Origin of the sequence: Stenotrophomonas maltophilia group sp. Smal32 (assembly GCF_030237085.1) — a bacterium.
Taxonomy (GTDB): Bacteria; Pseudomonadota; Gammaproteobacteria; order Xanthomonadales; family Xanthomonadaceae; genus Stenotrophomonas; species Stenotrophomonas maltophilia_Q.
The window spans coordinates 1-56,083 of the sequence record NZ_JASJSI010000022.1 but is presented as its reverse complement, the minus strand read 5'-3'; the positions used below and the strand labels follow the sequence as shown (position 1 = coordinate 56,083).

51 protein-coding genes are annotated in these 56,083 nt (G+C 66.6%); 21 read left to right on the top strand and 30 right to left on the bottom strand.

Translation table 11 applies throughout. The features are described from left to right. Positions 1-212: 212 nt before the first annotated feature. Positions 213-569 carry a variant SH3 domain-containing protein gene (locus QRO91_RS07885; RefSeq protein WP_049427676.1) on the top strand — a complete coding sequence of 119 codons (357 nt, stop codon included), beginning with the start codon at positions 213-215 and terminating at the stop codon, positions 567-569. 250 nt (positions 570-819) lie between these two features. Here QRO91_RS07885 and serS read toward each other — a convergent pair whose 3' ends face one another. Beyond that, positions 820-2,100 carry a serine--tRNA ligase gene (gene serS, locus QRO91_RS07880; RefSeq protein WP_049430061.1) on the bottom strand — a complete coding sequence of 427 codons (1,281 nt, stop codon included), beginning with the start codon at positions 2,098-2,100 and terminating at the stop codon, positions 820-822. Positions 2,101-2,213: 113 nt separating this feature from the next. Between serS and QRO91_RS07875 the strand changes: the two genes are divergently transcribed. Together QRO91_RS07875 and QRO91_RS07870 are read left to right on the top strand one after the other, a co-directional pair. Next, a complete protein-coding gene (locus QRO91_RS07875; RefSeq protein WP_049430060.1) occupies positions 2,214-2,852 on the top strand; it encodes an energy transducer TonB in 639 nt (212 codons plus the stop codon). Positions 2,853-2,971: 119 nt separating this feature from the next. After that, positions 2,972-3,544 (top strand): energy transducer TonB, encoded by a 573-nt coding sequence (locus tag QRO91_RS07870; RefSeq protein ID WP_049430059.1) that lies wholly within the window; start codon positions 2,972-2,974, stop codon positions 3,542-3,544. Positions 3,545-3,722: 178 nt separating this feature from the next. Here QRO91_RS07870 and aroA read toward each other — a convergent pair whose 3' ends face one another. The 4 genes from aroA to QRO91_RS07850 all read right to left on the bottom strand — a co-directional run bounded on the left by aroA (position 3,723) and on the right by QRO91_RS07850 (position 8,467). Further along, positions 3,723-5,030 carry a 3-phosphoshikimate 1-carboxyvinyltransferase gene (gene aroA, locus QRO91_RS07865; RefSeq protein WP_197650500.1) on the bottom strand — a complete coding sequence of 436 codons (1,308 nt, stop codon included), beginning with the start codon at positions 5,028-5,030 and terminating at the stop codon, positions 3,723-3,725. 76 nt (positions 5,031-5,106) lie between these two features. Next, positions 5,107-6,306, bottom strand: coding sequence for a prephenate dehydratase (gene pheA / locus QRO91_RS07860; protein ID WP_006452477.1), 1,200 nt, complete (start codon positions 6,304-6,306; stop codon positions 5,107-5,109). Between the two features lie 51 nt (positions 6,307-6,357). Further along, positions 6,358-7,443, bottom strand: coding sequence for a 3-phosphoserine/phosphohydroxythreonine transaminase (gene serC / locus QRO91_RS07855; RefSeq protein ID WP_049427601.1), 1,086 nt, complete (start codon positions 7,441-7,443; stop codon positions 6,358-6,360). A 217-nt stretch (positions 7,444-7,660) separates the two neighbouring features. Continuing rightward, positions 7,661-8,467 (bottom strand): FHA domain-containing protein, encoded by an 807-nt coding sequence (locus QRO91_RS07850; RefSeq protein WP_197650499.1) that lies wholly within the window; start codon positions 8,465-8,467, stop codon positions 7,661-7,663. 125 nt (positions 8,468-8,592) lie between these two features. On the opposite strand from QRO91_RS07850, the gene QRO91_RS07845 reads away from it, so the two are divergent. From QRO91_RS07845 to QRO91_RS07835, 3 genes are all read left to right on the top strand, one after another. Further along, positions 8,593-8,868 carry a polyhydroxyalkanoic acid system family protein gene (locus tag QRO91_RS07845; RefSeq protein WP_005417302.1) on the top strand — a complete coding sequence of 92 codons (276 nt, stop codon included), beginning with the start codon at positions 8,593-8,595 and terminating at the stop codon, positions 8,866-8,868. 80 nt (positions 8,869-8,948) lie between these two features. After that, the gene (locus tag QRO91_RS07840; protein ID WP_197650498.1) at positions 8,949-9,440 is read left to right on the top strand and encodes a phasin family protein; all 492 of its coding nucleotides are present in this window, start codon (positions 8,949-8,951) and stop codon (positions 9,438-9,440) included. A 237-nt stretch (positions 9,441-9,677) separates the two neighbouring features. Beyond that, positions 9,678-10,712, top strand: coding sequence for a restriction endonuclease (locus QRO91_RS07835; RefSeq protein WP_049427597.1), 1,035 nt, complete (start codon positions 9,678-9,680; stop codon positions 10,710-10,712). Between the two features lie 119 nt (positions 10,713-10,831). Here QRO91_RS07835 and QRO91_RS07830 read toward each other — a convergent pair whose 3' ends face one another. The 4 genes from QRO91_RS07830 to QRO91_RS07815 form a co-directional block, all read right to left on the bottom strand. Continuing rightward, positions 10,832-11,224, bottom strand: a complete 393-nt coding sequence (locus QRO91_RS07830; RefSeq protein ID WP_049427595.1) for a type II toxin-antitoxin system HicB family antitoxin — start codon at positions 11,222-11,224, stop codon at positions 10,832-10,834. 8 nt (positions 11,225-11,232) lie between these two features. Next, on the bottom strand, positions 11,233-11,415 hold the full coding sequence (locus QRO91_RS07825) for a type II toxin-antitoxin system HicA family toxin (protein ID WP_049427608.1): 183 nt from the start codon (positions 11,413-11,415) through the stop codon (positions 11,233-11,235). 94 nt (positions 11,416-11,509) lie between these two features. Further along, positions 11,510-12,238, bottom strand: coding sequence for a histidine utilization repressor (hutC, locus tag QRO91_RS07820; protein ID WP_049427593.1), 729 nt, complete (start codon positions 12,236-12,238; stop codon positions 11,510-11,512). A gap of 27 nt (positions 12,239-12,265) precedes the next feature. Further along, complete coding sequence (locus QRO91_RS07815; protein ID WP_049427591.1) at positions 12,266-13,636, bottom strand: formimidoylglutamate deiminase; 1,371 nt, start codon at positions 13,634-13,636, stop codon at positions 12,266-12,268. A 67-nt stretch (positions 13,637-13,703) separates the two neighbouring features. Between QRO91_RS07815 and hutI the strand changes: the two genes are divergently transcribed. The 6 genes from hutI to QRO91_RS07785 all read left to right on the top strand — a co-directional run bounded on the left by hutI (position 13,704) and on the right by QRO91_RS07785 (position 22,917). Next, positions 13,704-14,927 carry an imidazolonepropionase gene (hutI, locus tag QRO91_RS07810; protein WP_197650497.1) on the top strand — a complete coding sequence of 408 codons (1,224 nt, stop codon included), beginning with the start codon at positions 13,704-13,706 and terminating at the stop codon, positions 14,925-14,927. Next, a complete protein-coding gene (hutH, locus tag QRO91_RS07805) occupies positions 14,924-16,465 on the top strand; it encodes a histidine ammonia-lyase (protein ID WP_197650496.1) in 1,542 nt (513 codons plus the stop codon). Before hutI ends, hutH begins: the two co-directional genes overlap by 4 nt. After that, positions 16,462-17,316 (top strand): N-formylglutamate deformylase, encoded by an 855-nt coding sequence (gene hutG, locus QRO91_RS07800; RefSeq protein ID WP_049427585.1) that lies wholly within the window; start codon positions 16,462-16,464, stop codon positions 17,314-17,316. Before hutH ends, hutG begins: the two co-directional genes overlap by 4 nt. Further along, complete coding sequence (gene hutU / locus QRO91_RS07795; protein ID WP_049427583.1) at positions 17,313-18,980, top strand: urocanate hydratase; 1,668 nt, start codon at positions 17,313-17,315, stop codon at positions 18,978-18,980. The genes hutG and hutU overlap by 4 nt, the downstream gene beginning before the upstream one ends. 200 nt (positions 18,981-19,180) lie before the next feature. Further along, positions 19,181-20,617, top strand: coding sequence for a serine hydrolase domain-containing protein (locus QRO91_RS07790; protein ID WP_285310356.1), 1,437 nt, complete (start codon positions 19,181-19,183; stop codon positions 20,615-20,617). A gap of 188 nt (positions 20,618-20,805) precedes the next feature. Further along, on the top strand, positions 20,806-22,917 hold the full coding sequence (locus QRO91_RS07785; RefSeq protein ID WP_049427581.1) for a TonB-dependent receptor domain-containing protein: 2,112 nt from the start codon (positions 20,806-20,808) through the stop codon (positions 22,915-22,917). A gap of 46 nt (positions 22,918-22,963) precedes the next feature. Here the strand turns inward: QRO91_RS07785 and QRO91_RS07780 are convergent, their stop codons facing one another. From QRO91_RS07780 to QRO91_RS07765, 4 genes are all read right to left on the bottom strand, one after another. Then, positions 22,964-23,482 carry a hypothetical protein gene (locus QRO91_RS07780; RefSeq protein ID WP_049427580.1) on the bottom strand — a complete coding sequence of 173 codons (519 nt, stop codon included), beginning with the start codon at positions 23,480-23,482 and terminating at the stop codon, positions 22,964-22,966. A 210-nt stretch (positions 23,483-23,692) separates the two neighbouring features. Next, positions 23,693-24,364, bottom strand: coding sequence for a hypothetical protein (locus QRO91_RS07775; RefSeq protein WP_152906552.1), 672 nt, complete (start codon positions 24,362-24,364; stop codon positions 23,693-23,695). Beyond that, positions 24,364-25,209: an energy transducer TonB gene (locus tag QRO91_RS07770; protein WP_100443800.1), complete on the bottom strand. Its 846-nt coding sequence runs from the start codon at positions 25,207-25,209 to the stop codon at positions 24,364-24,366. Before QRO91_RS07770 ends, QRO91_RS07775 begins: the two co-directional genes overlap by 1 nt. Positions 25,210-25,261: 52 nt before the next feature. Then, positions 25,262-26,041 (bottom strand): hypothetical protein, encoded by a 780-nt coding sequence (locus QRO91_RS07765; protein ID WP_049427577.1) that lies wholly within the window; start codon positions 26,039-26,041, stop codon positions 25,262-25,264. Between the two features lie 205 nt (positions 26,042-26,246). On the opposite strand from QRO91_RS07765, the gene QRO91_RS07760 reads away from it, so the two are divergent. Further along, a complete protein-coding gene (locus tag QRO91_RS07760) occupies positions 26,247-26,570 on the top strand; it encodes a hypothetical protein (protein WP_049427576.1) in 324 nt (107 codons plus the stop codon). 34 nt (positions 26,571-26,604) lie between these two features. On the opposite strand, the gene QRO91_RS07755 is transcribed toward QRO91_RS07760, so the two are convergent. Continuing rightward, complete coding sequence (locus QRO91_RS07755) at positions 26,605-27,180, bottom strand: TetR/AcrR family transcriptional regulator (protein ID WP_049427574.1); 576 nt, start codon at positions 27,178-27,180, stop codon at positions 26,605-26,607. A gap of 69 nt (positions 27,181-27,249) precedes the next feature. Between QRO91_RS07755 and QRO91_RS07750 the strand changes: the two genes are divergently transcribed. After that, on the top strand, positions 27,250-27,795 hold the full coding sequence (locus tag QRO91_RS07750) for a thioesterase family protein (RefSeq protein ID WP_197633273.1): 546 nt from the start codon (positions 27,250-27,252) through the stop codon (positions 27,793-27,795). Between the two features lie 6 nt (positions 27,796-27,801). On the opposite strand, the gene QRO91_RS07745 is transcribed toward QRO91_RS07750, so the two are convergent. Next, positions 27,802-28,935 carry an agmatine/peptidylarginine deiminase gene (locus QRO91_RS07745; RefSeq protein ID WP_197650494.1) on the bottom strand — a complete coding sequence of 378 codons (1,134 nt, stop codon included), beginning with the start codon at positions 28,933-28,935 and terminating at the stop codon, positions 27,802-27,804. Positions 28,936-29,040: 105 nt separating this feature from the next. On the opposite strand from QRO91_RS07745, the gene QRO91_RS07740 reads away from it, so the two are divergent. Then, entirely contained in the window at positions 29,041-29,925 is an 885-nt protein-coding gene (locus tag QRO91_RS07740; RefSeq protein ID WP_049427569.1) for a LysR family transcriptional regulator, read from the top strand. Here the strand turns inward: QRO91_RS07740 and QRO91_RS07735 are convergent. Both QRO91_RS07735 and QRO91_RS07730 read right to left on the bottom strand, forming a co-directional pair. Continuing rightward, complete coding sequence (locus QRO91_RS07735) at positions 29,900-30,688, bottom strand: SGNH/GDSL hydrolase family protein (protein ID WP_197650493.1); 789 nt, start codon at positions 30,686-30,688, stop codon at positions 29,900-29,902. The two genes, QRO91_RS07740 and QRO91_RS07735, sit on opposite strands and share 26 nt — an antisense overlap. 49 nt (positions 30,689-30,737) lie before the next feature. Beyond that, a complete protein-coding gene (locus QRO91_RS07730; protein WP_197650492.1) occupies positions 30,738-31,703 on the bottom strand; it encodes a DUF2268 domain-containing putative Zn-dependent protease in 966 nt (321 codons plus the stop codon). A 138-nt stretch (positions 31,704-31,841) separates the two neighbouring features. Between QRO91_RS07730 and QRO91_RS07725 the strand changes: the two genes are divergently transcribed. Further along, positions 31,842-32,825 carry a hypothetical protein gene (locus QRO91_RS07725; protein ID WP_197650491.1) on the top strand — a complete coding sequence of 328 codons (984 nt, stop codon included), beginning with the start codon at positions 31,842-31,844 and terminating at the stop codon, positions 32,823-32,825. Positions 32,826-32,838: 13 nt separating this feature from the next. Here QRO91_RS07725 and QRO91_RS07720 read toward each other — a convergent pair whose 3' ends face one another. From QRO91_RS07720 to QRO91_RS07710, 3 genes are all read right to left on the bottom strand, one after another. Next, on the bottom strand, positions 32,839-33,159 hold the full coding sequence (locus QRO91_RS07720; RefSeq protein ID WP_197619774.1) for a hypothetical protein: 321 nt from the start codon (positions 33,157-33,159) through the stop codon (positions 32,839-32,841). A 199-nt stretch (positions 33,160-33,358) separates the two neighbouring features. Then, the gene (locus QRO91_RS07715; protein ID WP_100443799.1) at positions 33,359-35,821 is read right to left on the bottom strand and encodes a prolyl oligopeptidase family serine peptidase; all 2,463 of its coding nucleotides are present in this window, start codon (positions 35,819-35,821) and stop codon (positions 33,359-33,361) included. Between the two features lie 156 nt (positions 35,822-35,977). Beyond that, on the bottom strand, positions 35,978-36,307 hold the full coding sequence (locus QRO91_RS07710) for a hypothetical protein (protein WP_049430086.1): 330 nt from the start codon (positions 36,305-36,307) through the stop codon (positions 35,978-35,980). 458 nt (positions 36,308-36,765) lie between these two features. Between QRO91_RS07710 and QRO91_RS07705 the strand changes: the two genes are divergently transcribed. The 4 genes from QRO91_RS07705 (at position 36,766) to QRO91_RS07690 (ending at position 40,049) form a co-directional block, all read left to right on the top strand. Further along, positions 36,766-37,383 carry a hypothetical protein gene (locus tag QRO91_RS07705; protein WP_049430087.1) on the top strand — a complete coding sequence of 206 codons (618 nt, stop codon included), beginning with the start codon at positions 36,766-36,768 and terminating at the stop codon, positions 37,381-37,383. Positions 37,384-37,395: 12 nt separating this feature from the next. Next, positions 37,396-38,823 carry an XVIPCD domain-containing protein gene (locus tag QRO91_RS07700; protein ID WP_197650490.1) on the top strand — a complete coding sequence of 476 codons (1,428 nt, stop codon included), beginning with the start codon at positions 37,396-37,398 and terminating at the stop codon, positions 38,821-38,823. A gap of 70 nt (positions 38,824-38,893) precedes the next feature. Further along, positions 38,894-39,670 (top strand): HipA family kinase, encoded by a 777-nt coding sequence (locus QRO91_RS07695; RefSeq protein WP_197650489.1) that lies wholly within the window; start codon positions 38,894-38,896, stop codon positions 39,668-39,670. Further along, on the top strand, positions 39,648-40,049 hold the full coding sequence (locus tag QRO91_RS07690) for a DUF3037 domain-containing protein (protein WP_197650488.1): 402 nt from the start codon (positions 39,648-39,650) through the stop codon (positions 40,047-40,049). The genes QRO91_RS07695 and QRO91_RS07690 overlap by 23 nt, the downstream gene beginning before the upstream one ends. A 98-nt stretch (positions 40,050-40,147) precedes the next feature. Here the strand turns inward: QRO91_RS07690 and QRO91_RS07685 are convergent, their stop codons facing one another. Both QRO91_RS07685 and QRO91_RS07680 read right to left on the bottom strand, forming a co-directional pair. After that, complete coding sequence (locus tag QRO91_RS07685; RefSeq protein WP_049430091.1) at positions 40,148-40,648, bottom strand: DUF4952 domain-containing protein; 501 nt, start codon at positions 40,646-40,648, stop codon at positions 40,148-40,150. Between the two features lie 50 nt (positions 40,649-40,698). After that, positions 40,699-41,604: a LysR family transcriptional regulator gene (locus QRO91_RS07680; protein ID WP_197650487.1), complete on the bottom strand. Its 906-nt coding sequence runs from the start codon at positions 41,602-41,604 to the stop codon at positions 40,699-40,701. Between the two features lie 120 nt (positions 41,605-41,724). Here QRO91_RS07680 and QRO91_RS07675 point away from each other — a divergent pair, with 120 nt between their 5' ends. Then, positions 41,725-42,714 (top strand): zinc-dependent alcohol dehydrogenase family protein, encoded by a 990-nt coding sequence (locus QRO91_RS07675; protein ID WP_049430093.1) that lies wholly within the window; start codon positions 41,725-41,727, stop codon positions 42,712-42,714. Positions 42,715-43,039: 325 nt separating this feature from the next. Here QRO91_RS07675 and QRO91_RS07670 read toward each other — a convergent pair whose 3' ends face one another. From QRO91_RS07670 to ligA, 8 genes are all read right to left on the bottom strand, one after another. Next, positions 43,040-43,522: an REP-associated tyrosine transposase gene (locus QRO91_RS07670; RefSeq protein ID WP_049430100.1), complete on the bottom strand. Its 483-nt coding sequence runs from the start codon at positions 43,520-43,522 to the stop codon at positions 43,040-43,042. A gap of 244 nt (positions 43,523-43,766) precedes the next feature. Then, positions 43,767-46,295 (bottom strand): membrane-bound PQQ-dependent dehydrogenase, glucose/quinate/shikimate family, encoded by a 2,529-nt coding sequence (locus QRO91_RS07665; RefSeq protein WP_197633264.1) that lies wholly within the window; start codon positions 46,293-46,295, stop codon positions 43,767-43,769. Positions 46,296-46,945: 650 nt separating this feature from the next. Beyond that, positions 46,946-49,660, bottom strand: a complete 2,715-nt coding sequence (gene gyrA / locus QRO91_RS07660) for a DNA gyrase subunit A (protein ID WP_049430095.1) — start codon at positions 49,658-49,660, stop codon at positions 46,946-46,948. Between the two features lie 262 nt (positions 49,661-49,922). Next, positions 49,923-50,987, bottom strand: coding sequence for an S-methyl-5-thioribose-1-phosphate isomerase (gene mtnA / locus QRO91_RS07655; protein WP_049430096.1), 1,065 nt, complete (start codon positions 50,985-50,987; stop codon positions 49,923-49,925). Positions 50,988-51,033: 46 nt separating this feature from the next. Continuing rightward, on the bottom strand, positions 51,034-51,762 hold the full coding sequence (locus QRO91_RS07650; protein ID WP_049430097.1) for a DUF3011 domain-containing protein: 729 nt from the start codon (positions 51,760-51,762) through the stop codon (positions 51,034-51,036). 138 nt (positions 51,763-51,900) lie between these two features. Further along, positions 51,901-52,857: an EF-P lysine aminoacylase EpmA gene (gene epmA, locus QRO91_RS07645; RefSeq protein WP_049430098.1), complete on the bottom strand. Its 957-nt coding sequence runs from the start codon at positions 52,855-52,857 to the stop codon at positions 51,901-51,903. Beyond that, complete coding sequence (locus QRO91_RS07640) at positions 52,854-53,339, bottom strand: GNAT family N-acetyltransferase (protein WP_024957227.1); 486 nt, start codon at positions 53,337-53,339, stop codon at positions 52,854-52,856. The genes epmA and QRO91_RS07640 overlap by 4 nt, the downstream gene beginning before the upstream one ends. A 50-nt stretch (positions 53,340-53,389) precedes the next feature. Then, complete coding sequence (gene ligA / locus QRO91_RS07635; RefSeq protein WP_285310357.1) at positions 53,390-55,861, bottom strand: NAD-dependent DNA ligase LigA; 2,472 nt, start codon at positions 55,859-55,861, stop codon at positions 53,390-53,392. Positions 55,862-56,083 lie beyond the last annotated feature (222 nt).

Sequence of the window (56,083 nt, the reverse complement as noted above, 5' to 3'; positions counted from 1 at the left end):
GAATAAGCGTTCCAGCGTTCGGCGCCGCTCACTCCTCGTCGAGGCGCTGAACGCGGGCCGGGATCCCCTCCCCCATCCCGGCCCACCCTGACGGCCCCGCTCTGCGGGGCCGTTTTTTTGTGGACCGATTCCCGCCCGCCGGGCATGGCCCGGCGCTATCGGATCCGGAAGGTGGCGCCGGGCCATGCCCGGCGGAAACGGTACAGTGGGCCATGAACTACATCGTGACCACTGCGCACCGCAGCGAATTTCCACACCCGATCACCCTGCGCCGCGGCCAGGCGCTGACGGTGGGCAAACGCTATGAAGGCCCGGAGGGCTGGAAGGACTGGTTCCTGTGCGAGGCCGAGGGGCAGCAGCCCGGATTCGTGCCGGCACCGGTGATCGGTCGCGATGCGCAGGGTGACGCGTTTGCCACGGAGGATTACTGCGCGCGGGAACTGGATGTGGATCCCGGGCAGTTGCTGCGTGGGCTGCGCACGCTCAATGGTTGGGCGTGGTGCGTGCCGGAGACCGGCGAACCGGGATGGGTACCCCTGGAGAAGCTGCGGGCAACAGAGACCCAGTAGCGCCGAGCCCATGCTCGGCGGCGGCGCCGAGCGCCCACAATCAATGCGGCCGGCGATGGGCAGGAGCAGCCGAGCATAGGCTCGGCTCTACATGGATCTGTAGCGCCCGAGCCTATGCTCGGGCGGCGGCGCGGAGCCCCGACAATCAATGCGACTGGCGATGGGCAGGAGCAGCCGAGCATAGGCTCGGCTCTACATGGATCTGTAGCACCCGAGCCTATGCTCGGGCGGCGGCGCAACGCGCCGGTTGTCAGGCGATGGTTTCCAGCCCACCCATGTACGGGCGCAGCGCTTCCGGCACGGTGATGCTGCCATCGGCGTTCTGGTAGTTCTCCATCACCGCGATCATCGCGCGGCCAACCGCCACGCCCGAGCCGTTCAGGGTGTGTGCCAGTTCCGGCTTGCCGGTGGCCGGGTTGCGCCAGCGCGCCTGCATGCGACGGGCCTGGAAGTCACCACAGTTCGAGCACGAGGAGATCTCGCGGTAGGTCTGCTGCGACGGCAGCCAGACTTCCAGGTCGTAGGTCTTGATGGCCGAGAAGCCCATGTCGCCGGTGCACAGCAGCACCTTGCGGTACGGCAGGCCCAGTTTCTCCAGCACCACTTCGGCACAGCGGGTCATGCGCTGGTGCTCGGCATCGCTGTCTTCCGGGCGGCTGATCGAGACCAGTTCGACCTTCTCGAACTGGTGCTGGCGGATCATGCCGCGCACGTCGCGGCCGCCGCTGCCGGCCTCGGCGCGGAAGCACATCGAGTGGGCGGTCATGCGCAGCGGCAGGCGCTCGGCGTCGACGATCTCATCGCGCACGATGTTGGTCAGCGGCACTTCCGAGGTCGGGATCAGGTACCGCGTGGAGTCGCCCACGGCGGTCTTGAACAGGTCGTCCTCGAACTTCGGCAGCTGGCTGGTGCCACGCAGCGAATCGGCGTTGACCAGCAGCGGCACGTTGGTTTCCTCGTAGCCGTGCTCACCGGTGTGCAGGTCGACCATGAACTGGGCCAGCGCACGGTGCAGGCGCGCGATCGGGCCGCGCAGCACGGTGAAGCGCGAGCCGGACAGCTTGGCCGCGGTCTCGCCGTCCAGCCAGCCGTTGCGGGCGCCCAGTTCGACGTGGTCAAGCACCTTGAAATCGAACTGGCGCGGGGTGCCCCAGCGCGCCTGCTCAACGTTGTCGTTCTCGTCGGCACCGGCCGGCACGTCATCGGCCGGCAGGTTCGGAATGCCCATCGAGATCGCTTCGATCTTCTCGCGCAGCTCGTCCAGCGCCACTTCCGAGGCCTTCAGCTCGTCGGCGAAGGCGGCAACCTCGGCCATGATGGCCGAAACGTCCTCGCCCTTGGCTTTGGCCTGGCCGATGGCCTTGGAACGGCTGTTGCGCAGGCTCTGCAGCTCCTGGGTCCGCACCTGGATGCGCTTGCGATCGGCCTCCAGGGACTCCAGGGCAGACACGTCGAGCTCGAAGCCGCGGCTGGTGCGCAGGCGTTCGGCGAGGTCGGCGGGCTGGTGGCGGAGCAGGGCTGGATCAAGCATGGCAGGTGTCGTGGTGGGTATCAGGGATGGGATTATCGCTTGTTATACGGATTTCTGCCGCCCGGTTCATTCCCGCCGTGGCAGAATCGAGCCATTCCGTACTGGTCCGGTCCATGTCTGCACCCCGCTCGTCGTCCGCCAAGTCGTTCACTGTGCATATCCCGCGCAATGCCCTGAAGATCGCCGGTATCGCCTTCGGGGTGGGCGTGCTGCTGTTCGTGCTGGTCTGGCTGACCGGTCGCGACAAGGAGTTCTTCCGCGCCGATCCTGCCGCGCAGACCCCGCAGGAAACCGCCCAGATCGAGCCCCTGCCGGAGCCGTTGGCCGCTGCGGCCGGTTCCAGCGACATGCCCGATGCCAAGCCGGCCCCGGTAGAGGAAGAAGCACCAAAGCTGGTCGAAACGGCCCCACCGCCGCCTGCCCCCATCGCTGAAGCAACCCCGGCCGCACCGGGCCCTGCGCCGGCGGCCACCGGCAACAGCCAGCCGATGCCGATTGCCGGCCAGTCGCCGCCACCCGCCTACCCGGCTGCCGCGCTGCGCGCTGGCGAGACCGGCACCGTGGTGGTGCGGGTGGACGTGGACGCCACTGGCTATCCAAACAACGCCACGGTGATCCAGCGCAGCGGTTCACGCGAGCTCGACCGTGCCGCCACAGACGCCGTGCGCCGCTGGCGCTTCACTCCGGCGCAGAGCAACGGCCAGGCCGTCCCCGGCAGCATTGAAGTGCCGTTCGACTTCAAGACGCAGTAACTGAACGCTTCCCGGCAGGCAAACTGAACCCTGCCGGTGGCGTTGACGCAACGCTGACACTTCTCGTCCGTGGCTCGCGCAACACTTCCCATGTCGTCCATTGACGGAAGGAGTTAGCGATGGCTGCCACCACCCACGAAGACCTTCATTCGCCGCATCTGCAGGAAGATTCCAACCTGCAGCACAAACCCACGTCGCCCTGGATGTGGATCGCGCTGATCGTGGCGATGTTTGCGGCCGCCCTGCTCTGGCTGCGTCATTCGAACCAGGAAGACGTGGCACCGGCGCCAGTTGGTGAGCGCATGCTTCCCGCCCCCGAGGAGGCAGCGGTGACGGATGCAGCGGCCCCTGCCGCGCCCCAGGCAGCCCCCGCTACTGCTTCGCGGAAGGCCGCCCCGGTAGTGCGCAATCGTGAGGCCCGGCCGCTGGCCAGCAACCGCATGCCCACCTACCCCGCCGCCGCGCTGCGTAGTGGCGTGCAGGGCAGCGTGATCGCCAGCCTGAGTGTCGATACCCGCGGCAACGTCGCCAATGCCGCGATCGTTTCGCGCAGCGGCGAGCGCAGTCGCGATCTGGACCGCGCAGTGCTGAGCACTGTGCAGAACTGGAAGTTCCAGCCGGCGATGCACGAAGGCCGTGCCATCGCCAGCGTGGTGCGGGTCCCGGTGGATTTCCGTACCGAGCAGCGTTGATCGCGGACGAGGGGCTCGTGATGTTTAGACGGAGGCTTCGGCCTCCGTCCTTTTATGCGGAAAAGCGTGCCGACCAAGGTCGGCAGCTACCGCGGAATGCGATCCGCCGGGCATGGGCCCGGCGCTACCCACACCGTGTCCGGTAGCGCCGGGCCACGCCCGGCGGTTGCGGTGCCGGTCAGGCCAGGTTGAAACCGGCGCTGCGCGCAAGGCCGTCGAAATCCGGGAACGACGTGGCGACGTTGGCGATATCGTTGATGCGCACTTCGCCGTCACTGATCTGGCCGGCAATGGCGAACGCCATGGCAATGCGATGGTCGCCGTGGCTTTCGATGGTGCCGCTGCCCAGGCGCACGCCGCCGTGCAGGGTGGCACCGTCTTCGGTTTCGTCCACCTGCATGCCCAGCGCGCGCAGGCCGGTGGCCATCGCCGCAAGACGGTCGGATTCCTTCACCCGCAGCTCGGCCGCACCGCTCACCACGGTCTGGCCTTCTGCGGCCGCAGCCGCCACGAACAGCGCCGGGAACTCGTCGATCATGTCCGGCACCAGCGCTTCCGGGATACGTGCACCCTTCAGCTGAGCGTAGCGCACCACCAGATCAGCGACGGGCTCACCGCCCTGCTCGGCCGGATTCTCTTCGGTGATGTCCGCGCCCATCAGGCGCAACGCATGCAGCAGGCCGGTGCGACGCGGGTTCAGGCCGACCTGCTTCAGGCGCAGCTCGGAACCGGGAATGATGCTGGCGGCCACCAGGTAGAACGCCGCAGACGAGAAGTCGGCCGGCACCACGATGTCCGTGGCGCGCAGGCGCTGGCCGCCACGCAGGCGCGCCTTGCCCGGCGAGAATTCAATGTCCACTCCGAACGCCGACAGCATGCGCTCGGTGTAGTCACGGGTCGGATGCGGTTCGGTCACCTGGGTTTCGCCCTGCGCGTACAGTCCGGCCAACAGCACCGCCGACTTGATCTGTGCGCTGGCCACCGGCGAGGCGAAGTCGATGCCGTGCAGCGACTGGCCGCCATGCACCTGCAGCGGCGGCGTGCCGTCGTCCTGGGTGTCGATCTTCGCGCCCATCTGCGACAGCGGGCCGGTGACGCGACGCATCGGGCGGCCCGACAGCGATTCATCGCCGATCAGCGTGCAATCGAAGGCCTGGCCTGCCAGCAGGCCGGCCAGCAGGCGCATGCCGGTACCGGCATTGCCGCAGTCCAGCGGTGCGTCTGGGGCCTTCAGCCCATCGACGCCGACGCCATGCACGATCCGCTGCGACGGGCTGGGCGTTTCGATGCGCACGCCGAGCTGGCTGAAGATGCGCGCGGTGGCGCGGGTGTCTTCGCCTTCCAGGAAGCCTTCGATATGCGAGGTGCCATCGGCCAGCGCGGCGAACATCACCGAGCGGTGCGAGACCGACTTGTCGCCGGGAATGGTCAGGCTGCCCTGCAGCGGCTGGCCCTTGCGGGCAATCCAGTGTTGCGCGTTGCTCATCGTTCGATCATTCCGTAAACACCGGCAGTGCCGGCGATGCATCAGGGAGCGGCGGCCGTTGCCGCCGCAGCAGCACTCAGGGCACGGCCACCGGGTAGGAGCCGAGCACCTTGATCTGCGCCGAGTGCGCTTCCAGTTCGGCCAGGGCAGCCTGCATCGGCGCGTCGTCGATGTGGCCGGCCAGGTCGATGAAGAAGCCGTACTCCCACTTGCCGTGGTGCGACGGCCGCGACTCGATGCGGTTCATGCTGATGCCGTGGCGGGCGAACGGGCTGAGCACGTCGAACAGCGCACCGGGCTTGTCATGGATGAACACCAGCACCGAGGTGCGGTCGTGACCGGAAGTCGGGAAGATGTTGCGGCCCACCACCAGGAAACGGGTGGTGTTGTCTGCATCGTTCTGGATGGGCTTGGTGACCACCTTCTTCAGGCCGTACACATGGCCGGCGCTCTCGCCGCCGATGGCCGCCGCGTCGTCGGCGTTGCGCGCACGGCGTGCGCCCTCGGCATTGCTCGACACCGGGATCTTTTCGGCCTTCGGCAGGTTGGCACGCAGCCACGCCGAGGTCTGCATGAACGACTGCGGGTGCGCGTAGATGCGCTCGATGTCCTCGATGCGGCCGCTGCGCGACATCAGGTACTGCTGCACGCGCAGCTCCACTTCGCCACAGATCTTCAGGTTCGAGGTCAGGAACATGTCCAGGGTGATCTGGATGGTGCCCTGCCCTGAATTCTCCACCGGCACCACGCCGAAATCGGCGTTGCCCGCTTCCACTTCCTGGAACACTTCCTCGATGCTGGCCATCGGCAGGCCCAGCGCGGAGCGACCGAAGTGCTTGAGCACGGCCTGCTGGCTGAAGGTGCCTTCCGGGCCGAGGTAGCCGATCTTCAGCGGCTCCTGCTGGGCCAGGCAGGCCGACATGATCTCGCGGTAGACGTGCACCAGCAGCTCGTCGCTGAGCGGGCCTTCGTTGCGGTCCACCACCATGCGCAGCACCTGCGCTTCGCGCTCGGGGCGGTAGTAGTCGACAGCGGCGGCCAGCTTGCCCTTGGCCTTGCCGACCTGGTGGGCGAAACGCGCGCGCTCGGCGATCAGGTTCTGGATGTCACGGTCGATCTGGTCGATCTTCGAGCGCACATCGGCCAGCGCCAGCGGCGCCAGGGTGGGCGCCGGGTTCGACGCGGCCTTGGCCTTGCCCTTCGCCTTGGTGGGCGCGCTGTCCTTGGCCGGTTCGGCTTTCTTCGGCGCCTTCTTGCTGGATTTGCTGCTTGCCATCGGAATTCCCTGTTGCGGGGCACGCACCCGACGGTGCGCGCCATTCATTGCTCAACCGTGACGCTGCTGGAAATCGGCCATGAAAGCGACCAGCGCCTCGGCCCCAGCCAGCGGCATGGCGTTGTACAGCGAGGCCCGGATGCCCCCGACCACCTTGTGGCCCTTCAGCGCCAGCAGGCCGGCAGCCTTGGCTTCGGCGACGAAACGGGCGTCGAGTTCGGCATCGGGCAGGAAGAACGGGATGTTCATCCGCGAACGGGCCGCATGTGCGACCTCATTGCGGTAGAAGCCGCCGGAGCCGTCGATGGCGCCGTATACCAACGCGGCCTTGGCGGCGTTGCGCTTGGCGAACTCGGTCACGCCGCCCTCGGCCAGCATCCACTTGAACACCAGGCCGGCCAGATACCAGTTCCAGGTCGGCGGGGTGTTGAGCATCGAATCGCGGGCGACGTGCGAGCGGTAATCGAAGATGTCCGCGCGCGGCTGGCCACTGCGTTCGAGCAGGTCACGGCGGATGATCATCACCGCGATGCCGACCGGACCGAGGTTCTTCTGCGCGCCGGCGTAGATCACGCCGTAGCGGCGCACATCCAGCGGCTCGCTGGCGATGGACGAACTGAAATCGGCGATCAACGGGACGTTGCCGGTGTCGGGCACATCACGGAACTCGACGCCGTGGATGGTCTCGTTGGCGGTGATGTGCACGTAGGCCGCACCGGGCGAGAGCTGCCAATCGGCACGCGGCGGCAAGGTGCGGTATCCGTCGCCCTCACTGCTGGCGGCGATGTTGACGTCGACGTAGACACCGGCCTGCTTGACCGCGGTCTTGCCCCAGTGGCCACTGACCACATAGTCGGCGCGCTGGCCGGGGGCGGCGAAGTTGAGCGGGATCAGCGCCTGCTGAGTGGTGGCGCCACCGGACAGGAACAGCACCGCATAGTCGTCGGGGATATCGAGCAGGCGACGCAGGTCGGCCTCGGCCTCGGCGGCCACCGACATGAATTCCGCGCCGCGATGGCTCATTTCCACAATGGAGGCACCGGAACCGTGCCAGTCCAGCATTTCCGCCTGCGCCTGGCGCAGGACCGATTCCGGCAAGGTTGCAGGGCCGGCACTGAAGTTGAACGCGCGCGTCATGTCACACCTGTGGGGCAAGACCCCTAGTATGCCGCAGTGCACCAGCCTTGCGGCCTTGTGGCGCAAGGGAAATTTGGTTTCATTGGAATCCATTGGCCCGCAGCAATGCTCCGGTAGTCGCCGACCTTGGTCGGCGTACGCCGTCAGGCGTCATGCCCACCGGAGGAGCGTGCCGACCAAGGTCGGCACCCACCAGAGCGGACCCGGCGGATGCGGATCAGCGCGCGCCGAACCAGAGCAGCAGGCTGAGCACTGCCGCCAGCAACAAGGCGCTGGCCAGCAGCCACGGCCAGCGCCGGACCCTGCGCGGTGCAGCCGGCAGCACCGGCGCCTGTTCCGCGTCCTCGCTGGACTCGTCCTCATCGGGCAGCGGCCGCCGGCGCGGGTCGTGCGGCACTTCCAGCACAAACCGGTGCTGGCCATCGAACACCACCTGGTCGCCGGCCTGCAGCCAGCAGTGGCGCACGGCCACGCCGTTGACCCGGGTGCCGTCGGCACTACCGAGGTCGCGCAGCAGCACACGATCACCGTGCACTTCCACGCGGGCGTGCTGTTCGGCGAAGGCCGGATCGTCGATCGCGATGTCGGCCTCACTGCCGCGACCGACCAGGCGGGCACGCGACAGGGTGAAACTGCGGCCATGATGCAGGCCGCCGACACCACGCAGCAGACGCTGCTGCTCATCGTTGCCGTCGTCGTTCTTCGGTGCGGGCGCCTGCAGCAGGCTTTCCACCTCACCCTGCAGGACCATTTCCACGCCGTCCACGTACACCGCATCGCCCGCACGCAGCAGGGCCATGCGGCGCACCGGGCGACCATTCACGTGGATGCCACGGATACCGTTGCCGACCTGCAGCCAGAGGCCGCGATCATCCATGCAGAACTGCGCCAGCAGCAGGGCGCCGTGGCCGGCGTCGCCGAGCCGTACGCTGCCGTTGGCCTGGCGCACGATGCGTTGCACCCCGGGCCGCAGCGGCTGGTCGGGCTGTTGTTGTTGACTGAAGTGAACAAGCAGGTTCTGCACGCGGCGCAGCCTAGCAGGTTGGCCGCCAACGAAGAAGAACCTGCGATGAGTGCTTGGCGCGACGGCCCTCGATGCGCACAATGCTCGCCCTCATAGATCATCCCCGCCCTGCGCCAGGAGCCCGCATGTCCACCATCGATGTCCGCCACGCCCACGCCCTGCCCGACGCACAGGCACGCGCCGCGATCGAACAGGTTGCCGCCAAGCTGTCCGAGCGCTTCGGCCTGAAGTCGTCCTGGACCGCCGACGTACTGAACTTCTCCGGCAGCGGCGTGGATGGCGCGATCGAACTGCAGCCGGGCGCCGTGCGCGTGACCGCCAAGCTGGGCTTCCTGCTGTCGGCGATGAAAGGCATGGTCGAAGGCGAGATCCAGCGCGTGCTGAAGGAAAAGCTGGGCTGAACCCCGGCGGCGGCCGTCACGGCCGTGCAACGCCAACGCGCGCTACTCTCGGGCCAAGCCCAACTCCCACGGGAAGTGCGATGAACCAGTACGAAAACGATGACCGCCGCAACGACGACGCCTCGTTCGGTGACCAGGCCGAGCGCTTCTCGCGCAAGCTCAGTGACTCGGCCCAGCAGGTCTGGCTGGCCGGCCTGGGGGCCTTGGGCCGGGCCCAGGCCGAAGGCAGCCGATTCTTTGATGGCCTGGTGAAGGAAGGCGAAGCCTGGGAGGCCCGCCGCCGTGAACGCAACAGCGAGCAGGGCCCGGGTTGGCGCGACAACGTGGAAACCTCGCTGGATGAGGCCCGCGAAAAGGCCTCCGGCACCTGGAACAAGGTCGAAAAAGCCTTCGACGACCAGGTGCAGGGCGTGCTCAAGCGCCTGCACGTGCCCACTGCCGACGAGGTGACCGCGCTGGAAGCCCGTATCGACGCCCTGCACGCGCGGCTGGCCAAGCTGGAAAACCGTGCGGCCTCGGGCGCCGATGCCCCCGCACCGGGCAGCCATCAGTCGCCGGGCAGCGTGCCCTGAACATCGATTGTTGCAATGCAATAAATTTTGATTGACAATCGCGAGCAACCCGCCAATCGCTTCGGCTGCCGTTTGTTCCCTCCCCTCACGGCTTCAGGATTGGCGGGTTTTTCGTGCCTGCCATATGCCGATCTGAGCGTTCCGTCACGCTTCCTGCCAGGAACGTCCTGACCCAGCCGGATAGTGCGACCTTTACACTGTCGTCTTCCGCATTCGCCCCTTCCGCGCACCTCCTGCATGCTTCCCTGGATCCTGGCCCTGCTGTCGGCCCTGCTTACCTGTTCCCTGGCCGTTGTCTATCTGTGGTGGATCAAGCGGCGGCAGAAGGAGATGCAACTGGGCCTGCAGGCGCTGGCCGGCATGCATTGGCGCGAATTCTCGGTGCTGGTCAAGCGCATGCTGCGCGAACAGCGCGGCCTGCGTGAACTCAGCGATACCACCGAAGAATCACGCGAGCCCAGCAGCGACTTCCTGCTCAGCGATGGCCCCAACACCTGGCTGGTGTCGTGCAAGCACGGCCTGGCCTATCGCATTGGTACCGCCGCGGTGAACGAACTGGGCGCCGCCGCGCGCCTGGCCGGCGCCAAGGGTGGCGTGCTGCTGACCGAAGGCCGGATCGAACGCGATGGCCGCAGCGCTGCCGAGAAGCAGGCGGTGGAAGTCCTTGATGGCCCCCGCCTGTGGCCGTTGCTGCAACCCTACCTGCCGGCGGACATCGAATCGCGCGTGCGCACCCGTGCGCGGCATGAGGCGCTGCGCCGCATCGCTATCGCCGCGCTGGGTTCGGTGACGCTGGGCCTGCTGGTCGGGCTCGGCCTGCAGGGCCTGCATGTGGAGGACACCGCGCCCGTTACCCCAGCGCCGGGGGAGACTGCCCCGTTGCCAGTGGAGACTGCCCCGTCGCCAGCGGACGCCCCCGCAGCCGACGCAGCACCCGAAGCGAGCGAGGCTGCATCGCCCATCACTGCGGCGCCCTCGCCGACGGCGGCGGCCACCGATGAGCGCAGCAATCCCAATCCGGACGCGGCCACCCTGGAGCGCTTCCAGGCCGATCTGGCCCGCGCCCTGGCCGGCAAGCCTGGTATCGCCAGCGGTGTCTGGCTGACCCGGCAGACCCTGGCGATCAACCGCACCGGTGAACTGGAAGCCGTGTGGCCACGCGTGTGCGAGGAAGTGCTGCGCTATCCCGCGCTGCGCAACGTGCGCATCCAGCTCAATGCCCGCCCCGGCGTGAATGAGCCGGTACGCTGGCGGCAATGCGCCACGTATTGATGGGGGCGAGCATCCACGCATGGCGTGGATCTACTGAATCCCGATGCACGAATCCCCCGACTCATCGCCCATCACGCGAACAGCAGCCGAGCATGGGCTCGGCTCTACATGGCGCCTGCTCAGCCCAACGCCGCGAGATGCGCAATGTAACTGGAGCGGGATTCGCCGGCCGCCCTGGCCTGCGCATCCAGCCTCGCCAGGATGCGACGCGGCAGGCTGATGTTGACCCGCTCGATGGTGTCGTCCAGCAGGGATGGATCAATGCAGATGTAGGCAAGAATCCAGGCCGTACCACTGGGAGCCTCGGCGACGATCTTCTGTGGCGCAGAAGGATTCGGAATCGAGCGCCCCTCATCCAGGGCCGCATCGATCCAGGCAAGCGCAGATTCCTCGGCCGCACTGAGTGCATCGTCAAGCGTGTCGGCCGCCGAGAAGCACCCCTGCAGATCGGGAACGATGACACCCCACGCGGTGCGTTCATCGCCGGCCTCAATCAAGACTGGATAGCGCATGGGACCTCCTACGTCAGTCCTGCCAGTTTCCGCAGCGCCAGCACCAGACCCTTGCCCAGATCCTTTTGGGGGTGAGGCACGGTGATGATGTGGGACCGGTGCGGGTGCACGAATACATGATGGGATCCCCGGATCCTGCAACAGGTCCAACCTGCCGCCTCCAGATCCCGGATGAGGTCCCTGCTCTTCATGCAGGGACGATACACATCGTACACACGCATCAACAGAGTTCAAGACGACAGCCGTTCCAGACCCGTTGATCCACGCCATGCGTGGATGGAATCCCTATCGCGCGCCCGGCGCGAAGCGCGCCACCAGGTCCCAGGCATCCCCCAGGAACACCTGCCGCACGCGGGTGATCGGCTGTTCGCCGCGCCAGGTCAGGCGCTCGATCACTAGGCAGGCGGTGCCGGGCTTCACGTCCAGCAGCTGGGCGCTGGCGGTGTCCGCGCCCCAGGCACTGATGCGGTGCTGCGCGCGCGTCCACGACACGTTCTGCAGCAGCCAGCTGCCAGGCGCGGTGGTGCTGAAATCGACCTCCAGCACCTCGGGCACGCCGACGGGGCTGATCAGGCGATGCTCCAGTGCCAGCGGGCGGCCATCGGCCAGATGCAGGCAGCGCATCGCCAGCAGCTGCTGCTGGCCGGCCAGCTCCACCTCGCCGGCATTGCTGCTTTCGGCCAGGCGCAGCTCGCGCTGCAGCAGCCGGTAGCCGTACAGGTGGCCGCGCGAGCCGACCTCCATGGCGATATCGGGAATTTCCAGCGCCACCTGCTCCAGGTGCGGCGGCTGCCGCGCTACGAACGAACCCGCACGACGGCGACGCTCGATCATGCCGCTCTCGGCCAGCGCGGTCAGCACCTTGTTCACCGTCATCCGCGAGCAGCCGTACTGTTCCATCAGCTCGTGCTCGTAGGGAATACGGAAGCCCGGCGCCCACTCCCCGCTGAGGATGCGGCTTTCCAGATCGCTGCGGATACGCTGGTTGAGCGTGGCGGACTTGCTGGCCTTCACGTAATGGGGTCCCGGTGGCGGAGGCGATCAGCCCAGCACGCCCTTCAGGGCGGCGGCGAAGGCGGTGGTGATCGCCTCGCGCTGCAGGTGGCGGCCCTCGGCCACGCACTGGCGGCCATGTCGCCAGACCGATCGCAGCGCGCCATTACGTGCGGCGAACACCCAGCTGTCAAGCCATGCGTCATCCTGCCGCGCCTGCAACGCCGGGTGCGCGGCGTCCAGCTCAACCAGATCGGCGCTGGCGCCGACCTGCAGGCCAGCAGCCACGCCCAGCGCCTGCGCACCACCGTGCAGTGCGCCTTCAAACAGGAAACGACCGGTACTGCGGGTGGCATCCGGGGCCAGCACGTTGCGCCCGCGCAAGGTAAGCCGCTGGCCGTATTCGAGCAGGCGCAGTTCTTCGGCGGCATCGATCAACACGTTGGAATCGGAGCCGACACCGAAACGGCCGCCCTCGCGCGCAAAGGCCTGCATCGGGAACAGGCCGTCGCCCAGGTTCGCCTCGGTGATCGGGCACAGCCCGGCCACGGCACCGCTGGCCACGATGGCCGCGCGCTCGTCATCGGTGATATGGGTGGCATGCACCAGGCACCAGCACGCATCCACCGGCACATGGTTGTACAGCCACTGCACCGGGCGCTGGCCGCTCCAGGCCAGGCAGGCCTCGACTTCGCGCATCTGCTCGGCGATATGGATATGCACCGGGCCATCGGTCAGCGGCAGCAGCGCGTCCAGCTCCTCCCCGGTGACCGCGCGCAGGCTGTGCGGGGCGATGCCGAGCACCGCGTCGGGCAGCGCGTCCAACGCCGGCTTCGCCGCGTCCAGCAGCTGCGCGAAGCCCTCGACATCATGGATCAGGCGGCGCTGCGCCGGATTCGGCGGCGCGCCACCGAAATCGGCGTGGGCGTAGAACACCGGCAGCAGGGTCAGGCCGATGCCGGTCTGCGCGGCGGCGGCAGCGATGCGCGCACTCATCTCGGCGCGATCGGCATACGGCTGGCCGTCGGCATCGTGATGCAGGTAGTGGAACTCGCCGACGCGGGTGAAGCCGCTTTCCAGCATTTCCATGTAGGCCTGGGCGGCGATGGCCTGCACCGCGTCCGGGCGCAGGTGGGCCAGGAAGCGGTACATCAGTTCGCGCCAGCTCCAGAAGCTGTCACCGTCGCCGCCGCCGATCTCGGTCAGGCCGGCCATGCCGCGCTGGAACGCGTGGCTGTGCAGGTTGGGCAGGCCCGGCACCAGGATGCCGACGCGGGTGTCACCGTCCTGCGCGCCCTGCCCCATGCTGATCGCCGTGATGCGGCCGTCCTGGACCTGCAGCCGGACATCGCGGGCCCAGCCCTGGGCCAGCAGGGCGTAGGTGGCATGGAAACTGAGCTGGGAACGCGAATCGGACATGGCTGGACAACCCGAAATGGACGCCTATATTGTATAGACATATAAGCACAGCCGCGTTGTGGATGCCATGCACGTCGATACCCTCTGGTCCAACGTCCACCTGATCACCCTCGACGGCGAGGGCCTGGGCGTCATCCGCGATGGCGTACTGGCCTGCGCGGACGGGCGCATCGTCCACGTCGGTGCCGCCGGCAGCGATACCCACCTGCAGCCGACCACCCGCATCGACGGCGAGGGTCGCTGGATGTCGCCGGGCCTGATCGACTGCCACACCCACCTGGTCTACGCCGGCAACCGCGCCAACGAATTCGAGCAGCGCCTGCAGGGCGTCAGCTATGCCGACATCGCCCGTGCCGGCGGCGGCATCGTCTCCACCGTGCGCGCCACCCGCGCTGCCACGCCCGGGCAGCTGGCCAGCGAGAGCCGGCCACGCCTGCTGGCGATGCGCGCCGAAGGCGTGACCACCATCGAGATCAAGTCCGGCTACGGCCTGACCCTGGCCGACGAGCGCAAGCAGCTGCAGGTTGCGCGCGCACTGGGCGAGGAATGCCGGGTCAACGTGGTCACCACCTTCCTCGGCGCGCACGCGATTCCGCCGGGCCGCGAGGCGCAGGAATACACCGACGAGGTGTGCAACGTGATGATTCCGGCCATCGCTGCCGAAGGCCTGGCCGAAGCGGTGGACGTGTTCTGCGAGAACATCGCGTTTTCCCCGGCGCAGGCGCGACAGGTGTTCGAGGCAGCGAGGGCGAACGGGCTGGCGGTGAAGATCCACGCCGAACAGCTGAGCAACCAGCACGGTGCCGAACTGGCGGCCGGCTTCGGTGCGCTCTCCGCCGACCACATTGAACATCTGGATGACGCTGGCATCGCCGCGATGGCCGCCGCCGGCACCGTGGCCGTGCTGCTGCCGGGCGCCTTCTATTTCACCCGCGATACCACCCTGCCGCCGATCGCTGCATTGCGCGCGGCCGCCGTGCCACTGGCACTGGCCACCGACAGCAACCCGGGCACTTCGCCACTGACCAGCCCGCTGCTGGCGATGAACATGGGCGCCACCCTGTTCCGCCTGACCGTGGACGAGTGCATCGCCGGCTTCACCCGTGAAGCGGCGCGCGCGCTGGGCCATGGCGAGCGCATCGGCCGACTCGCTGTCGGCATGGACTGCGACCTGGCGATCTGGGACATCGACGCCCCCGCCGATCTGGTCTATCGCATTGGATTCAACCCGCTGCACGCGCGCGTGGTGCGCGGTCAGCCCGACCTGCCTGCCTCCTGGAGCAACACATGAGCAACACCCTGGTTCTTCGCCCCGGCCATGTCACTCTCGCCCAGTGGCGGCAGGTCTATCGCGGTGCGCCGCTTGCACTGGACCCGGCTGCGCTGCCGGTGGTGCGCGCCAGCGCTGCGGCGGTGGCCGCCATCGTCGCCAAGGGCGCGCCGGTGTATGGCATCAACACCGGCTTCGGCAAGCTGGCCAGCGTGCGCATCGAGCGCGAAGACCTGGCCACCCTGCAGCGGAACATCGTGCTCTCGCATGCCGCCGGCGTGGGCGAGCCGATGCCGGCCAGCGTGGTGCGGTTGATGATGGCGCTGAAGCTGGTCAGCCTGGCGCAGGGTGCGTCGGGCATCCGCGAGGAAACGCTGCTGCTGCTGGAAGCGATGCTGGTCAAGGGCGTGCTGCCGGTGGTGCCGGCGCAGGGCTCGGTGGGTGCTTCCGGCGATCTGGCACCGCTTTCGCACCTGGCCAGCGTGATGCTGGGTGTGGGCGAAGCGTTCATCGGTGACGAACGCCTGCCCGCAACCGACGCATTGGCGCGTGCCGGCCTGCAGCCGATCGAACTGGGCGCGAAGGAAGGCCTGGCGCTGCTCAACGGCACCCAGTTCTCCACCGCCTATGCGCTGGCCGGCCTGTTCGACATCGAAACCGTGTTCCAGGCGGCACTGGTCACCGGCGCGTTGTCGGTGGAAGCGGCCAAGGGTTCGGACACGCCGTTCGATCCGCGCATCCATGCCATCCGTGGCCAGCGCGGGCAGATCGCCACCGCCGCCACGCTCCGCACGCTGATGCAGGGCTCGGACATCCGCGAATCGCACCGCGACAACGACGTGCGCGTGCAGGACCCGTACTGCCTGCGCTGCCAGCCGCAGGTGATGGGCGCGGCGCTGGATATCCTCCGCCAGGCCGCGACCACGCTGGAAATCGAAGCCAATGGCGTGTCCGACAATCCACTGGTATTCACCGATACCGGCGAAGCACTGTCTGGCGGCAACTTCCACGCCGAGCCGGTGGCCTTCGCCGCTGACATGCTGGCGATGGCGGTGTGCGAGATCGGCTCGATCAGCGAGCGCCGCCTGGCGATGCTGGTGGACCCGGCGCTGTCCGGCCTGCCGGCCTTCCTGACCCCGCGCCCGGGTTTGAATTCCGGCTTCATGATTCCGCAGGTGACCGCCGCCGCGCTGGTCTCGGAAAACAAGCAGCGCGTCTACCCGGCCAGCGTCGATTCGATCCCCACCTCGGCCAACCAGGAGGACCACGTGTCGATGGCCGCGCACGGTGCACGCCGCCTGATGCAGATGGCCGAGAACGCCGCCAACGTGATCGGCATCGAGCTGCTGGCCGCCGCGCAGGGCTGTGATTTCCATGCCCCGCTGCGCTCCAGCGCCGCGCTCGAGAACGTGCGCGCCACCCTGCGTGCCCAGGTGCCGACGCTGGAAGAAGACCGCTACTTCCACCCGGACATGGTGACCGCCACCCACCTGGTGCGCAGCGGCGCGCTGGCACGTGGCCTGACCGACCTGTTGCCGACCGTGGAACCGCAGGCATGAACACCCATCCCGAATGGTTGACGGTGCACGAGGGCGACGCCCCGTTGATCGTCAGCTTCCCGCATACCGGCAGCGAGGTGCCGCACGACCTGATCGGCGACTACCACTCGCCGTGGCTGGCACGCCGCGACGCCGACTGGTGGGTGCACGAGTTGTACGACTTCGTGCGCGGCATGGGCGCGACCACAGTGCGCTCGGCGATCTCACGTTCGGTGATCGACCTCAACCGCGATCCCAGCGGCGTGTCGCTGTACCCGGGCCAGAACACCACCGGCTTGTGCCCGCTGACCACCTTCGACAACCAGCCGCTGTACCACGCCGGGCGCGAACCGGACGACGCAGAAATCGCCCGTCGCCGCGACACGTATTTCCTGCCCTACCACGATGCGCTGGCCGCACAGATCACCCGCCTGCGTGCACGCCACGGCACCGTGGTGGTGTACGACGCGCATTCGATCCGCTCGCACATCCCGCACCTGTTCGACGGCGAACTGCCGCAGTTCAACCTCGGTACCGCCGGCCCGTCCGGCGCACCAGACACCTCCTGCGACAACGCCTTGAGCGACGTGGTGGAGAACCTGCTGAAGATCAGCGGCATGAGCCAGGTGCGCAACGGCCGCTTCAAGGGCGGCTGGATCACCCGCCACTACAGCAACGTCGCCGGCGGCGTGCACAGCCTGCAGATGGAGCTGGCCTGCCGCGGCTACATGCACGAACCGTTGCCCGACCAGGTGGACGAGCACAGCTGGCCCACCCCGCTCGACCCCGACCACGCCGCACCACTGCGCCACACCCTGGCGCAGGTGCTCAACGCCTGCCTTGAATTCGCTACGAACCGGAGCGCCGCATGACCCGCAACGACCCGTCCCGCACCATCGCCGCGCCGACCGGCACCACGCTCAACGCCAAGAGCTGGCTGACCGAAGCGCCGCTGCGCATGCTGATGAACAACCTGCACCCGGACGTGGCCGAGCGGCCGCAGGAACTGGTGGTGTACGGCGGCATCGGCCGCGCCGCGCGTGACTGGGAGAGCTTCGATGCCATCGTCGAAACGCTCAAGCGCCTAGACGACGACCAGACCCTGCTGGTGCAGTCCGGCAAGCCGGTGGGCGTGTTCCGCACCCATGCCGATGCGCCGCGCGTGCTGATCGCCAACTCCAACCTGGTTCCGCGCTGGGCCAACTGGGACCACTTCAACGAGCTGGATAAGAAGGGCCTGGCCATGTACGGCCAGATGACCGCCGGCAGCTGGATCTACATCGGCGCGCAGGGCATCGTGCAGGGCACCTACGAGACTTTCGTGGAAATGGGCCGCCAGCATTTCGGTGGCGACCTGACCGGGAAGTGGCTGTTCACCGGTGGCCTGGGCGGCATGGGCGGTGCACAGCCGCTGGCTGCCGTGATGGCCGGCGCCTCCTGCCTGGCCGTCGAGTGCCGCAAGAGCAGCATCGACATGCGCCTGCGCACCGGCTATCTGGACACCTGGACCGACAATCTTGACGAAGCGCTGCGCCTGATCGAGGAGTCGTGCAAGGCCGGAACGCCGAAGTCGGTGGGCCTGCTCGGCAACGTTGCCGACGTGCTGGCCGAACTGCTCAACCGCGGCGTGAAGCCGGACCTGCTGACCGACCAGACCTCCGCGCACGACCCGGTGAACGGCTACCTGCCGCAGGGCTGGACCGTCGAGCAGTGGGACGACAAGCGCGTGTCCGCCCCCAAGGAAGTGGAGAAGGCCGCGCGCGCGTCGATGGCCAACCACATCCGCGCCATGCTCGGTTTCCACGCGTTGGGCGTACCCACCGTGGACTACGGCAACAACCTGCGGCAGATGGCGCTGGAAGAAGGCGTGGCCAATGCCTTCGACTTCCCCGGTTTCGTGCCGGCCTACATCCGCCCGCTGTTCTGCCGTGGCATCGGCCCATTCCGCTGGGCGGCGCTGAGTGGCGACCCGGAAGACATCGCCAAGACCGATGCCAAGGTGAAGGAACTCATTCCGGACAACCCGCACCTGCACCGCTGGCTGGACATGGCCGCCGAGAAGATCAAGTTCCAGGGCCTGCCGGCGCGCATCTGCTGGGTCGGCCTGGGTGATCGCGATCGTCTGGGCCTGGCCTTCAACGAGATGGTGGCCAACGGTGAACTGAAGGCACCGGTGGTGATCGGCCGCGACCACCTGGACAGCGGGAGCGTGGCATCGCCGAACCGCGAAACCGAGGCGATGGCCGATGGTTCCGATGCCGTGTCCGACTGGCCGCTGTTGAACGCCCTGCTCAATACCGCCAGCGGCGCGACCTGGGTCTCACTGCACCACGGTGGCGGCGTCGGCATGGGCTTCTCGCAGCATGCCGGCATGGTCATCGTCTGCGATGGCACCGAAGCGGCGGCGAAGCGGATTGGCCGCGTGCTGTGGAACGACCCGGCCACTGGCGTGATGCGCCATGCCGATGCGGGTTATGAGATCGCGATCGACTGCGCGAAGGAAAAGGGACTGGATCTGCCGGGAATCCTCGGCTGATCGCATCCCTGCACGACTGCCGCCGGGCATGGCCCGGCGCTACCGGAACTACCTGTAGAGCCGAGCCCATGCTCGGCTCGATTTTTTCCGAGTGCACGACGTCTGGCCCAAAGTCAGCCGAGCATCGGCTCGGCTCTACCTGCTTGACCTGCTCTTCCACCGTGACCAAGATGCGCCATCGCCGCTGACGGAACACCGCGATGTACCGCACGCTTGCTGTCCTATTGCTCTGTGCCCTGGCCATCGCCCTGCCCGCTTCGGCCCGTGACGTTCCAGGGGGGCTCACCGCGCAGCTGGACGCGCAGCTACAGACCAATCGCGAGCGCTACGGCATTGCCGGCCAGTCGGTGCTGGTCGCCCACAACGGTCAGGTGCTCTACCAGGGCGCCAGCGGCGATCGTGATCCGGCCACCCACGCGCCGGCCACCGTCGATTCCATTTTCACTGCGCAGTCGATGGCCAAGCTGCTGACCAGCACGCTGGTGATGCAGTTGGTCGACCAGGGCAAGGTGGATCTGGATGCGCCGGCCAGCCGTTATGTACCGGACCTGCCGGCCGCATGGCAGACGATCCCGGTGCGCGACTTCCTCAACCACAGTTCGGGCATCGGCGAGTACTACGACCGCGTCGACAACCGTTGGATCAGCAAGGGCTACAGTGGCGTCGCGCCGGATCTTGCGGCAGCCCTGAAGGTCGCCGCGGCCGCGCCGATGCAGTTCGCCACCGGCAGCCGTGTGCAGTACACCCAGGCCAACTACCTGGTGCTGACGGCGTTGCTGGAAGCGCACTATCGCAAACCCTTCCCGGCCATCGCGCGCGAGCGCATCCTGCAGCCGCTGAAGATGGCCAGCACCTCCTGGGGCGTGGCCAGCGTACCGGCCCAGCTCGCGGCAGTTCCTTACATTGGCAAGGACGGCCAACTACAGACGGCCAATGAAGATCCCTGGCCGGACTACGGCTGGGGCCATGCCGATCTGCAGACCACCGTGGGTGACATGAACCTTTTCCTGCAGGCACTGGCCACCGGCAAGCTGCTGCGCACGGCCACGCTGGAAACGCTGTGGCAGCCGCAGAAGCTGACCGGCGGCGGCAGAAATTTCTTCTCCACCGGCTGGGACACCACCCGCAGCGACGGCTACACCCAGGTCGGCCATGATGGCGGCACCCGAGTGCGTGCGCGGCTGGCCTACAAGGGCACGCTGGCGAATGGCTACTGGGTATTCGTGTACCTGACCAATGGCAGTGCGCGCAATGTGTGGTCGAGCACGCTGGTGGAAAGCACGATGGCGGTGGTCGCGCCCGAGGAGTTTCCGCATGCGGTGCTGTCCGAGCGGCTGATCGCGTATGCGCTGGATGATGACGCTGGCGGTGCCCAGGCGATACGCAGCTGGTTGCGCGATGACAATCGGGTGACGGGCAGCGAGCTGGAACGTGCGATCAACGCCAGTGGCTATGCCATCCGCGAGAGTCTGGGTGCCAGCAAAGCACTGAAAGTGTTCGCGCTCAACGCCGAGCTGTATCCGGATTCGGCCAACGCGTGGGACAGCCTGGCTGAGTGCCATGCGGCATTGGGCGAAAGAGAAGCGGCTGATCGGCTGTATGCAAAGGCCAAAGCGCTGGCCAAGCCCTCGCCGTAACTTTCTGTAGAGCCGAGCCCATGCTCGGCTGCTCTTCGTTTCGAGCGAAGGAAACCCGCGCTGCGCGCGATAGCCGAGCATGGGCTCGGCTCTACAGGCGCACCCGCCCCCATACGCCGGTGATGGGTGACGTACCGTCCGCGACCTGTTAACTTGCGCGCCACTTTCGTGGTTTACAGCATTCCCGCATGTCGCTCCCGTCTCACCGTCCCACCCCGTCCCTGCTGTTCCTGGCAGTTTCCCTCGGCCTGGCTTCCACTGCCGTCGCCGCACCGCAGGCCACCACCCTTGATGCCGTACGGGTCACCGCTGCCGCCGATGCCAGTGCCCAGGCGCGCGAGGCGCTGAACCGCGTGCCTGGCGCCAGCAACGTCATCGACGTGGCCAAGGCCGACAGTCGACTGTCCAGCAGTGCCGATGTACTGGCCTACCAACCGGGTATCAGCGCGCAGTCGCCGGGCAACGAGGGCACCAAGATCTCGATCCGTGGCTCGGGCATCAATCGCGGGCCGGGCGCGCATGCCTCGGGCATCGCCGTGGCGATCGACGGCCTGCCGCTGACCGGACCGGGCGGCACGCCCTACGAACTGCTGGAACCGCTGTGGCTGTCGCGCGTGGAGGTGCTGCGCGGGGCCAATGGTTTCGAACGTGGCGCGCTGGCACTCGGCGGTGCCATCGATTACGTCAGCCGCAACGGCCGTGATTCGGCTGGCGTGCAATTGCGTTACGAGGCCGGCAGCCGTGGCTACCAGAAGCGCGGTCTCAGCTGGGGCGGTGTCAGCGGCGACGTCGATTACTTCCTGGCCTACACCGATACCGAATTCCACGGCTACCAGCTCCATGCGCGTGGCGACGGTAAAGGTGCGATGGCGAACATCGGCTGGCAGATCACGCCCGACCTGCAGACGCGCTTCTTCGTGCGCTATCGCGAAACCAACCACGAAACGCCCGGGCGCCTGACCCGCGACCAGATCCGCAACGATCCGCATGCGGCCAATCCAGCCAACCTGGCCATCGATGCGCGCCGCCCGCAACCCGGCAGCGCCTGGGTGGGCAATGTCACCACGCTGCAGATCGATGAGGACTCCTCATTGCAGGCCGGCCTGGTCTATCACACGTACCCGATGGACTTGAACGAGAGCCTGTACCGCCAGCAACTGGACTACGCCAACCTCAACGCCACGCTGGACTATCGCCACCGCCACCGGCTGTTCGGGCTGGACAGTGAAACCATGGTCGGCCTGCGCGTCACCCACGACCTGGACGCCGACGTGCGCGAGTCGCTGCGCTTTGCCAGCAACGGCTATGCCGCCGGCACGCGCACGCGTGATTTCCGCCACCACGGCACCGACAGCACGCTGCACGTCAGCAATATCCTCACCTTCAACGACCGCCTGCGCATGCAGACCGGGCTGGCGCTGATCAACACCCGCCGCGACGTGCAGGTGACCTGGCCAAACAGCGGCGGTCGACTGCGCGATCATGACTGGGACTACGCGCCGCGGCTGGGCTTCACCTGGCAGCACAGCGCGCAGACGCAGTGGTTCGGCAACCTCAGCCGCTCGGTGGAAGCACCGCATCCGTGGTCGATGATCTGGGGCTCGAACCAGTACTTCGGGCCGGGCAATGGCCCCTCCACCGGCCGCCAGCGCGCGCCGGTACCGATGCAGAACCAGACCGCCACCACGCTGGAACTGGGTGCGCGCGGCGACGCTGTGCTGGGGCGCTGGGAACTGACCGGCTACTACGCGCACGTCAACCACGAGCTGCTGAGCGTGGAGCTGCAACCGGTACCGAACCTGTTCATCGCAGAGAACAACGCCAGCCCCACCGTGCACCGTGGCATCGAAGCCGGATTGGACAGCACGCTGTGGCAGGCCGCGCCGGGGCGCCTGTCCTTGCGCCAGGCGTACACCTTCAGTGATTTCCGTTACCGCCACGACGCGCGCTTCGGCAGCAACCGCCTGCCGGGCCTGCCGCGCCACAGCTACCAGGCCGAGCTGCGCTTCGATCACGCCTCGGGCCTCTATGCTGCACTGAACACCGAATACGCCTCGCGCATCGCAGTGGACTACGCCAACAGCTACTGGGCCGACAGCCATGTGATCTTCGGCAGCCGCATCGGCTACGACGCACCCGGTGGCCGCTGGCAGGCGTGGGCGGAGATGCGCAACATCGGCAACCGCCACTACGCGGCCACGGTCACGCCGGGCTACGACGACGCCGGCAAGGATGTCGCGCGCTCGACGCCAGGCGAAGGCCGTGGCGTCTATGCCGGCGTGCGCTGGCGCTTTGACTGATCGCCTCAGGCGGCGCCGGATGTGATCCGGCGCCGTCATTCCAGGGTCAGCCGATACGCCAGGCCGGCAGGCGTTCGCTGCGCTTCCAGATGGAGGGCGCGAAACCAATCAACACCAGCGCCGCCAGCCACTTCGGTGAGGTATTGAGCAGTGTCGAGGTGAGCGAGCCATCGACGGGGGCGGCCATTTCCTGCCACGGGTTGTAGCCCAGGTAGACGACGCTGCCAGCCCACCACAGCAACGCCGCACCGACACCCACCAGCAACAGGGACAGCGTGCGGCAGGTCCAGCGCTGCGACGTGGTGCCCCATTCCCGCGACGCCGCGATCAGCAGGCCCACCACCAGCAGCGACACCAGTGCAACCAGCCCGATATCGACCTTGTGCCCGATACGCTCATAGCTGCAGGCGCGGCATTGCGCCTCCTCCGCGGCGGTAGCGGCTTCGGCGGTAGCGGCCTGCCCGGCTGCGGGCTCAGCCAGTGCTGCAAACGGCATCAGTACTGCCAGCAGCGTCACCATGATCCAACGAAACAACGTCCTGTTCCTGCGTGCAGCGACATCCATGCGCTCTTCCTCGTCAGTGGTTCTACGTCGCGGGACGCAGTACGCGGCCGTCCCATACGTGGCCCACAGATCGTTCAGGCGGTTCGGCCATGCAGCGTCCGTGTTCCCGTTGGAGTATGACAAGCTCCCGATAGACGAAATCGCCGGAACACGAATCCCAGGCGACCGCGATCATAGCCCACTGCCCATCGACGCTGAAAACGGGCCGGGTCAGATAGGCGAAGTGGTCGTATGTCCGAGTCCGCCCATGCACCGTTGCCGCGCACCCCTGCTCCCGCAGCGCTCGAAGCTCTGCGCCGTCCATCCGCTGCGCACCGGCCAATGCGGCCACAGGCATTGGCGTGGGACGGCGATTGGCGGGAACCAGGTCCGCCTGCAGGCGCAACCGCAGCGCATGGATGTCCGGCGGCCACCGGTCGTCCAGCGGCAGGACCGATCGTCCACCTCCTGGCAGGTGGAGGCACTGCTGCCCGGCCAGCAATAGGGCAAGGTCTGCTCCATCACGTAGATGTCCTCCCCCACCGCGTCGGTCAACTGCGGCTGCTCCTGCGGGCGCCATTGATCGACGCGCGTGGACGGCGTCTGCGGTGCGGTGGGCACCGCGCTCAGCGAGGTTGGCAGAACTGGCGTTGGCTGCGGCAATGCGGGTGGAAGGGGAAATGGCGGCCTCTGCCGGATCGCCAGCGCCATCGCCTCCGCCTGCATCTGCGCTGTTCCCAGGTTGACCGGTGGCGGACCGCTCTCCTGCTGCCACCTCGGGCGCAGGCTGCAGATTCCGGCCATGAGAGCCAAAGCCGACAGCGCCGCCGCCAGCGATGCAATGCGTCGCCAGGCGATCCGTTGTTGGCAGTCGCGGTCTGGCTTGAACGAGGTAACTGTCATCACGACTCCGCCAACGCGGGCCACAGGCCGTGTCCAAAGCTCATATGGCGGACAGGCTCCACTCGAATGCGCTCCCATCCGCCCTTCCTGCGGTGCAGAAGGTAGAGGTCGCGCATCGCCATTCCTCCACTGCACAGATCCGAGGCGATCGATGCCATTGCCCAGTTCCCGTCCAGGCTGAACACAGGACGCTGCAGATAGACAACGCCCAGATCCGGATTGCCCGGTCCGCCCATGCATCCCTCGATACCGCGCGCGCGTCGTTGCTGAAGCTCGTCCCACGTCATCCGCTGCGCCCGCACGTGTGCAAGCTCAAACGCGAGGTCGGGTACCCGCACAGCCCGACGGTTCACAACCTGCAGCATCGACTCCAGCTGCTGCTGCAGTTGAAAGGACGCCGCGCTGTCATCATCGCGCCACTCGAAGACGCTGTGACGAACCTGGCAGACAGGGGCGGGATCTCCTTCACCGCAGGTAGGCGCAGTCCATTCCATCACGGCAAATGGCATGTCGGGCTCCGAGCCGCGCGGCTCGAAGTGTGCTGGCTCGACGTCGTCCAGCGGCACCGCCGCGGTCGCGAACCCACTGTTACCGGTCAGCATCGGGAAGGAGACTGCCTTGATTGGAGTCGGTGGTAGGGGCGGACTTCCTGGTGGTGTCGGTCGCAGGTCGATGAGCTCTGCCATCACTTCGGCCTGCATCTGTGCAGTTCCCAGGTTGATCGGCGGCGGGCCGGTGTCCTGCCGCCACTGCGGACGCACGCTGGCCATCAGCGCTGCGCCAGCAGTCACGAACAGGACGACCGCTGTCGTCAGGATGCGCTTCCGTGCAATGCGCTGTCGCATGAAGTTCCTGGAAGAGATGACGCAGGTTGGGATATCGGCCGGTAACCTGGCGCTACAGCGCTTGAATGACCTGCAGCAGATGGCTCGCACCCGGCACAAGTTCCTGCGCAAGCCAACCCAGCACAGCAAAGAACAGCAGCAGGCCGAGCAGCAGCCAGATCGTGTGCGTCACGCATACCCGCCACCATCCCTGCACCTGCATGCCCTGCATGCGCCGGTACAAGCCACCGGCAATGGCCGCGTCCACCAGCAGTTCGGCCATCAGTACCGGCGCCGACCACACCACCCACACGCTGGCCAGCAGGACGGCGGCCACCAGCGCGACGATGCCGAGGAGGGCCAGCAACGGCAGGCCCGCTTCGTCTTCAGCCAGCCCGGCCAGCGGCACTTCGCTCACCTCGACCTCGCTCGGCGGTGCCGACTCATTCCACGAGGCAGACGCACCGCCACCGCCGGAACGGCCACCGACGCTGCTCCACGGTGATTCGGCGACGCCGCCGTGTGCCGATGGGCTGCCTCCACCCACCTCCGACGACAGGCCATCCAGCACGTCGTCCCAGCGCCAACGGATCCAGATCCACATCAGCAGCAGGAACACGCCGTAGGCCTGCAGTACCGCCATCGGGTAGCGCAACAGCATTGCGTCGACGCCAGCCAGTCGCAGCAGATGCGAGGCAAGGAACCCGGCGGCTCCAGTCAACGCAACGATCAAGGCCATCTGCAGACGGGGCCAGCCACGTTGCTGCAGGTGCCGCCGCGCACGCACGACTTCACCGCCACGGCTCCTGGGCAGCTTCAATGCACTGATGGAAAAATGGCGCGAGTTCTTCATGCCGCCACCCGTAGACGGGAGGCATCGCGGCCAGGGACCTCAGAAACCTGATACTGCATGCGGACATCCTTGCCGGGCACGCGTAGGCGGTGGTGGACGGATTCTAGCGCGATGGGGCCGTGGGTCCATCTGCCACGGGCCGGACTGGCGCCGGCCTTGTACCCGCGCGCCGGCGGCTGGATTATGATTTTCCACCAGAAGAACTATGCGCCACGGCATGCAGGCCTCCCAGTTCACCCGCGCCACCGCGCTCGTGATGTTCGTTCCAATGATTGGCCTCGCCGCTTGGGGTTCGTGGTTTGGTAGCCGCTGCTTCAGCGATGGCTGCCTCGGCGTCCTGGTGGCCTGGCTTGCCGCCGTGGTCACCTTTGCGGTGCAGGCGTTGCTGGTGCTCCCGGCGAATGCCTGGGCCCTCAAGCGGCAGGGAGCGCCCGCCTCCCGCAGCTACCTTCGTTGGTTGGGCGCGTCGGCCGTCGCAGCCTTCCTGCCCATCGTGCTCGGCTGGGGTTACCTGGTGATCTTCAGATGACCTGCCGCGCGTCTCCCGCACACGAATAGCCGGATCAGGGCGGCGCGGTCGCCTTCAGCAACTGCGCTGCGACCTGGTCGAACGGGGCGATGTCCTGCAGTGCGCGGCACATCGCCACGGCGCCTTCCACGCTGGCGATCACCAGGCTGGCCAGTCCATCCGCCGCCGCAGGATCGTGGCCGTCGGCAATGAAGGCTGCGGCGAGATGCCCCTGCCAGCGCGCGAACACTTCGGCAGCGGCAACACGTGGCTGGCTGGGCACGGCTTCCACCGGCTCTTCCACTGCCGCGGCCAGGACCGGACAGCCCGCGCGGAACCCGGAGCGCAGCAGGCGCTCGCGCCACATTGCCAGGAACTGCCGCAGGCCCAGCACGGCCCCGCCCTTCAACAGCTCGACGAGAAGCGCCTCCACCTTGTCGCCGGCCATGTAGGTGGCGCGCGCCAGCAGTTCCTGCTTGCCGCCCGGGAAGTGGTGGTAGGTGGAGCCCAGCGGCGCCTCGGCCAGCTTGGTCACCTCACGGATGCTGGTGGCATTGAGGCCTACCCGCGCCAGCATCTGTGCTGCGGCATCAATCACCCGTTGCGGGGCATCAGAGGGTCGTGGGCTCACGGTGATCGCCTTGCTAAGACAGTCGTCATAGATTAGCGTACCGGCCGTTCTATAACAGTCGTCATAGCCATGAATCTCTGGTTCCGCCTGCTCCACCTGCTGCTGTGCAGCCTGTTCCGGCCCAAGCTGGAGGCCCCGTTCGGGGTGTCTCGCCTGCAGTTCCGGGTGCTGCCCAACGATCTGGACAGCAACCTGCACATGACCAACGGCCGCTACTGGAACATCTTCGACCTGGGCCGGCTGGACCTGATCCTGCGCATGGGCCTGGGCCGGGTGGCGCTGCGCGAGAAGTGGGCACCGATCGTCGGCGCAGGCACCATCCAGTTCCGTCGCGAGCTGAAGCCGTTCCAGCGCTTCACCCTGGAAACGCGCCTGGTGGGCTGGGTCGGTTCGCGCGGCATCATGGAGCAGCGCGTACTGATCGGCGCTGAGCAGAAGATCGCCACGCGCGCGCTGCTGGTCACCGGCATCTACGACCGCCGCTCACGCCAGTTCCTGGGCATGCCAAAGATGATGGAAGCGATCGGCGTGGTCGCCCCGCCCTCGCCGCCACTCAGCGCGGCCGCCGAGGCGTTGCTGGCGGCCGATGCCGCGTTGAAGCAGGACCACGCCTGAAGCGCGTCACCCGACCTTCGGCATGTTCTTTGTCACGCAATGGATGCCACCTCCGCCGCCCGCAATCGCGTCGATGTCCACCGGCTCGATCTCCCGGCTGGGGTACAGATCCTCCAGCAGTTCACGGCAGTAGCCATCGGCAGCGTCGTCGCCAAACTGCGGCGCGACCACCGCACCATTGATCGGCAGGTAGTTGACGTAGCCCATCGCCAGGTCGTCGTTGTCGCGGGTATGCACGTTGTCGCGCCCGTCCAGCGGTGGCGGCAACGTGTGCACCTGCAGGCGACGACCATCGGCATCGGTGGCCTCGCGCAGGATCTGTAGATGTTCGCGGGTCAGGTCGTGATCGTAGGACTCCGGATCATTGTCCAGGTTGGCGATCACTACGCCGGGGCGCACGAAGCGTGCGTAGAAATCCACGTGCGCATCGGTGATGTCCTCGCCGGCAATACCGGGCAGCCAGATCACCTTGCGCAGGCCAAGGTGATGCTTCAGCTCGGCCTCGATATCCGCGCGCGACCAGTCGGGATTGCGGTTGCGGTTCACCCAGCAGCTCTCGGTGAGGATGGCGGTGCCATGACCGTCGACTTCGATGCCACCACCCTCGCCCACCAGATCGCTTTCCAGCAGCGTGGCACCGGTCACCTGCGCCAGCCACGGCGCCACCGCGCCATCGTTGCGTGCGCTCTGCTTGCCACCCCAGCCGTTGAAGTTGAAATCAACCAGGCCCAGCCCGCCCTTGCCATCGGTGACGAAACAACCGCCGTAGTCGCGCACCCAGATGTCATCCAGCGGCACCTCGAGGAACTCGATGTTGTCGCGGCCGCAGCGATCCTGCGCCAGCTTCCGCTGCGCCGGGCGGCACAGCACGCTGACCGGCTGGTAGCGGGCGATGGTGCGGGCCAGGCGGGCGACGGCGGTGTTCACCGCGTCGGCCTGCGCACCCCAGACCCGCGGTTGCGCAGCAAAGGCCAGGAAGACGCGCTCCTGGGGGCCATGCTCGTCGGGCATCCGCCAGATACCCGCGCCCGGCCCCGCCGCAGCCACGCGAGCCGGCAACCCCGCCAGACCGAGGGCGGCCAGGCCGCCAAGACCGGCGGCGCCCGCCAGCTGGGTGAGGAAGTGACGACGGCTGCTCATGACGGGCTCCAGGGCCGGTGTGGGATGGAAGCTATGCTGCGCTTGCCCATCCATAAGAACAAACGATAGCTTCAGCCATCAATTGAACAGTTTTACTTACCTGAAATGCTCAAGCATTGGCCACCGCTGAACGCGTTGCGTGGTTTCGAGGCCGCCGCCCGCCTGGGTAGTTTCCACAGGGCAGCCGAGGAACTGCATCTGACCCAGTCGGCCATCAGCCAGCAGATCCGGGGCCTGGAAGCCTCGCTGCAGCAGCCGTTGTTCTTCCGGCAGGGCCGCAGCGTCACCCTCACCGACGCCGGCATCGACCTGCTGGAAACCACCCAGTCCCTGCTGCGGCAGCTGGCCAGTGGCATCCGCCGGCTCGATCAGTACCGCAAGCCGAATCAACTGATCGTCAACACCAGCCCGGCCTTTGCGCGCCATTGGCTGGTGCCACGCCTGGCCGGGTTCCATCGCCTGCATCCCGACGCCGACCTGTGGCTGCTGACCAGCGAGGACGCGCCGGACATGACCACGCAGACGCTGGACGTGGCGGTACGCGACGACCTGGACTCACAGGCCCAGTGCCAGCATCGCGTGCTGCTGCAGGATCGCCTCTTTCCGGCCTGCCATCCCGACCTGCTGGCCACGCCCGTGCATGAACGCCTGACCCTGCATGGCGAGCGCGAAATGGATTGGAGCCAGTGGCAGGTACAGGGGGGCGCCGATGTTGGCCAGCGCCGCGAAGGCATGAACTTCTCCGAGCCCGGGCAGCTGCTGGATGCAGCCTGCCAAGGGCTGGGCATCGCCCTGGTCAGCGAGTTGTTGGCGGCTCGCGCCTGCGATCAAGGCCTGCTGCTACCGCTGGATGAGGCGCGCGTGCGCGGCCCGCGCTGGAGCTGGCTGGTGCACCAGGACAGCGCGGCCGATCCGCTGGTGATCAGTTTCTGCGAGTGGCTGCTGGCGAGTCTGCCCGCGGGAGCTACTTCTGCTGCAGCGCGCGCTTGACCGCCGCTTCGGCCAACGGCGCCATCACCGCATAGCCCTTCGCGGTGGGATGCACGCCGTCCTCGGCCAGCTGCGGATCGAGGCCACCAGCCGCATTGGCCATCGGCGTGTAGTAGTCCAGATAGACCAGCTGCTTCGCCTCGGCATAGCGCTTCAACGCCTTATTCAATGCGCGCACCTTCGGCGCAGGCGTGATGCCCGGCATCCACGGGTACTCACTCACCGGCAGCACGGAGGCCAGCACCACGGCGATGCCATGTGCACGGGCCAGCTCCATCATCGCGTGCAGGTTGTCTTCGATCATCCCCTGCGTGGATGGGCCGGTATTGCCGGCGATGTCGTTGGTGCCGGCCAGGATCACCACCACCTGCGGCTTGAGCGCCAGCGCGTCCTGGGAAAACCGCACCAGCATCTGTGCCGTAGTCTGGCCGCTGATGCCACGATTGAGCCACCCCTTGCCGGGGAAGAATCCAGCGCTGCCATCCTTGCCCCAGCCTTCGGTGATGGAATCGCCGAAGAACACTACGCGTGGCTGCCCGGGTACTGCGGCAGGCAACCGTGCGTTGGCGTCGCGATAGTGCTGCAGCTGCGGCCAGTCGGCCAAGCGCTGCTGCATGAAACGAACCTCGTCGGGGCGCAACTGCTCGACAGGCGTCAGCAGCAGTGGATTGACTGCGACAGTTTCTGCGGCACCCAGCGGAGAAACCAACGCAAGGCCCAGCGTCACGACAGTCACGGCGGCAAGCTCAACAGGTCCACGCATGCGGGTACTCCTGAAATCAACTTCAGCAGTCTAGCGCCCTGTGCTGCGCTCAGCGTGCAGCCGTACGCGCCGCCACACCCGTGACCTTTGCCGGCATCCACATGCCCGGCGTCCAGCCGCTGGCGGCCAGGATCGCTTTCGGGTTGTCCTGCTGTATCAGCGCTCGCACCGCGTCACGCTTGTCCTTGGCCTGCAGGTAATAGGCCTTGGCGATGCGATAACCCACCCAGTACCCCAGGTCGTAAGGCTCCTGCGAGCCCGGCTTGTAGTTGTACAGCCATGGCGACAGATCGGTGCTGTCCAGATCCAGCGCGAACGCGCTTTCGATATGTACTTCGCGGCCACGGGTCCAAGCCGCGTGGCGCCCGTTGCCCACGTTGCCGGAAATCAACTCGGCGATGAACTCGGCGATGCCCTCCCCCAGCGAAATACGCAGCACCGTCGCCTGCGGGTCACCCGGCTCGAAGTCGGTCAGGCCGGTCTGCTGGATGTGCACGTATTCGTGTGCGATCACGTGCACGAAGCGGTCCTGCACATTGGGATGCATGAAGTCGGCCGCGCACAACGCTTCCAGGCCGATGATCACCCCGCTCTTCGACGTCAGCCCTACAGGACGGCCGCGGCCCACCACGATGGTCACTGGCGGGAACCGGGTCTGCGGGTAGATCGCCTGCAGGTTGGCGAACACCTGTACCAGCCGTTGCTTGACCGCCGGCAGCTCGGCCAGGCAGTTCCGCCCCTGCGCATACAGCTCCGGCTGGCTGGCGATGGACTCGGCAATCCGCTCCGGAGTGACCCGGCGTGCCTTGGCCAACTCGGCCAGGCCGGCCGAACCCTCCGCCATGTATCCACGCAGCTGCGCAACGCTCGGCTTGCCGCCAGCGCTGTCATAGAGTGCATAGAAACGACTGGCATCCTCGGTGAGGATCTGCGGCCCTGCCGGTACCGCTGCGGTGGCCGCGCCCATCGCCCCGGCACAGGCCAGGGCTAACAGGCCGCGCAGGTTAATGAACATCGCTCCGTCCTTGGTGGAGTGCATGCGAAGCGCGCAATCTATCACTCCGCCCGGCCCACTGCAGCAGGCGGATGCGGGCGCCCCGGCGCTGTGCCAGACTCGCTTCGGCACCTGCCATGGAAGATGGAGCACCGCACGATGATGATCGTTCCCGCGTACTGGGCCGAAGCCCGCCTGCAGGCCCGTTTCCGTGGCCGGCCGGTGGTGGTGCGCCGCTTTGGCTGGTCCGACGAAGGCCCAGCCCAAGCCCAGGGTCACGCCGACCGCCGTGCCAACGAAGCACTCAATGCCATTCTTGCCGGGCAGGTGCTGCCGCGTCGCGAAGTGCGCAGCAACTACGGCGTGGAAGGCGTTCCGATCCGCGAGCAGATCGTGCAGCGCGACGGTGACGTCATCATCACCCGCAACAGCTACGGTGCGCTCTGCCTCAATACCCCTGACGTGCTGTTCGCCGACATCGACCATGCGCAGCCGCCGGCAGGTTGCGTGCTGCCTGCAATCATCGCGGCAGTGCTGCTGTTCGCCGGCGCCATCATCGGCACCCTGCTCTGGCACTGGCTGGTGGGACTGGTACTGGGGGTGGCGGCGGTGTTGCTGGTCAACACGGCGATGCTGATGCAGCGCAAGCGGCGCCTGGCCGCGGCCGGTGGCGCCCAAGGTGTAGCGCTGCAGCGGGTCGCGACCTTCAGCGAACAGCATCCGGACTGGCATCTGCGCGCGTACCGCACGCCGGCCGGACTACGCGTGCTGGCCATGCATACCACGTTCTCCCCCGAGGACGAGCAGCTGCAGGCCTTCTTCAAGGCACTGGGCACCGACGCCCTCTACGCGCGCATGTGCCGGCTGCAGCATTGCTTCCGTGCGCGACTGACACCGAAGCCGTGGCGCGTCGGCCTGAAGTACCGCATCCGCCCACCGGTGGCCGCGTGGTCAGCCGAACAGGCCAACAACCCGGACCGCCTGGCCTGGATTGCCGAATACGAGAAGAAGAGCGCTGGCTTTGCCGCCTGCGCCTATCTGCGAAGTTTCGGTGATACCACGCGCATCCATGCGAAGGCCGAGCACGTGCGCGAACTGCACGACCGGTTGGCGCACGCGCAGGACCGCCTGCCGCTGGCGTGAGCGCAGCAGGCGCTCAATCAGCGCCCTGCACGAACGGCTGCCCTGCCAGGGTAGTGCCCAGCCGCACCGCGACCTGCTGTCCGCCCTTCTCGAAAGTCGTCGCACACTGCTTCCCACCCTTCTGGCATCCGACTTCCGGAAAGCCTTCCAGCGACTCCGGCGCGCCCTCCACCGGCTTCACCTGCCAACCGGCCGCGTCCAGCAGGCGCTTGGCCTTGGCGTAAGGCATGCCGGCGATGATCCCCAGCTGCGCCAGTTCGGCGGGCAGCGACTGAGCACCCGCAGTTGAGACCAGGAACAACGACAACGTTGCAGCAAGAAGGATGGCTTTCATTGCACCGACCCGGGACGGACTTACAGGTTCAGCCTAGACCATTTGCATGGCATGCGAATGTGCCGGTAACACGTCGTTACCGAGTCTCCACAGTTGATTGCAGAGCACTTGCTGCTGTTTGCAGGCGAACGGGCAGCCGAACGTGGGCTCTGCTTTACAGGATGCAGGAAGGCCACCCGGAGGTGGCCTTCCTGTTCCCTTACTTGGCGTTCTTCACATAGGTATCGAACCAGTTCAGCATTTCCGCTACCAGCTGCTCGTTCGACTCCAGCGCGGTGTACCAGTGCGGCTCGTTCGGCAGCATCACCAGGCGAGTGGTACCACCGTTGCCGCGGATCGCCTGGTACAGCTTGCGCGACTGGAACGGCTCGGTGCCCGGATTCGCATCGTCTTCGCCGTGGACCAGCAGCAGCGGCAGCTTGATCTTGTCGGCATAGAAGAACGGCGAGGCCTTCAGGTACACGTCCTGCGCCTGCCAGACCGATCGGCGTTCGTTCTGGAAGCCGAACGGGGTGAAGGTCTTGTTGTACGAGCCACTGGTCGCCACGCCGGCCTTGAACAGGTTGGTGTGGGCGATCAGGTTGGCGGTCATCAGGCCACCGTGGCTGTGGCCGGTCACGCCGATGCGGTTGCGGTCGACCACGCCCATGTCCACGGCCTTGTCCACCGCAGCCTTGGCATCGGCTTCCAGCTGCTCCAGGTAGGTGTCGTAGGCGTTCTTCGGGTCGCCCACGATCGGGAACGAGGCGTTGTCGATGATCGCGTAGCCGGCCAGCAGCATCAGGCGGTACGGCTGCAGGCGGGTGAAGGTCTGCTGCGAACCCGATACCTGGCCCGCCTGTGCGGCGTTGGCGAAGTCGGCCGGGTAGGCGTACAGGATCGCCGGCACACGCTGGCCTTCCTTGTAGCCCGGCGGCGTGTACAGGGTGAACGACAGGTCCACGCCATCGGCCCGCTTGTAGGTCACCAGCTGCTTCTTGATCTGGCGCACTTCCGGGGTCGGGTCGACCAGCTTGGTCAGCGCGGTGGCGGTGGACGCGAACTGCGCCTCGCCGGCCTTCGCGTCGGCCACCGCCTCACCCTGCTGGCGGATGAAGGCGTTCGGCGGATCGATCACCGACTGGTGCCAGGTCAGGTAGCGCCCCGGCGTGCTGCTGAAACCGAGGAACTGTTCGTAGGCGTCGGCACTGCTGCGGAACAGGCGCTCGCTCTTCAGCGTGCCCAGGTCAAGGCGGTCCAGGAACGGACGATCGCCCTGCGGCGACGCGCCACGGCCGCTGAGGAACACATGGTTGCCCTCACGGCGCACGACCTGGGCGCCATTCGGCAGGCGGGTGAACACCAGATTGCCGGGGTTGGCGTACAGCTCGTCGCTGGACATGTCCCACAGCAGGCGCCCTTCCTTCTTCGGCTGATCCACATCGACGACGCGGGTCTGCATCCAGTGGCGGTTCTCGTCGTTCTCGTACTGGAACGCCACGGCCGGATCGGCGGTCCACGCAAAACCTTCGAAGCGCTGCGTGGTGCGGGTGATCTCGGTCGGTTTGCCGTTGAAAGGTGCCTTCAGCATCAGCACGCGATCGCGATGCGGCACGTTGACTTTCCAGTCGCCCTTGTCCAGCGCTTCGGCATAGACCAAGGTGGCCGGATCGGTGGCACGCCAGTCGAAACCACGCGGGCCTTCCGGCACGCCGTGCACCGGCACGCGGTCGGCCAGCGGCAGGCTGGCGATCGGCGTGGACTTGCCGCTGGCGATATCCAGCACGGCCACGTCGTTGGCGAAGCGCTGGTAGGTCACCGCATGCGAGTACGGTGCCTTGATCGACTCGGTCAGCACATGCACGCCATCGGGCGCGGCGCTGACGTCGTTGAACAGCGCCGGCTGCCCGACCGGACGCACGCTGCCGGCGGCGGTGTCGACCACGGCCAACTGCGAGGCACCGTAGTAGGCGAACAGCTTCTCGTCATGCACGCTGGTCAGCGTATCGCGCGCCTCATAGGTGCTGCTCTCGCCGCTGCTGCCCAGCGACTCCTGCGCATCCGGGCCGGTCGGCACACCGCCATTGGACGGCGCCGGGCCCTGGTTGGCCGGCACCAGCTTCACCAGCAGGTTCTGGCTGCCACCCAGCCACTGCACGGTGTTGCCAAAGATCGGGTTCAGCTGCACGTTCGGGATCTGCTTCACCTGCCCGGTGGCGGCATCGCCCACCCACAGCTGCACGCTGGTATCGACCGCATTCTGGAACGCGAAGTGGCTACCATCGGCCGACCACAGCGCGCCGGTGGCGCAGCCCTGCGGCAGGTTGACCTTGGTCTCCTTGCCGCTGCCGATATCGACCAGGGTGAAGTCAGCCACGCAGGCCGGAATGCCGTAGCCACCGGGGGTGTCATGGCGGCTGCGGTTCTTCGGCTCCAGGCGCACACCGGCCAGCTTCAGGTACGGCTGGGCAACGCGGCTGATCGACGGGTAGGTCTGCGCGGTGGTCAGCAACAGGCGCTGGCCGCCCGGGGCCACGTTCGGCGCCGGCGGCGGCGGCGCCTTCAGCACCTTGAGCAGGCGTTCCGGCGGCTTTGCGTAATCGGCAAGCGCCGGGCCAGTGGCCAGCAGGCCGAAGGTGGCAACGGCAACGGCCGCCGCCAGAGAGGTACGACGGATGAGCATCCTTATCCCCTGGGGTGTGAATGGGAGCCCGGAAACGGGCAAGGGCCCGAATCTAGCACCGCAGGGGTTGTCGTGAATGGGCCGGAAGGGCTAGTGGCCGGATGGGGCAAAAGCGCTGCCGCTGGTGGGGCAGCACCTGCCGGGCAGGGCCCGGCGCTACTGTTGGGCGTGCAGGTCCCAAGTGGCCAGATAATCCGGGTCGATCACGATCATGCCACTGTTGCTCATCCGGTACTCGCCCGGCTGGGCCGGCAGGTACTGGTCGAGCATCGGCGGCAGGTAACGCTCGTGGCCATCATTCTCATCGGCCAGCACCACGCCTTCATCGGCGCTGATGCGCAGTACCGTTCCTGCGTACTGCTCCAGCCCCTGCACCTGGCCGTCGCCGCCGTAGCGGGTTACCCCGACAAGCACCAGCTTGCCGATCATTTCTTCGACCTTGGCGTCGTCCAGGGCCGGCAGCATTCTTTCGTATTGGTCGCTCATCAGTGCACCTCCAAAGCCTGCAGGATCATCATGGACACGCCAGCCTCCGCGCTGCGACCGCCGTCGGCGACGCAGAGAGCAATCTGGCGTGCATATGTGTGTGTTGCAGGGCCGGCACGAGAATGCCGGATCCGCGTCGGGTGAACGGTGGCAGGTACTGCGGGTGGCGGCCATCCGTGCCGGCAGAGTGGCCGTATCAGACCAGGATCAACACCACGCGTTGCATTGCATGCGGGATAAAGCGTGACAGCTGCGCAGTTGTTGCATGACGGCCTCCTGTTGAAGGTCACACGCGAGGTTGAAGCTCCACGGACCTGATGCTGACATCGCGCGCGGCAGGGTCAAGTGAAGAATGCGCACCCGTTCACCTTTTGTATCGTATCGGGGGCCTCGCTTGCGCTTAACCTCTGCTTCACCCAGCGCCCCCTAGGGTCAGCCTTCATCTGCAAGGAACGCTCATGCCCCGGTACGCATTCATACGACCGTGGACGCTCGCACTGACGGTGACCACGCTCAGCGCCTGCGCACATGCCGCCGACCGCATGCCGACTTCTCAAGGAACCGACACCATGGCCCCATCCGTATCCGAGACCACTTCGCCCTCCCCGCTCAATGCCGAGCAACTGTTGTCGCGCCTTCTGGACCTGATCAAGGCAACGACGTCCACGCGCGAACTGACCGCCGAACGCCTGTCCGCCGCAATGCAGGCACCGGCGCAGACCTTCGGGCCCGGCCACTTCGGCTATGGCGGCACGCTGACGCCGGAATGGGGCTATGGCCTGGAAGTGAAGCAGGATGGTGCAGCCGGCACGCGATTGGACCTGAACTTCATCGATACCAGCAGCGACCGCAAGGCGTCGGCTGCGGCGATCTGCCAGGTCGACTTCAACCACTTCGCCTCGGCACTGGATGCCGCCGGCTTCAAGCGCGAGACGGTGCGCGGCGAACACGGCCGGGTGATCTACGACCGCTTCGATCGACCGCAGCTGAGCATCAAGGTCGACACGATGCCCGAGAACCCCCACGCCCTCGGCGACGCCACGCATGCCTGCGTGCGTCTTGTCACCGTGCAGTAAGGGGAGCCATCAATGACGACCCTTTCCGCAGAAACGGAACGCCTGCTGGGCGAATTCGCCGGCAAGACCGACGTCACCAGCGACCAGGTCGACAACCTGCGCAGCGTCATCGCGGGTTCGCCTGTACTGGCAAAGCAGGTGGACGCAGCCATCGCGGCAGGCTACCTGGAACGCTTCGAACTGCTTCCCGCTGCAAGCAATGCCGGGGGCACCTACGAGACGGGCACGAAATCCATAAACCTGCCCGCCAGCAGCCTGTCGACCCCTGCGGCGCCGGACAGGTTCGACGCGGCCGAGGTTGCCTTTGTGCTCGGACACGAGATCCAGCACGGCTTCAACGATGCAGATGTCGAGCGTGCCTACGTGCAGTTCGATGCCGACGTGGAGCAGATCGCAGGCCGTACCACGAGCCATGATTACACCGAGGCGATCGGCACCCTGCTCGCGGCCAACCGCCGCGATGAGGCCTCTTCGAACATCGCAGGCTGGAATGCGCTGGTCAGCCAGGTACGCGCCAACGACCCGGACGCTACCCTGCGCGACCTGTATGAAGCCAGCCCCCGCTCAACAGACGTCATACAGTCGCGACCCGGCCCGCCGATCACCTATGCACCGCACCCGGAGCTGACCCTCAATGCGGACCTGACCATCTCCCCCACCGCAGCCAACATCGAGGGAATGGCCAAGCACTATTACGATCAGGGCGTCAGCACCGGCCTGGGCCATCATGGGAATTCGGACTACCAGAATTTCTACGGCGTCCAGGCGATCGAACTGGTCAGCGGATACGAGGCCGCGAATCCGGCGCCCGACGGTGTGAGCCGGATGGAAGTGAACATGAAGAAGCTGGGGCTGGACGAGCGCCTGCTGGAGCAGAACGGGCTCAACCTCGGCGAGGGCTCGCCCCTACGCCAGCCCTACTTCGATACCAGCACCTCGCCGTCGACGCTGCACTACTTCGACCACACCGAGGGCACACACGTCCATGTGCCCATCACCGCACAGCATGCGGCAGCGGGCGCTGGCGTGCAGATGCCGCTCATGGATGGTCGCGACCGTTCGCTGCACGAGCAGATCCGCGGCAAGGTAGCGGAGCTGGATGCTGCCAATGGACGCAGTTTCGATGCCTCCAGCGAACGCTTGAGCGCCAGCCTGCTGGTGCTGGCCCGCGAAAACGGGCTGGACCGGGTCGACCATGTGGTGCTCAGCCGCCAGACCGATGGTGCATGCGCCGCGCAGAACATCTTCGTGGTGAAGGGGCCGCTGGACGATCCGGCCTCGCTGCGCGCGTCATCGCCCACCGCCGAGGCCGCGCAACGCCCGGTGCAGGACAGCCTGGATACGCTTGCCGTGGTCAACCAGCGACAGGCCGAGCAGGCCTCGCAGGAACAGACCCGCACCCAGGTGCAGGAACAGCAGCGCAGCGCGTTGTCGCACTGAGGGCAGATGGCAGGGAGCCGCCGCGGCGTTGCCCGGCGCTCCCGTCCCGGCAGCACGCTAGAATGCGTCCATGCGCACCGTACACGCCCTCCGCTACATCACCCCGTTACGGGAAGGTGGCTCCCTGCCCGCCGTGGTCGAGACCGACGACGATGGCATGGCCGTGCTCAAGTTCCGTGGCGCCGGCCAGGGCCCGAAGGCGCTGATCGCCGAGCTGATCGCCGGCGAAATGGCGCGCACGCTGGGTCTGCCGATTCCAGAAATCCTGTTCGTGGAGCTGGACCGCGAGTTCGCCCGCACCGAACCGGACCCGGAGATCCAGGAGCTGATCCGCGCCAGCGAGGGCCTGAACCTGGGCCTGGACTATCTGCCCGGCGCGATCAACTACGACCCGGCAGCGATGCCGGTGGATGCCGACCTTGCCTCGCGCATCGTCTGGTTCGATGCGTTCACCAGCAATGTCGATCGCACCACGCGCAATCCCAACCTGATGGTCTGGCACCGCAAGCTGTACCTGATCGACCACGGTGCGGCGATGTACTTCCATCACGACTGGGCCAACGCCGGCGATGCCTGCGAAAAGCCCTTCGTGCTGATCCGCGACCATGTGCTGCTGTCGTTCGCCAACCGCATCGCCGAGGTCGATGCCGAGCTGGCTGCACGCCTGACCGATGCCGAGATCGAGCGCATCGTCGGCCTGGTGCCGGACAGCTGGCTGGTGGGCGAGCCGGCGTTCGACAGCCCGCAGACCTATCGGCAGGGCTACATCGACTATCTCAAGCACCGCCTGAAAGTGCGTGCGGTATTCGTGCAGGAGGCCATCCGTGTCCACGCTGCACACGTATGACTATGCGGTCATCCGCGTGGTACCGCGGGTGGAACGCGAAGAGTTCATCAATGTCGGGGTGATCGTGTCCTGTCCCGGTGCACGGCACTTGGAAGCAGCCATCGAGATCGATCCGGCACGCCTGCGCGCATTCGCGCCGGCGCTGGACCAGGAGGCATTGCAGCCGTGGCTGGATGCGATCGTGGCGATCTGCCGCGGTGACGCCACGGCCGGGCCGATTGCGCAGCTGCCGGCACGCGCGCGCTTCCATTTCCTCACCGCCAAGCGCAGCTCGGTTGTGCAGATGTCGAGCACGCATGTCGGTCGTACTGCCGATCCTGCAGGCGTGGTGGAGCATCTGATGACGAAGATGGTACGGGTGCCGGCACCGACCGGGTAACGTCGATCCGGCGTGCCCATCAGAACCGAATACGCCAGCTCAGTGCAGAGAAGCAGCTGCACGCATCCTGGACCAAGGATCCACCTACCGCATCCACGCTAGGGACTCTGCCGCAGCACCTCAACCGTTACGTCGAATGCTTCGATGCGCTTCCACTCGCTCCGCTGATGCGGCAGCGATTCAATGCCCATCCCGATCTGGTACCTCACCGTGTCTGCACCTTCGCGCCAGCTGTAGGGCCCGCCATTGCTCCAGCCACAGCAGGTGTAACGCAGCATCGGCATGCCGAATGTCGTGTGCAGATACGCTTCGACCTGCTCGGCACGGGCACCTGCAACACGGTAGTGGGCTTGCATCGGTTTGATGTAGGACGTGTCGTCCTGGCTGCAGCCTACGTATTCCAGGCCTGCAGGCTTCCGCCCCATCGCCTGCAGGAAATCCTGGCAGCGGGTGTCCGGTCGCGCCAGGCCGTCAGCACGTCCCTGCAGCTCCCACTCGGCCAGCGCCTGCGCAGGGGTTTGCTCCACGATCTCGCTGCCGCCGGACAACGCCGCCAGCAGCAGGAAGCCAACGGTAAGCTCCGGCAGCGGAAGAGACATCACAGGGCGATCCTTCGCAGACAGTGGCAGGAATGCTAACCGATGCCGCGCTATCGCCGCGCCATCGTCTGCTCGTTGAAACGTGCCACGCAGAAATCCAGGAAGCTGCGCAGCTTGGGCGTCAGCTGGCGATCACGCGGGTACAGCAGATTGATCCAGGTCGACACTGGCACGAACGCCGGCAGCACTTCCACCAGTTCACCACGCGCGAGTGCGGCGGCCAGCATCTCGTGCGGCTGCAGGATCAGCCCCAACCCACCCACCGCGGCGGTCAACAACGGCTCGGCCTGGTTGACCATGAAACGGCTGGACACGGGCACGGTCAGCACGCTGCCATCGGCATCGCGGAAACTCCAGCGTGTGCGGATGATCGAATGCGCGAAGCCCAGGCACTCGTGCCGGCTCAGGTCATTGGGATGGATGATGGCCGGGCGCGAAGCCAGATAGCTTGGCGACGCACACAGGACCAGCGGATACGGCCCCAGCCGTCGCGCCACCAGCCCGCTGTCGGCCAGGTCACCGGTACGGAACACCAGGTCGTACCCGTCTTCAACGATGTCCACCAGGCTGTTGGACAGGTTCAGATCGACCTGCACGTCCGGGTACTGCTGCATGTAGGCCACCACCGCCGGGCCCAGTGCGTGCACGCCGAAGGTGACCGGTGCGCTGATGCGCAGGCGTCCCATCGGCCGCCCACGCGCCACTTCTGCCAATTGCTCGGCGCCCTCCACTTCCTCCAGGATCACCTGCGCACGCGCCAGATAGGCCTGGCCGAAGTCGGTCAGGCTCTGCTTGCGCGTGGTGCGGTTGAGCAGGCGCACGCCCAGGTGCTGCTCCAGCGCCTGGATATGCTTGCCGACCAGCTGCGGCGACAGGTTCAGGGCCTCGGCGGCAGCGGCGAAGGAGCCGACCTCGGCGACTTTCGCGAAGGTCCGCAGGGGAGCGATCAGGTCCATTGCAAACAATTGTTTTTCAATGAAACGCCAGATTACCCATTATTCTGGATAGTGACCACGTGCATAGTAGCGGCCACTTCCCCGCCGGCCTGATCGCCGGTCCTTCCCCGGAGTTCCCCCATGAGCCAGGTTGTCCGCATCCACGAATATGGCAACGCCGATGTACTGCGCATCGACGACATCGACGTTCCCGCCCCCGCCGCCGACGAAATCCAGATCCGGGTAAAGGCGATCGGCCTGAACCGCGCCGAGGTGATGTTCCGCAACGGCGCCTACCTGCAGGAAGCGCAGTTCCCCAGCCGGCTGGGCTATGAAGCAGCCGGTGTGGTCGAAGCGCTCGGCAATGACGTGAACGGGTTCGCCATTGGCGATGCCGTCAGTGTGGTGCCACCGCTGGACATCGCGCGCTGGGGCACCTATGGCGAACTGGCCAATGTACCGGCGCGGCTGGTGGTGAAGCACCCACAGGCACTGGACTTCGAAACGGCCGCCGCGGTGTGGATGCAGTACGTGACTGCCTGGGGCGCACTGCTGGAGCAGGCGCATCTGGCGGCCGGCGATTTCGTCATCATCACCGCCGCCAGCAGCAGTGTCGGCCTGGCTGCGATCCAGATCGCCAATGCCGTGGGTGCCACCCCGATCGCGGTGACCCGCGGCCCGGGCAAGCGCCAGGCCCTGCTCGATGCCGGTGCCGCCCATGTCATCGCCACCCAGGAACAGGATCTGGCAGCCGAAGTGGCGCGCATCACCGGCGGCGCCGGTGCCCGCGTGGTGTTCGATCCGATCGGCGGCCCGCAGTTCAACGCGTTGACCGAAGCGATGGCGCGCGGTGGCATCCTGCTGGAGTACGGCGCGCTGAGCAGCGAACCGACCCCGTTCCCGCTGTTCAACGTTCTGGGCAAGTCGCTGACGCTGAAAGGCTACCTGTACTCGGAAATCGTCTCCGACGATGCCGTGCTGGCCCGTGCCAAGGCCTTCATCGTCGATGGCCTGGACAAGGGCTTGCTGGCACCGAAGATCGCCAGGGTGTTTCCGTTCGCGCAGATCCAGGACGCGCATCGTTATCTGGAATCGAACGAACAGATCGGCAAGGTGGTGGTGACGGTGTAACCCATCAGCAGACCGACGAGGTAGAGTCGACTGTCCAGTCGACTATCGCGCGAAGCGCGGGCTTTCCAGCGCGCGCGAGAAGTGCAGTCGACTGCAGAAGCACGCAGTCGTCTGGAATCGAGCGAACCCGCCAGTAAACCGACGAGGTAGAGTCGACTGTTAGTCGACTATCGCGCGAAGCGCGGGCTTTCCAGCGTGGGCGAGAAGAGCAGTCGACTGACAGTCGACTCTACCCAGTCGGTTCGGCCCAGTCGGCCGTAGAAGCGCGCAGTCGCGTGGAATCGCGCGAACCCTTCAGTAGACCGACGAGGTAGAGTTGGCCGTATCAGAATTCATCCTCGTGGACCGACTCCAGCTCGCTCAGCGGCCAGCGACACCACCCGTACGGATGGTCACCGATCTGCGCGGCAAGACCGGCTCGAACGGGATTTGACAGAATGTAGCAAGCGTGTCTGTGCAGCGACGCGTCACTGCGGATCGCATGATCGTGATAACCCGCCTGCCAGATTGCACCCTGGTTCCCTCGCCGCCGGTTGATCAGAAAACTGCTGCGCGCCTTGAAGCGCTGCACGCAGTAGCCCAGCGAATGGCCACGTAGTTGAGCCAGCCAGTGGATATGATCCGGCATGATGACCCAGGCAAGCGACGCAGTCAGGCCTTCCCGGTCCATCGATCCGAGGAGCTGCATGGCAAGATCGGCATTGGCAGGGCAATCGAAGACGCGATGGCGGTTCCGGCACACCATGGTGATGGCGTAGACGTTACCGACGATGGATCGCCGGCCGGCAAGCAGTTGGGGGCTGGGCATGAGCTTGAGAATGCTCGCTCGCATGGATTTCCGGCATCGGTTCCCTGCCAACGCCAGGATCAGGGATCCTCTCGATACAGCGTCCGGGAAGGTGGAGTCGCCTGGGTAGAGTCGACTGTTAGTCGACTATCGCGCGAAGCGCGGGTTTTCCAGCGTGGGAGAGAAGAGCAGTCGACTAACAGTCGACTCTACCCGGTCGGCTCTACCCGGTCGGCTCTATCCAGCCGGTTATACCCTGTCGGCTCTATCTGGGCAGCGCAAACGCCATCACGTAATCGCCCTTCGGGGTCTCCATGAAATGGTGGCCACCGGCCATGATCACCACGTACTGGCGGCCGCCCTGTTCGTACACCATCGGGTTGGCCTGGCCACCGGCCGGCAGCTTGGCGTGCCACAGTTCCTTGCCGGTCTTCAGATCAATCGCGCGCAGCAGATCATCGGTGGCGGCGGCGATGAAGATCAGGCCACTGGCGGTAATCACCGAACCGCCGTTGTTCGGCGTACCGATTTCAATCGGCAGGCCGGAGCGGATACCGAATGGACCATTGCCGCGCGCACTGCCAAACGGGCGATCCCACAGCAGCTTGCCGGTACGCAGGTCGATGGCGCGAATGCCGCCGTAGGGCGGCTGCTTGCACAGCAGGCCGGTGAACGGCAGCCGCCAGCCGGCATTGACCTGGATGCCATACGGCGTGCCCACCTGCGGATCACCTGCACCCTCGCCACCGCCCTTGTCGGCGCGGACCTTCTCGCGCGGCAGCCAGCCCAACCGGTCGGCTTCGGCACGCGGCACCAGCCGGTTGTAGTTGGGCATGTCGTTGTAGTTGGCCACGATCACGCCACGGCGCGTATCAATGGAGACGCTACCCCAGTCCGAGCCACCGTTGTAACCCGGGTACTCGATGGAGTGGCGGTCACTGCTGGGCGGCGTGTAGAAGCCTTCGTAATAGGCCTTGCGGAACTGGATGCGGCAGACCAGCTGGTCGATCGGGGTCAGCCCCCACATGTCGCGCTCGGTCAGGTCATGCTCGCGGCGCAGCGTGTGGTACAGCGAGAACAACTGCGTAGGTGAGCGCTGCTCGGGCTCGACACCGCCCACAGGCACCTCGCGTTCCTCCGCGGCACTCAGCAGCTGGCCGTTGCGGCGGTCGAGGATGTAGAGGTCGCCCTGCTTGGTCGGCAGCAGGATGGCCGGCACCTTGCCCGCCGCGGTCGGGTAGTCGATCAGGCTGGCCTGTGAACCCAGGTCGTAATCCCATACATCCTTGCGCACGGCCTGGAAGTGCCAGGCCGGTTTGCCGGTGGCCACGTCGATCGCCACCAGCGAGGTGGAATAGCGGTTCTGGTTTTCCGTGCGCGAGCCGCTCCAGTAATCGCCGGCGGAGTTGCCCAGCGGCAGGTAGACCAGGCCCAGCGCCTCATCACCGGTGGCCGTGGTCCACATGTTGGGCGTGCCGCGCGTATAGGTCTGTTCGCGTGGCGGCAGGCCGTTGCGCTCGGGCTGGTCCATGTCCCACGCCCAGCGCAGCTTGCCGGTGACCGCGTCGTAAGCCTGGATCACCCCCGACGGTGCATCGCGGCGCTGGCCGTCCAGCACCTGGTGGCCGGTGACGATCACGCCGCGCACGATCGCCGGTGGCGAGGTGATCGACACATAGCCCGGCGGCACCTCGCCCATGCCCAGGGTGATATCGATCTGGCCGTTGTTGCCGAAGTTGGCGCACGGGCGGCCGCTGTCCGCATCCACTGCGATGATGCGGCCATCCAGCGTGCCTTCAATGATGCGCGCCCAGCAGGCCGGACGGCTGCCCGGCGCGGCGCTGCGGGTGACCGTGGGCGGCGGCTCGGGCAGGGCCAGGTCGGCGGCGACATCGGCCAGCACCGCATCGGCGATGGTCGGCGCGTTGGGTTGTTCGTAGTAGCTCACGCCACGGCAGGCAGCTGTATAGGGAATCGAAGCGTCCTTGACCTTCGGATCGAACCGCCACAGTTCCTTGCCGCTGCTGGCGTCGAGTGCGATCAAGCGGTTGCGCGCGGTACACAGGTACAGGCGGTCGCCGATCTTCAGCGGCGTGGATTCCGCGCCCCAGCGCTTCTTCGGCAGGTCGCCGGTACGGAACTGCCAGGCCAGCTGCAGCGTGGCAACGTTGGCCGGCGTGATCTGCTGCAGGGGGGAATAGCGGGTGGCAGCATTGCTGCGGCCCCAGGCAGGCCAGTCACCGTCGGCAGGCTGGTCGGCGGGCTGGAGGCCGGTGGTATCACGCGTCGGGGCCAGGCCGGCACTGACCGCCCCTTCCGGGAACGGCTGGTGCCCGTCCACTTCGCCATGCGGCGCGAACGCCAGGCCGAACGCGGCGACGAACACCAGCATCAGCAGGCCAGCCACACTACGGGAAAGGCGCTTTGACACCGGTTCGCGCAGGGTCGGTGCCAGCAGCGCCACCACGATGCCCAGCGCCGTAACCAGGCCCAGGCGCGGCACCCAACGCCAGTAGTCGCTGCCCGACTCCCACCAGGTCCACAGCAGTGTGCCGACGAACACCAGCGCGTACAGCAGCGCGCCGCTGCGACGGTTGCCGAACAGCAGGATGCCGCTGGCCAGCAGGCCGAATCCTGCGATGGCGTAGTACGCCGAACCCCCAAGGCTGAGCAGCCATGCACCGAGACCGCCGATGACCAGGCCGAGCACCACCAGCAACAGCGACAGCACGGTGACGAGGGGATGGCGGGAGGCGCGGACGAGGACAGAAGCGGACTGCGGCGTGGCGGACATCGTCGATCTCCGGGGGCAGCATGCGCCCTTATCCCACCGCACATGTGAAGCGCGCGCGTATTTTCTGGGTGGACCTGACGGGGTGATCGTCGGCTGGGTGGTTGCCGACTGGGTGATCGTCGGCTGGGTGATCGTCGGCTGGGTGATCGTCGGCTGGGTGATCGTCGGCTGGGTGATCGTCGGCTGGGTAGAGTCGACTGTTAGTCGACTATCGCGCGCAGCGCGGGGTTTTCACGGCCGGTTCCACACCAGTAGACTAAAATTAGAATCTAACGCAGCGATCGGATGGTCCTGTCTCTTATTAAAATATGAAGCTTCCGAAGATCTACTCTGTGTAGATTTGGGTGGTCGCCGTATGATTAAAAAAGGGGGGGGGGGGGGGGGGGGGGGGGGTGTGGGGGCGGGTCGGGGGGGTGATGGGGCGTCTGAGCGGCGTTTGGCGGGGCGCCCGGCGTATGCAGCGCCGGGCGCAGAGCAGTCGACTAACAGTCGACTCTACCGCAGCGATCGGATGGTCCGCAGCGATCGGATGGTCCGCAGCGATCAGATAGTCCGCAGCGATCGGAGAATCCACCACGACCGGAAGATCCGCAGAAATGACGACGCCGGCACAGGGCCGGCGTCGTCGGGTACGTCTCATCGCGGCGGGATCACTCCTGCGCGGCGTCCTCGCTGCTGGCCGCAGCCGGTGCGCCTTCGGCCGCGGCCGGGGCAGCAGTCGCCACCTCGTCCTCGTCCTCTTCGATGGAGGCATCCATGCGTTCCACCGCCTGCAGCTTCTCGTCCTTGGACAGGCGGATCAGGGTGACGCCCTGGGTGTTGCGGCCGACGCGGCTGATTTCCGAGCCACGGGTACGCACCAGGGTGCCGCCATCGGAGATCAGCAGCACTTCGTCATCCGAACCCATCAGCACCGCGGCGACCAGCTTGCCGTTGCGCTCGGTGGTCTGGATGCCGATCACGCCCTGGGTGCCACGACCCTTGCGCGGGTAATCCGGCAGCGGGGTGCGCTTGCCGTAGCCGTTCTCGGTCGCGGTGAGGATGTACTGCACGCTGGCGTCGTCGGCGCCGTCGATCACCGCATCGCCATTGGCGGCGGCTTCTTCGACACCGTTGTCGTCCTCGTTCTCGTCCTCGATGCCACCGGCACTTTCGGCCACGATCAGACTGACCACTTCCTCGCCGGCCGGCATCTTGATGCCACGCACGCCGGTCGCGGTACGGCCCATCGAGCGGACCTTGTCCTCGCCGAAGCGCACGGTCTTGCCGTTGGAGGCGAACAGCAGGATGTCGCGCTCACCGTCGGTCAGGCCGACGCCAACCAGCGCATCGCCCTCGTCGAGGTTGATCGCGATCTTGCCGCGGGCCAGACGGAAGGCGAACTCGCCCAGCGGGGTCTTCTTGACCGTACCGTTCTTGGTGGCGAAGAACACGAACTGGCCATCGGCGTACTCGCGCACAGGCAGCACGGCCTGCACGCGTTCGCCCGGTTCCAGCGGAATCCAGTTGATGATCGGACGGCCACGGGCGTTGGAACCCGCTTCCGGCAGCTGGTAGACCGGCAGCCAGAACACCTTGCCCGAACTGGTGAAGGTCAGCAGCGTGTCATGTGTGTTGACCAGCCACAGCTGTTCGATGAAATCCTCTTCCTTGGTCGCCGCCGCACTACGGCCACGGCCGCCACGGCGCTGCGCGCGGTACACGCTCACCGGCTGGCGCTTCACGTAACCGGCGTGCGACACGGTGACCACCACGTCTTCCGGCGCGATCAGGTCGAGGATGTCCAGGTCTTCTTCGCTGTGGCGGATCTCGGTACGACGCTCGTCGCCGAACTCGGCCTTGACGCTGACCAGTTCCTCGCGGATCACCTGCAGCAGGCGGTCGGGATCTTCCAGGATGTGGATCAGCCCGGCGATCACTTCCAGCAGCTGCTTGTACTCGTCGGTCAGGCGGTCCTGCTCCAGCCCGGTCAGGCGGTGCAGGCGCATTTCCAGGATCTGGGTGGCCTGGATCTCGGTCAGCTGGTAGCCGCCCTCGATCAGGCCCACGCCCTTGGGCAGGTCTTCCGGGCGCGAGGCTTCGGCACCGGCAGCACCCAGCATGGCACCGACCAGGCCCGGCTCCCACACGCGCGCCAGCATGCGTTCACGTGCTTCGTTCGGGTTCGGCGAGGTCTTGATCAGTTCGATCATCTCGTCGATGTTGGCCAACGCGACGGTCAGGCCTTCCAGCACGTGGGCACGGGCGCGCGCCTTGCGCAGCTCGAACACGGTGCGGCGGGTGACCACTTCGCGACGGTGGCGGACGAACGCCTCCAGCATCTGCTTGAGGTTCATCAACTGCGGGCGGCCATCGACCAGCGCCACCATGTTGATGCCGAACACCGATTCCATCTGCGTCTGCTGGTACAGGTTGTTCAGCACAACCTCGGCAGATTCACCGCGCTTGATCTCGATGTAGATGCGCATGCCGTCCTTGTCGGACTCATCGCGCAGCTCGCTGATGCCTTCGATCTTCTTTTCCTTGACCAGCTCGGCGATCTTCTCGATCAGACGCGCCTTGTTCACCTGGTAAGGAATTTCAGTGACGATGATCGATTCGCGGCCGTTGTCGGCCACTTCGATATCAGCCTTGGCACGGATGCGCACGCGGCCACGGCCGGTGCGGTAGCCGGCGACGATGCCGGCGGTGCCATTGATGATGCCGGCGGTCGGGAAATCCGGGCCCGGGATGTACTCCATCAGGCCGTCGACGTCGATGTCCGGGTTGTCGATCAGCGCGATGCAGGCGTTGATCGATTCGCTCAGGTTGTGCGGTGGGATGTTGGTCGCCATGCCCACCGCGATACCGGCCGAACCATTGACCAGCAGGTTCGGGAACCGGGTCGGCATGACCGTCGGCTCCAGTTCCTTTTCGTCGTAGTTGGGCTGGAAATCGACGGTTTCCTTGTCGATGTCGGCCATCAGCTCATGCGCGAGGCGCGACATGCGCGCTTCGGTGTATCGCATCGCCGCGGCGGAGTCGCCATCGATGGAGCCGAAGTTACCCTGGCCATCGACCAGCATGTAGCGCAGCGAGAACGGCTGTGCCAGGCGCACCAGCGTGTCGTACACCGACTGATCGCCATGCGGGTGGTACTTACCGATGACGTCACCGACGATACGCGCCGACTTGAAGTAGGGCTTGTTGCTGTGCGCGTTGAGCTCGTTCATCGCGAACAGCACGCGACGATGCACCGGCTTGAGGCCGTCGCGCGCATCCGGCAGCGCACGGCCCACGATCACGCTCATGGCGTAATCGAGGTAGCTCTTGCGCATCTCGTCTTCCAGGTTGACCTGGATGATTTCCTTGGCGGTTTCTGCCATTCGGGTTCCGTTGTCTGGTAGCGGTCCAGTCCGGCGCAGCCCTCTGCGGAAGGGGGTCGTGCCGGAACCTCGATTCAACCTGTGGATACTACCACAACAGGCCGTTTTCCGCCTCCCTTTACGGGGATTTTACCTGCACAAATCAGGAACTTAGGGGGTTCATCCGCCCCTGTAGAGCCGAGCCCATGCCCGGCTGCGGCGGATTCCCCGGCGGAGCCGAGCATGGGCTCGGCTCTACAGACATCCTCGACCCAGTCCCGGCTCAACCGCCAAAGGCGGCGCGCATGTTCCCGGCGGTCGGGTTCAGGATCACGCCGCGCTCGGTCACGATGGCGTCGATCAGCTCGCCCGGGGTGACGTCGAACACCGGGTTCCAGGCAGCGATGCCCTCGGCCACGGTGCGGGTGCCACCCACGCCGTACAGCTCGCCCGGATCGCGCTGCTCGATCTCGATCTGGCTGCCGTCAACGGTGTCCATGTCCACCGTCGAGGACGGCGCCACGACCATGAATTTCACCCCGTGGTGGCGCGCGGCGATGGCCAGCTGGTAGGTGCCGATCTTGTTGGCGGTATCGCCGTTGGCGCAGATGCGGTCGGCACCCACGATCACCCACTGCACGGCACCGGTCTTCATCAGGTGCGAGGCAGCCGAATCGGCGATCAGGGTGGCGTCGATACCATCCTGCTGCAGCTCCCACACGGTCAGACGCGCGCCCTGCAGCCACGGCCGGGTCTCACCGGCGAACACGCGGGCAATGCGGTGCTGGGCCATGCCGGCACGGATCACGCCCAACGCGGTGCCGAAGCCGGCGGTGGCCAGCGAGCCGGTGTTGCAATGGGTCAGCACACCGCTACCGGTCTCGATCAGGCCTGCGCCCAGCGCGCCCATATGGCGGTTGGCCGCCAGGTCTTCCTCGGCGATGGCCTGCGCCTCCGCTTCCAGCGCGGCCTTCCAGTCAGCGCCGGCAGCATTCAGGCAGCGGCGCATGCGCGCCAGCGCCCAGGCCAGGTTCACCGCGGTCGGGCGCGAGGCGTTCAGGCGCTGCAGCGCCGGCTCCAGTTGCTGCAGGGCATGTGCACCGTCGGCGGCCTGCACGTCGCGCGCCGCCAGCACCACGCCCCAGGCGGCGGCGATGCCGATGGCCGGCGCACCACGCACGGTCAACGCGTGGATGGCCGCAGCCACTTCGTCACTGTCATGGCAGACCACATGCTCGACCACGAACGGCAGCTTGCGCTGGTCCAGCAGTTGCAGGGCATCGCCGGTCCACAGGATCGGGCGGATGTGGTCGTAACGGGCGTAGTCGATGTCTGAGGCAGTGTTCATGGGCCCATTGTAGGGCCACGCCCCCGGGGTTGGAGCCCGCCCGGACTCAATTCACCGAGAATTCGGCGCGGCAGCCGCCGTCCACCCAGATGCCGTTGCGGCTCCAGCCCCAGGTACTGCCTTCCTCGCACGGCGTGCTGGACAGCTGCTCGAAGACAGCGGCACCAACCGAGATGCTGGCACCGCAGAAACGGCGCTTCTTCGACTTCGATTCACAGGTCAGCCGGCGTGGTACGTCAACGAATCGGCCGTCCTCGTCAGCCACTTCGAAGTCCCCCTGGCAACCGCGACTGGTCCAGACTTCATTGCGCTTGTAGCCCCAGCCCTGCCCTTCGCGGCATGGCAGCGCCGACAGCTGGCGCAGCAGGCGCACTGGCGCCCCATCCAGGCGCACCGGGCAACTCTGCGGGCGGCCATTGGATTCACAACGCACCACGCGACGGACCAGGCGCTTGCCCTCGCTGGCTACCGGCGCGACACCTGCAGCGCGGCGCGCGCGGAACTCGGCGCGGCAGCCCAGCGTGACCCACACGCCACTGCGGTCGGTGCCCCATTCGCTGCCACGGATGCAGCTGCTGTTGGAGAGCTGGCGCACCAGGTCGATGCCGTTGCTGACATCGATATCGCAATGCACCCAGCCCATGTCGCGTGATTCACAGGTCACCACTTCACCGTCGTAGCCGGCCTGCTGGGCAGATGCCGATGACGGCAGCCAGGCACCCCATAGCGCGATGGAGTACACCGGTGCAGCGACAACCGCAAACCACTTGACCAAAGCCTTCCCCAACAGGAATGGATGAACTGCGTGCCAGTGTCCGGCATCTGCCGTGATAAGAGCATCATCCTGCTTACCGAAGCAAGCGCGGAAACGCGGTATTCCGTTCAGTCTTCGAAGTTCAGGAACGCGCGTCGCTCATGCGTGGGCAAAGTCGTAGGCCAGCACATCGGCGATACGCGGCGTGCGGTTCATCGCCATCAGCAGGCGATCGACGCCCACCGCTACGCCAGCGCACGCCGGCATCGATGGCAGCGCAGCCAGCAGCGCCTCGTCCAGCGCCGGCTGCACCTGGCCACGTTCATGGCGCCGCTGCAGGTCACGCTGGAAGCGCGCGCGCTGCTCGTGGGCGTCGTTCAGTTCGTGATAGCCGTTGGCCAGCTCCACCGCGCCCAGGTACAACTCGAAACGCTCGGCCAACGGTGGCGTGCCGGGCCGGATACGCGCCAGTGCAGCCTGGCTGGACGGCCAGTCATGGACCACGGTCATCACCGTGTCATCAAACTGCGGCTGGATGCGATGGGTCATCAACAGGTCCAGCCAGTCGTCGCGGGTCAAACCGACCGGATCGATGTGCACATCACCCAGCGCGGCCCGCAATGCACCCTCATCGGCCTTGAACGGGTCCACGCCCACATGCTGCTGGAACAGCTCGCGGTAGCTCAGCACGCGCAGCGTCGCACTGCGTCCGACCAGCGCCAACGCCTGGCCGACCAGCTCGGCGGTCTCCTCCACCAGGCGATGATGATCCCAGCCAACCCGGTACCACTCCAGCATTGTGAATTCCGGATTGTGGCGGCCACCGGCCTCGCCGTTGCGGAACACCCGACCCAGTTCGTAGCAGTCGCCGACGCCGGCGGCCAGCAGGCGCTTGAGCGGATACTCCGGCGAGGTACGCAGCCAGCGGCGACGGCCACCTGCATCGACATGGCCGGTGAAATCGGTATGGAAGCTGTCGATGTTCGGCTCGGTGTTGCCCGCCACCGACAGGATCGGCGTTTCCACCTCCAGCACATCGCGCTCGGCGAAGAAACGGCGCACCAGCGCGTTGAGCGCGGCACGCTGCTGCAGCGCCCGCAGCAGGGCCTCGCTCACAGGATGCCCTCCGGGCGCGGATGGTCCAGCGGCAGGGTCAGCAGATCGCGGGTGTCGTCGATGTAGCCGCTGGCCAGGTAAAGGCGACGGGCCAGCTCGTTGTGGTGGTTCACTTCCAGGCGCAGGCGGCTGACGCCACGGCCGCGCGCACGCTGTTCGCAGATCGCCAGCGCCTGCTTGCCGCGGCCACGACCACGTGCACGGTGGGCCAGGTACAGCTCGTCCAGCAGCATGAAGTGGCCGCCCTGTTCCAGGCTGAAGCCCATCGCGATCACCGCATAGCCGACCACCTCGCCGGCCTCGTCCAGCCACAGCAGCACTTCGCCATTACGCGGATCGGCCAGCAACGCATCCACGCCGCGACGCACGCGCGCGTCGTCGAAGTCGATCCTGTCTTCGGCGTAGAACTCGCGCATCAACGCGATCAGCAGCTCCTCGTCAGCTCGGGTGGCCAGGCGGAAATCCAGCGGGGCGGTCTGCATCGGTGTTCCTTTGTGTTTCATGCCGGGCGCAGGGGCACCCGGCGGGGTCATCATTCGTGTTCAGCAAGATAGGCCAGCAGGCGGTCCTCGTCCCACACCGGCACACCCAGCGACTGTGCCTTGTCCAGCTTGGAGCCTGCCTCGGTGCCGGCCACCACGAAACTGGTCTTTTTCGACACGCTGCCGGACACCTTGGCACCAAGCGCCTCCAGGCGCTCCTTGGCGGCATCGCGGGTAAGCTGGGCCAAGGTGCCGGTCAGTACCACGGTCTGCCCATCCAGCGGACCGGCCACGATCTCGGCCAGCGCCGGCGCCTTGGCCAGGATCTGCCGCATCGCGTTCTCGGCGGCCAACAGCATCGCACCGTGGCCATCGGCGTCCAGCCACTCGGCCAGACCACGCGCCGTGTCATCCGGCAGCCCGGCGTTGACGAACTGGCCATGCTCGGCGTCGAGCACCGCCTGTGCACCGGGCAACGCGGCGACCAGTTTTTCCGCGCGCAGGCGGGTAATGCCAGGGATCTCCGATTCGACCAGCAGCTGCGCCAGGTCCAGCCCCTCGCGCAACTTGGCGCTGGGCGCGTGCACATCGCTGATGCGGACCTGTCCGACCTGCAGAAGGTCATCGATGGCCTGCTGGTTGCCCTGCTGCTCGAAGAAGTGGCCGAGCGACCGCGCCACTTCGCCACCGATGTCCGGCACGCGCTTGAACAGCGGCCACGGCAGATGGCGGATCAGTTCCAGGTCACCGAACCACTGCGCCAGCGCCTTGGCAGTGCTCTCGCCCACATGCTCGATGCCGAGTGCGAACAGCAGGCGTTCCAGCGTGGCGGCCCGGCTGGCGTCGATCGCTGCGATCAGGTTGTCGGCCCACTTGGTGGCGATCTTCTTCGTGTTCCATTCGAAGCTGGCCGGCTGCGCCAGCGCCTGCGCGCGCCAGCCCGGATCGTTGCCGTCCAGCTTGAGCACCGCATTGAGCACGGCACCACTGCCCTCGGCGGGAAGGTGCAGCTTCAGCGCCGCTGCCAGCGCCGACGGATCCTCCGCATCCAGCACCAGCTTCAGGTGCAGCAGCGTATCGCGGCTGAGCCGGTACAGGTCGGCCACGCTCTTGACGATGCCGGCATCGACCAGGGTTTCGATGTACTTGTCGCCGAGGCCGTCGATGTCCATGGCGCGGCGCGAGGCGAAATGGGCAATGGCTTCCTTGCGCTGCGCCGGGCAGGACAGTTCGCCCGAACAACGCCACGCCGCCGCCCCCTCCTCACGCACGATCTCCGAGCCGCACACCGGGCAGCGCGTCGGCATCTGCCACGGCGTGGTGCCCTGCGGGCGGCGGTCGAGAATGACGCTGACCACCTCGGGAATGACATCGCCCGCACGACGCACGATCACGCTGTCGCCGACGCGCACATCGAGGCGCGCGATCTGGTCGGCGTTGTGCAGCGTGGCGTTGGACACGATCACGCCGGCCACGGCCACCGGCGCCAGGCGCGCAACAGGCGTGGCAGCACCTGTGCGGCCGATCTGGATCTCGATCGCCTCCACCGTGGTGCTCTGTTCCTGCGCCGGGAACTTGTGCGCGATGGCCCAGCGCGGTGCGCGCGAGACGAAGCCCATCGCCTGCTGGCCGGCGCGGTCATCCAGCTTGTAGACCACGCCATCGATATCGAACGGCAGGCCGTCGCGGCGCTCACCGATATCGCGGTAGTACCCCAGCAGGCCGTCGGTCCCTTCCACCACCTTGCACAGTGCGCTGACCGGGAAACCCCAGGCGCCGAGCTGGGCCAGCGTGCCCGAATGCGTGTCTGGCAGCTCGCCACCCTGCACCTCGCCGGTGCCGTAGGCGAAGAAGCTCAGCCTGCGCTGCGCACTGATCTTCGGATCGAGCTGGCGCAGCGAGCCGGCCGCGGCGTTGCGCGGATTGGCCAGCATCTTGCCACCGTGCTGACGGGCACGTTCGTTGTAGGCCTCGAAATCGGCACGCGCCATATAGACCTCGCCGCGTACCTCCAGCACGTCCGGCCAGTCCTTGCCGTGCAGGCGCTTGGGAATGTCACCGATCTCGCGCAGGTTGGCGGTCACGTCCTCGCCGGTACTGCCATCGCCACGGGTCGCGCCGAGCACGAAGTGACCCTCCTCGTAGCGCAGGCTGATCGCCAGGCCGTCCATCTTCGGCTCGGCCGAGAACCGCAGGCTGCGACGCCCCAGGCGCTCGTCGATGCGGCGCACGAAATCGGCCACTTCTTCATCGCTGAAGGCATTGGACAGCGACAGCATCGGTACCGCGTGGCGCACTTCCGGGAAACGGCCGGAGGGCCGCGCACCGACCTGCTGGGTCGGACTGTCGGCACGGGCCAGTTCCGGATGCTCGCGCTCCAGCGCTTCCAGCTCGCGCACCATCCGGTCGTAGTCAACGTCGGGGATCTCCGGCGCGTCCAGCTCGTGGTAGGCGCGGTTGGCCTGGGCGATCTGCCTGCGAAGGTCTGCGGCGCGTTCGGCGGGGCTGGGGCTCATCGGGATCCGGTGGTTCTGGGATGGCCGGGAATTCTACCGCGCCCGGCCGTCAGGCCCGGTAACGCCTCCGCCTTTGCAGCGTCGAGCCATGCTCGGCTCCCGCCCCCGCTCTGGTAGCTGCCAACCATCGCCCCCGCTCCGGTAGCTGCCAACCTTCGCCCCGCTCCGGTAGGTGCCAACCTTCGCCCCGTTCCGGTAGGTGCCAACCTTGGTTGGCACGTCTGCAGT

What these genes read in the sequence shown, in the direction of transcription:
- QRO91_RS07885 (WP_049427676.1), top strand. Translation starts at nt 213, where the DNA reads ATGAACTACATCGTGACCACTGCGCACCGCAGCGAATTTCCACACCCG.
- serS (WP_049430061.1), bottom strand. Translation starts at nt 2,100, where the DNA reads ATGCTTGATCCAGCCCTGCTCCGCCACCAGCCCGCCGACCTCGCCGAA.
- QRO91_RS07875 (WP_049430060.1), top strand. Translation starts at nt 2,214, where the DNA reads ATGTCTGCACCCCGCTCGTCGTCCGCCAAGTCGTTCACTGTGCATATC.
- QRO91_RS07870 (WP_049430059.1), top strand. Translation starts at nt 2,972, where the DNA reads ATGGCTGCCACCACCCACGAAGACCTTCATTCGCCGCATCTGCAGGAA.
- aroA (WP_197650500.1), bottom strand. Translation starts at nt 5,030, where the DNA reads ATGAGCAACGCGCAACACTGGATTGCCCGCAAGGGCCAGCCGCTGCAG.
- pheA (WP_006452477.1), bottom strand. Translation starts at nt 6,306, where the DNA reads ATGGCAAGCAGCAAATCCAGCAAGAAGGCGCCGAAGAAAGCCGAACCG.
- serC (WP_049427601.1), bottom strand. Translation starts at nt 7,443, where the DNA reads ATGACGCGCGCGTTCAACTTCAGTGCCGGCCCTGCAACCTTGCCGGAA.
- QRO91_RS07845 (WP_005417302.1), top strand. Translation starts at nt 8,593, where the DNA reads ATGTCCACCATCGATGTCCGCCACGCCCACGCCCTGCCCGACGCACAG.
- QRO91_RS07840 (WP_197650498.1), top strand. Translation starts at nt 8,949, where the DNA reads ATGAACCAGTACGAAAACGATGACCGCCGCAACGACGACGCCTCGTTC.
- QRO91_RS07835 (WP_049427597.1), top strand. Translation starts at nt 9,678, where the DNA reads ATGCTTCCCTGGATCCTGGCCCTGCTGTCGGCCCTGCTTACCTGTTCC.
- QRO91_RS07830 (WP_049427595.1), bottom strand. Translation starts at nt 11,224, where the DNA reads ATGCGCTATCCAGTCTTGATTGAGGCCGGCGATGAACGCACCGCGTGG.
- QRO91_RS07825 (WP_049427608.1), bottom strand. Translation starts at nt 11,415, where the DNA reads ATGAAGAGCAGGGACCTCATCCGGGATCTGGAGGCGGCAGGTTGGACC.
- QRO91_RS07815 (WP_049427591.1), bottom strand. Translation starts at nt 13,636, where the DNA reads ATGTCCGATTCGCGTTCCCAGCTCAGTTTCCATGCCACCTACGCCCTG.
- hutI (WP_197650497.1), top strand. Translation starts at nt 13,704, where the DNA reads ATGCACGTCGATACCCTCTGGTCCAACGTCCACCTGATCACCCTCGAC.
- hutH (WP_197650496.1), top strand. Translation starts at nt 14,924, where the DNA reads ATGAGCAACACCCTGGTTCTTCGCCCCGGCCATGTCACTCTCGCCCAG.
- hutG (WP_049427585.1), top strand. Translation starts at nt 16,462, where the DNA reads ATGAACACCCATCCCGAATGGTTGACGGTGCACGAGGGCGACGCCCCG.
- hutU (WP_049427583.1), top strand. Translation starts at nt 17,313, where the DNA reads ATGACCCGCAACGACCCGTCCCGCACCATCGCCGCGCCGACCGGCACC.
- QRO91_RS07790 (WP_285310356.1), top strand. Translation starts at nt 19,181, where the DNA reads ATGTACCGCACGCTTGCTGTCCTATTGCTCTGTGCCCTGGCCATCGCC.
- QRO91_RS07785 (WP_049427581.1), top strand. Translation starts at nt 20,806, where the DNA reads ATGTCGCTCCCGTCTCACCGTCCCACCCCGTCCCTGCTGTTCCTGGCA.
- QRO91_RS07780 (WP_049427580.1), bottom strand. Translation starts at nt 23,482, where the DNA reads ATGGATGTCGCTGCACGCAGGAACAGGACGTTGTTTCGTTGGATCATG.
- QRO91_RS07775 (WP_152906552.1), bottom strand. Translation starts at nt 24,364, where the DNA reads ATGACAGTTACCTCGTTCAAGCCAGACCGCGACTGCCAACAACGGATC.
- QRO91_RS07770 (WP_100443800.1), bottom strand. Translation starts at nt 25,209, where the DNA reads ATGCGACAGCGCATTGCACGGAAGCGCATCCTGACGACAGCGGTCGTC.
- QRO91_RS07765 (WP_049427577.1), bottom strand. Translation starts at nt 26,041, where the DNA reads ATGAAGAACTCGCGCCATTTTTCCATCAGTGCATTGAAGCTGCCCAGG.
- QRO91_RS07760 (WP_049427576.1), top strand. Translation starts at nt 26,247, where the DNA reads ATGCGCCACGGCATGCAGGCCTCCCAGTTCACCCGCGCCACCGCGCTC.
- QRO91_RS07750 (WP_197633273.1), top strand. Translation starts at nt 27,250, where the DNA reads ATGAATCTCTGGTTCCGCCTGCTCCACCTGCTGCTGTGCAGCCTGTTC.
- QRO91_RS07745 (WP_197650494.1), bottom strand. Translation starts at nt 28,935, where the DNA reads ATGAGCAGCCGTCGTCACTTCCTCACCCAGCTGGCGGGCGCCGCCGGT.
- QRO91_RS07740 (WP_049427569.1), top strand. Translation starts at nt 29,041, where the DNA reads ATGCTCAAGCATTGGCCACCGCTGAACGCGTTGCGTGGTTTCGAGGCC.
- QRO91_RS07735 (WP_197650493.1), bottom strand. Translation starts at nt 30,688, where the DNA reads ATGCGTGGACCTGTTGAGCTTGCCGCCGTGACTGTCGTGACGCTGGGC.
- QRO91_RS07730 (WP_197650492.1), bottom strand. Translation starts at nt 31,703, where the DNA reads ATGTTCATTAACCTGCGCGGCCTGTTAGCCCTGGCCTGTGCCGGGGCG.
- QRO91_RS07725 (WP_197650491.1), top strand. Translation starts at nt 31,842, where the DNA reads ATGATGATCGTTCCCGCGTACTGGGCCGAAGCCCGCCTGCAGGCCCGT.
- QRO91_RS07720 (WP_197619774.1), bottom strand. Translation starts at nt 33,159, where the DNA reads ATGAAAGCCATCCTTCTTGCTGCAACGTTGTCGTTGTTCCTGGTCTCA.
- QRO91_RS07715 (WP_100443799.1), bottom strand. Translation starts at nt 35,821, where the DNA reads ATGCTCATCCGTCGTACCTCTCTGGCGGCGGCCGTTGCCGTTGCCACC.
- QRO91_RS07710 (WP_049430086.1), bottom strand. Translation starts at nt 36,307, where the DNA reads ATGAGCGACCAATACGAAAGAATGCTGCCGGCCCTGGACGACGCCAAG.
- QRO91_RS07705 (WP_049430087.1), top strand. Translation starts at nt 36,766, where the DNA reads ATGCCCCGGTACGCATTCATACGACCGTGGACGCTCGCACTGACGGTG.
- QRO91_RS07700 (WP_197650490.1), top strand. Translation starts at nt 37,396, where the DNA reads ATGACGACCCTTTCCGCAGAAACGGAACGCCTGCTGGGCGAATTCGCC.
- QRO91_RS07695 (WP_197650489.1), top strand. Translation starts at nt 38,894, where the DNA reads ATGCGCACCGTACACGCCCTCCGCTACATCACCCCGTTACGGGAAGGT.
- QRO91_RS07685 (WP_049430091.1), bottom strand. Translation starts at nt 40,648, where the DNA reads ATGTCTCTTCCGCTGCCGGAGCTTACCGTTGGCTTCCTGCTGCTGGCG.
- QRO91_RS07680 (WP_197650487.1), bottom strand. Translation starts at nt 41,604, where the DNA reads ATGGACCTGATCGCTCCCCTGCGGACCTTCGCGAAAGTCGCCGAGGTC.
- QRO91_RS07675 (WP_049430093.1), top strand. Translation starts at nt 41,725, where the DNA reads ATGAGCCAGGTTGTCCGCATCCACGAATATGGCAACGCCGATGTACTG.
- QRO91_RS07670 (WP_049430100.1), bottom strand. Translation starts at nt 43,522, where the DNA reads ATGCCCAGCCCCCAACTGCTTGCCGGCCGGCGATCCATCGTCGGTAAC.
- QRO91_RS07665 (WP_197633264.1), bottom strand. Translation starts at nt 46,295, where the DNA reads ATGTCCGCCACGCCGCAGTCCGCTTCTGTCCTCGTCCGCGCCTCCCGC.
- gyrA (WP_049430095.1), bottom strand. Translation starts at nt 49,660, where the DNA reads ATGGCAGAAACCGCCAAGGAAATCATCCAGGTCAACCTGGAAGACGAG.
- mtnA (WP_049430096.1), bottom strand. Translation starts at nt 50,987, where the DNA reads ATGAACACTGCCTCAGACATCGACTACGCCCGTTACGACCACATCCGC.
- QRO91_RS07640 (WP_024957227.1), bottom strand. Translation starts at nt 53,339, where the DNA reads ATGCAGACCGCCCCGCTGGATTTCCGCCTGGCCACCCGAGCTGACGAG.